This is a genomic window from Mesorhizobium norvegicum, from assembly GCF_004919685.1.
Lineage (GTDB): Bacteria > Pseudomonadota > Alphaproteobacteria > Rhizobiales > Rhizobiaceae > Mesorhizobium > Mesorhizobium norvegicum.
The window spans coordinates 1-57,671 of the sequence record NZ_SMYZ01000036.1 but is presented as its reverse complement, the minus strand read 5'-3'; the positions used below and the strand labels follow the sequence as shown (position 1 = coordinate 57,671).

Below are 57,671 nucleotides of genomic sequence, written 5' to 3'. Positions count from 1 at the left end.
GCTCGGTCATTGGAAATGCGTTACTCGATCCGCAACCCCAGGTCCCTTTCGCTACCGGCCGGGCCGAACCGGACGGCAGGACGCGTGCCATTCTCAAGCGCATAGGTCATCGCCATCTCGACGCGCTCTGCGATCATTACCGGGATCCGCAAGGAGAGGAACGGCTGCGCAGCGAGGTGGTGACCTATCTCGCGGCGGCGCGAGGCGTACGCTGCGAACCAGACCGCGTCTTCATCACCTCCGGCTCGCAGCAGGCGATCGATCTTGCCATTCGCACCCTGATCGACAGGGGAGACAATGTCGCGATCGAAGAGCCGGGCTACCCGCCGGCACGGCTGGCCTTTACGGCCGGTGGCGCCAAACTCATTCCCATCCCGGTCGATCCGCATGGGATCAATGTGGATGTGCTCGCCGAACGCACGGAAAACGTCAGGGCCGTCTATGTGACGCCGTCACATCAATATCCAACAGGCACGGTGCTTTCGATGGCGCGCCGCCTGGCGCTGATCGATTGGGCCGCGGCGAAGGGTGCGTGGATTCTCGAGGACGATTATGACAGCGAGTTTCGCTACGATGATCGCCCGCTGGCCGCGCTGCAAGGTGTCGACGAGCACGACAGGGTCATCTATCTCGGCACGTTCAGCAAGGCGCTGCTGCCCGGTCTTCGGCTGGGCTATTTGGTGGTCCCGACGGAGCTCGTGCCGGCCATCCGCGCGATGCGCGTGCTGCTCGACCGGTTCCCCGCCCCGTTTCACCAGCTGGTGGTCGCCGACTTCCTGAGCGAGGGGCATTTTTCCAGCCACCTCAGGCGGCTGCGGGAAACATACCGTGCGTCGCGCGACATGTTGGTGTCGCTGTTGCGCGAAGAATTTGTCGATCAGCCGGGGATCGGGATTGAAGTGCCCATGCAAGGGGTCCATCTCCTCGCCCGATTGCCACTGGGCTTCGACGATGTCTCAATCGCGCAGGCAGCTCGCCGATCCGGCGTCACCGTGGTGCCGATCTCTTCGATGCATCTTGCTCCTGATGTCAGCCACGGTCTTCTTCTTGGCTTCTCCGCCCTGCATCGCGAGGATGCGGCGCCTGGTGTCAGGCGGTTGGCCACGGCAGTCCTTCAGGGACATGCCGGGCATGGATAGCGACAACTGCCTTCCGGTTTGATCGGCCTACCGCACATCCACCCAGCGCTTTTCCTCGAACGATCTCGCCATTGCGTGCACCGTGCGCTCGATCTCCAGCCCTTCGGCGAATTCGATGAGCCGCGCCGGCTTGCCGGCCAGCCGCGTCAGCAATTCGTGGCACTCGATGATTTTGAGATCGTTGAAGCCAAGGCCATGGCCGGGCGCCGGCAGGAAAGCGTCGTAGGGCTTGTGGTGCGGCGCCACCAGGATGGTGCGGTAGCCCTGTTCGGTCGGTCGATCGGCAGTGACATAGAGCTGGATTTCATTCATCCGCTCCTGGTCGAACAGGATCGACCCCTTCGAGCCGAAGATCTGGATGGCGATGCGGCCCTTGCGGCCCCAGGCCGAGCGGTTGACCAGCAGGGTGCCGGCAATGCCGTTCTCCAGATGCATCAACACGCTGGCGATGTCGTAGGTCTCCACCGCGCGACGGCCGCCGGCGGCCACCTTGCGGTCGGCATAGGGTTTGGCCATGTCGCAGATGACGCTGGCGACGCGGCCGAACAGGGCGGAAACCAGTGACAGCGGATGCACGGCGAAATCGTCGAGCGCGCCATACCCGGAAGCGGCTTCGTGCTTCCAGAAGAACAGCGCTTCGGGATCGGCCATGAAGTCCTCGTCCATCTCGATGCGCAGATGGTTGACCTCGCCGATGATCTTCTCGTCGAGCAGCGCGCCGATGTGGCGGATGGCCGGGCTCTGGATGTAGTTGTAGCCAAGGGCCGCGACCTTGCCGGACTTTTTCGCCGCCGCCGCCATCGCTTCGGCCTCGGCGAAGCTTGGCGCCATCGGCTTTTCGCACCACAGATGCTTGCCGGCCTCGAGGATGGCGATGGCCATTTCCGGATGGAACTGGTTGGGCGTGGTCAGCGAGACGATATCGACGTCCGGATCGTTGACGACGGCGCGCCAGTCGCCGGACGCTTTGGCGAAGCCGAACTCGCCCGCCTTGCGTTGGGCAAGCTCTTCATTGACCTCGCCGAGATGGACGAGCCGTGGCTTGGCCACATCAGGAAAGACAGCACCGACGGTACTCCATGCGATGGCGTGACACTTGCCCATGAAACCCGTGCCGATGAGACCGACGCCGACCATTTTCCGTTTCTCCACTGCCTGAAGCATCAGGTGGATGAATTAGTCCATTTTATCTTGGAATGGAATGTCTGCCTCATTTTTTATGGCGTTCTTGCGCAGGCTCGCTATGATGAGGCACAGAGGGACGCTTCACGCATGAGCTTGGACAGAGCGACGATGGACGAACGGGTACCTCGCGACTTCGAGACGCTGCGCGCAACGATCCTCGATCGGCGCGAAAGCCTGCCGAAGCGCATTGCCCAGATCGCCGCCTATGCGCTCGACAATCCCGACGATATCGCCTTCGGCACCGCCGCCAGCATCGCCGCTTCGGCCGGCGTGCAGCCGTCGACCCTGATCCGATTTGCCCAGCAGCTCGGCTTCGACGGGTTCACCAGCCTGCAGCAGGTGTTTCGCGAGCGGCTGCGCGAGCGCAACTCATCCTATGACGAAAGGCTGCAGGCGCTGCGCGCCAAGGCCGAGGGCGGCGCCGGCCACCGGGCGATCTTCGACGGCTTCGTTGCCGCCGCCAGCACCTCGCTCAACGACATTTCGCGCACGCTGGACGAAGCGCATCTGGAAGACGCGATCTCCTTGCTGGCAAGGGCAGAGACCATCTACGTGCTGGCCAAGCGCCGCTCCTATCCGGTGGCGTCCTACATCGCCTACGCGCTGGGCAAGCTCAAGATCCGCAACCAGTTGATCGAATCGGCCGCCGGCCTGAATGCCGAGATGATCGGCTTCGCCACGGCGGCGGATGCCGTCATCGCCATCTCCTTCTCGCCCTACGCCCCGGCCACCATCGAGGAAGCGCGCAGCATTTCGGAACAGGGCGTGCCGATCGTCGCCATCACCGACAGCTCGTTTTCACCGCTCGCCCAGTTCGCAAAGGTCTGGTTCGAGGTGGCCGAGGCGGATTTCGCCGGCTTCCGCTCGCTGTCGGCAACGATGGCGCTGGCCATGGCGCTGACTGTCGGCGTCGGCGAGAAACGACGCGATACGGGCCGCAAGCGCAGGGTCTGACGCAATTCCCAAGGGAAGCGCCATGAGCTTTTCCCGGGAAAACCGTTTCACACTTCTCTTGGAATTGCTCTGGTCTAAATGACCTCTACGGCCATCTCGCCTGCCGCCGAAAGCCGGGCTGCGTCGCGCGCGGGCGGCGACCCGAACTGGCGGGCATACTCCCGGCTGTACTGGGAAGCGCTCTCGTAGCCGACGGCGAAGGCGACGCTTGCAACATTGCCTGGCTGGGCAAGCAGCAAATGGCGGGCCTCCAGCAGCCGGATTTGTTTCTGATACTGGATCGGGCTCATGGCCGTCGCCGCCTTGAAGTGGCGGTAAAATGCAGCGTTGCTCATATGGGCGATTTCGGCCAGATCGCTGACCCGGACCGGCTGATGGCAATGGGTCCGGATCCAGGCGATCGCCTGGCCAATCCGGGACAGATGGCCGTCGGCGCGCGCAAGCTGGCGAAGCTTTCCGCCCTGCGGGCCTTGCAGCAGCCGAAACAACATCTCGCGTTCGAGCATGGCCGCCAGCACGAGAATCTCCCCTGGCCGGTCGAGCAGCCGCATAATGCGACGCAATGCATCGAGCAGGTCTTCATTGACGGGCGAGGTGGAGAAACTGTCGCCGCCGAGCGCGGGTTCGTGCTCGACGAGGAGGGCGGCGACGGCCTGCAGGTCGAGGGTGAAGCCGATCGCCAGGTAAGGATGCTTGGCGCTCGCGGCGACCAACTGGCTGATGGTGGGTGTGTCGACAGTGTAGATGAAATAGCTGGCGGGATTGTATCGAAGGGTCCGGTCTCCGATCAGAACCGTTTTCGCGCCCTGCAGCACAAACAGGACCCCCGACCCCCATACCCCCGGCACTGGTGCCGTGGCGACTTCGCTGCGGCCGATTGAAACGCGGGGGATCGCCGTTGTCGTTCGTCGACCGCGCGCATGGCGGCTGGCGATATCGATCAACTCCTGCAGTGCCTCGCTCATGGCGTCAGCTTCGCGCATCCACGTCGGCCGCGCAACCCATATGAGAGGATTAGGCAAGAGCCGGAGAGTTTTCGGCGCGCGGCGTTTGCCACAGGGCGCCATCTCTGGGTCTTCGAAATGGATGGATGGAGAACCCAAATGACGAGATCGAAAACCGCTGTGGTGACGGGCGCCAACAAGGGCATCGGCCACGAAATCGCCAGGCGGCTGGCGACGATGGGCTTCAAGGTTTGGCTCGGCGCCAGGAATGCCGAGCGTGGCATGGCGGCAGCGCAGGAATTGCGCAGCGAAGGTCTGGACGTTCAATGGCTTGAACTGGATGTCACGCAGGACGAAAGCGTGGCGGCTGCGGCCAGGACCGTCGGAGCGGAGAGCCCTTGTGTCGACGTGCTGGTGAACAATGCCGGCATCGCCATCAATTACGAGCTGCCGCCGAGCCAGCAGCATCTTGCCGATGTCAGGGCCACCTATGACGTCAATGTCTTCGGACCGATCCGCGTGACCCAGGCCTTCCTGCCGCTGCTGCTTGCAGCGCCGGCCGCCCGCATCGTGATGGTGAGCAGTTCCACGGGATCCATCGGGCGCGCGCTCGATTCCGGCACGCCGAACCAGTCAGTCAATTTGATGGGCTACGGCAGCTCCAAAACGGCCCTGAATGCCATCACCGTCGCGTTCGCCCGCGAGCTTGCGCCGCAAGGCATCAAGATCAATGCAGCGGCGCCCGGCTATACCGCCACCGACCTGAATGGATTTAGGGGCCACCGCACCGTGCAGCAGGCGGCCGAGATCGTCATACGCCTGGCGACCCTGGAAGCCGATGGTCCGAACGCCGGGTACTTCAACGACGATGGCCCGCTTCCGTGGTGAACGGAGCCAGACCCGCCAAAGTCTCTTCCCGCACGCGACACCTGGTGGCACTTTTCACAGAAGGAATGCTCATTCCATATTGACTATGTATTGGAATTATTATTTCATATTCCCGGCGCCACGCTGCCGCTCGCGCGTGTACCCCAAAACAACAAGGCCGACGGGAGGTTCCAATGAGCGAAGCCGTGGACGCGAAACAGGCGCCGCTCGACGTCATCACCATCGGTCGCGCTTCCGTCGACCTTTATGGCCAGCAGATCGGCTCGCGGCTGGAGGACATCACCTCCTTCGCCAAGTCGGTCGGCGGCTGCCCGGCCAACATTTCGGTCGGCACCGCTCGGCTCGGCCTGCGCTCGGCGCTGCTGACCCGGGTCGGCGACGAACAGATGGGGCGCTTTATCCGCGAGCAGCTGACGCGTGAAGGCGTCAACGTCGACGGGCTGAAGACCGACAAGGAGCGGCTGACCGCTTTGGTGCTGCTGTCGGTCGAGGACGAAGGCGTTTCGCCGATGATCTTCTACCGCTCGGACTGCGCCGACATGGCGCTGGCGCCGGAAGACATCGATGAGGCCTTCATCGCCTCGGCCCGGTCGATCGTCGTCACCGGCACGCATTTTTCTAGGCCCAACAGCGATGCCGCCCAGCGCAAGGCGATCCGCATCATGAAGGCCAAGGGCGGCAAGGTGGTGTTCGACATCGACTACCGACCCAATCTGTGGGGTCTGGCCGGTCATGCCGAAGGGTTCGAGCGCTATGTGAAATCGGACCGGGTCTCGGCCCAGCTGAAGACGGTGCTGTCCGATTGCGACCTCATCGTCGGCACCGAGGAAGAGATCATGATCGCGTCGGGCGCCGATGATTGCCTGAGTGCCTTGAAGATGATCCGCTCGCTATCGTCCGCCACCATCGTTCTGAAGCGCGGCGCCATGGGCTGCATCGTCTATGACGGACCGATCAGCGACGATCTCGAGGACGGCATCGTCGGCAAGGGGTTTCCGATCGAGATCTACAATGTGCTGGGCGCCGGCGACGCCTTCATGTCCGGCTTCCTGCGCGGCTGGCTGGGCGGCGAAGACCATGCGACGGCCGCGACCTGGGCCAACGCCTGCGGCGCCTTCGCCGTGTCGCGGCTGCTCTGCGCGCCGGAATATCCGACCTTCGAGGAGCTGCAGTTCTTCCTCAAGAACGGCAGCAAGCATCTGGCGCTGCGCAAGGACGAGGCGATCAACCACATCCATTGGGCAACGACGCGCCAGCGCGACATTCCCTCGCTGATGGCGCTTGCTTGCGACCACCGCGTGCAGCTCGAGGATGTGGCGGCAAAGGCTGGTGCCGATCCGGCACGCATCCATGATTTCAAGGTGCTGGCGGTCAAGGCGGCGGCGAAGGTCGCCGCCGGACGCGACGGCTACGGCATGCTGATCGACGAAAAACATGGCCGCAAGGCGATGTTCGAATTCGCCCGTCATCCCTTTGCCTGGCTAGGTCGGCCGGTGGAGCTGCCGGGCTCGCGGCCGCTGCGCTTCGAATTCTCGCAGGACATCGGCTCGCAGCTCACCGAATGGCCGGTCGATCATTGCATCAAGTGCCTGTGCTTCTATCATCCCGACGATCCGCCGGCGCTCAAGGAAGAACAGCAGCAGAAGCTGCGCGCGCTGTTCGAAGGCGCGCGGAAAGTGGGCAGAGAACTTCTCATCGAGATCATTGCCGGCAAGCATGGCAAGCTCGACGACACGACCATCCCGCGCGCGCTGGAGGAGCTCTATGCGCTCGGCATCAAGCCGGACTGGTGGAAGCTCGAGCCGCAGGCTTCGGCCGGTGCCTGGGCGAAGATCGAAGCGGTGATCTTGAAGCACGATCCATGGTGCCGGGGGGTCGTGCTGCTTGGCCTGGAGGCGCCGCAGGACGAGCTGGAGGCGGCTTTCGCCGCTACCGCCAAGGCACCCATCGTCAAGGGCTTTGCCGTCGGCCGCACCATCTTCGTCCACGCAGCCGAACAATGGCTGGCCGGCAAGATATCGGATGACGAGGCCATCGCCGACATGGCGCAGCGCTTCGAACAGCTAACCGAAGCGTGGCTTGCCGCGCGCGGCCGCAAAGCGGCATAAGAAGGCGCGGCACAAGGACTGCGGAGGAAACCACCATGAGCAAGACAATCCGCCTGACGATGGCGCAGGCGCTGACCCGCTTCCTGTCCCGCCAGATGACCGAGATCGACGGCAGACAAGTCCCGATCTTCGGCGGCGTCTGGGCAATCTTCGGCCACGGCAATGTCGCCGGCATCGGCGAGGCGCTCTACCAGGTGCGCGACGAATTGCTTACCTTCCGCGCCCACAATGAGCAGGCGATGGCGCATGCGGCGATCGCGTATGCCAAGGCCAATTTCCGCCGCCGCTTCATGGCCGCGACCTCTTCGATCGGTCCGGGCGCGCTCAACATGGTGACGGCGGCAGCGCTCGCCCACGTAAACAGGTTGCCCGTCCTGTTTCTGCCGGGCGACGTCTTCGCAAACCGCATCCCCGATCCGGTGCTGCAGCAGGCCGAGGATTTCTCCGACGGCACGGCGACGGTCAATGACTGCTTCCGTCCGGTGTCGCGCTATTTCGACCGCATCACCCGGCCGGAGCAGATTATTCCCGCGCTCAGCCGCGCCATGGCCGTGCTGACCGATCCGGCCGAATGCGGGCCGGTGACGCTGTCGCTTTGCCAGGACGTCCAGGCCGAGGCCTATGATTATCCCGAGAGCTTCTTTGCCGAGCGGGTCTGGCACCAGCGCCGGCCGCGCCCGGACCGCCATGAATTGGCGGCCGCAGTCACCGCGCTCAAGGGTGCGAAAAAACCGCTGATCATCGCCGGCGGCGGTGTTCTCTACTCGCAGGCCTCGGATGAACTGGCCAAATTCGCCGAAAGCGCCGGCATTCCTGCCTGCGAGACGCAAGGCGGCAAATCCTCGCTGCCGGACGATCATCCGCTCAACATGGCGGCGGTCGGCGTCACCGGCACGTCTGCCGCCAACCGGCTGGCTGAGGAAGCCGATGTCGTGCTGGCCATCGGCACGCGGCTGCAGGATTTCACCACCGGCTCGTGGGCGCTGTTCAAGAATTCCGGCAAGACCATTATCGGGCTCAACGTGCAGCCTTTCGACGCCGGCAAGCACCGGGCGCTGCCGCTGGTTGCCGATGCGGCCGAAGGTCTGGCTGAACTGGGTGCTGCGCTGAAGGGCTGGAAGGCACCTTCCACCTGGACCGACAATGCGGCCGCCGGCAAGAAGGCCTGGCAGACCGAGGCGGCCAAGGTGACGGCGTCGACCAATGCCGCCTATCCCTCCGACGCGCAGGTGATCGGCGCCGTACAGCGCGCGATGGGCTCTGGCGTGACGCTTTTGCATGCCGCAGGCGGCCTGCCGGGCGAGTTGCACAAGCTATGGCAGGCTGGCGCGCCCGGCTCCTACCACGCCGAATACGGCTTCTCGACCATGGGCTACGAGATTGCCGGCGGGCTCGGCACCAAGATGGCCAAGCCCGGCGAGGAGGTTGTCGTCATGATCGGCGACGGCTCCTATTTGATGCTGAATTCGGAGATCGCCACCTCGGTGATGCTCGGCCTCAAGCTCACCATCGTGCTGCTCGACAACCGCGGCTATGGCTGCATCAACCGGCTGCAGATGGCGACCGGCGGCGCCAACTTCAACAACCTCCTGAAGGACTCGCGCCACGAGGTGCTGCCCGACATCGACTTCGCCGCGCATGCGGCGAGCATGGGCGCGATATCAGAGAAAGTGCCGTCGATTGCCGGGCTGGAAAACGCGCTGGCACAAGCCAAGAAGAATACGCGCACCACGGTGCTGGTCATCGACACCGACCCGCTGGTTTCCACCGATGCCGGCGGTCACTGGTGGGATGTGGCGGTGCCGGAAGTGTCGGCACGGCCACAGGTCAACGCGGCGCGCAAGGCATATGACGAAAAACGGCAGATGCAGACCATTGGCGATTGATATAGGCGCTGAAGCTCCTCCTTCTCCCCGTCTATACGGGGAGAAGATGCCGGCAGGCAGATGAGGGGCGGCGCCAACGAGCAAGAAATGAACTGTTTTAGGACCGGAGCGACGACTTGAAAGCCAAACTGGGTATGTCCCCCATTGCGTGGTGGAACGACGATCTTGCGGAACTCAGCGATGACGTGTCGCTGGAAGAGTGTTTGCGCCAGTCGCGCTCGGCCGGTTTCACCGGCATGGAGATGGGCCGGCGCTTTCCCAATGATCCCGATGTCATGCTGCCGATCCTGAAGGCAGCCGACGTGACGCTGTGCGGTGGCTGGTTCTCGGGCACGCTGGTCGATGGGGAGATGGCCGACAACAAGGATCGCATCCAGCCGATGATCGACCTGTTCAAGGCCGTGAACGCGCCTTGCATCGTCTATGGCGAGGTCGGTCGCTCGATCCAGGGCGACCGCTCGAAGCCGCTCGCCACCAAGCCGAAGCTGTCGGATGACGAGATGAAGGCCTATGCGAAGCGCCTGACCGAGTTTGGCGAATGGTGCGCCGAGCAAGGCATGCCGCTTTCCTATCATCACCACATGGCGGCGGTGGTCGAGACCGAGCCGGAACTTGATGCGTTCATGCGCTATTCCGGAGCCGGCATTCCGCTGCTGCTCGATGCCGGCCATCTGGCCTTTGCCGGCGGCGACGTTCTGCGCGCTATCGACAACCATCACACGCGCATCAGCCATGTGCATGTGAAGGATGTGCGCATGGGCGTGATCGACAGACTCGACCGCACGAAACAGTCCTTCCTCGACGCCGTGGCGCTGGGCGCCTTCACCGTGCCGGGCGATGGTTCGCTGGATTTCGGCGCCATCGTGCAGCGTTTTGCCGACCATGGCTATGAGGGCTGGTTCGTCGTCGAGGCAGAGCAGGACCCGAAGAAGAACCCGCCACTCAGGATGGCTCAAGTCGGCTACAAGGAATTGATGCGCGTGATGACCGCCGCAGGCTACACGGTCGAGACGCAAGGCTTTCCCAATGCCTAGGGCTAGGGTCTTCCGTATGCCTGATGCGATGGGTTCCCGGCGAAGCCGATTGCTGTAGATTGGCCCGATGAAAGATTACGAGCACCCCTTCTTCCGGCCTTTGTGGCGGCGTGTCGCCGTCGTCGCGGTCTGCGTCATCTGGTCGATCATCGAGTTCGCCACCGGCACGCCGTTCTGGGGCGTGCTTGCGCTCGGCTTCGCCGGCTACGCCGTCTGGCAGTTTTTTTATCTCTACAAGCCGGCCGACGAGAGCAAGGCGGCGGCCGAGCCCGAACCGAAGGAGTAACTGATCGCATGCGTTGGCGATTAGCTTGCAGTGTTTCTCACTTCGTCATCCTAGGGCGGAGCAAGGAGCGCAGCGACGCGGCGCAGACCCTAGGATCCATGCCATGACTTTGAAGGTGGTATGACGGTGCGGAATTCCGTTCCGCTGCGCTCTTGGACTGAGGTTACGGCATGGATCCTAGGGTCTTCGCGACGGAGCTTCGCTCCTGCTACGCCCTAGGATGACGAAGTTGGGAGGCTTCGGCCGATCTCGAAGATTTGCGATAGGAGAGACAAAAATGTCGAAGCTGCTCGTCAAAGCCAACAAGGGCCATGGCCGGGTCGCCCATGTGACACCGCAAATCGCGGGTTGGACTTATGTCGGTTTCGACCTGCATCGGCTGAAGCCCGGCGAGAGTGCCTTCGGAAAAACGGATGATCGCGAAGTCTGCCTGGTGTTCGTCACCGGCAAGGGCAAGGCGTCCGCCGGCGGCAAGGACCTCGGCCTGCTCGGCGAGCGCATGTCACCCTTCGAGGGCAAGCCGTGGTCGGTCTACGTCCCTGAGGCTTCGGACTGGTCGGTGACCGCAGATACCGAGCTGGAACTCGCGGTCTGCTCGGCGCCGGGCCTTGGCGGCGGTCTGCCGGTGCGGGTGATCGCACCGGACGATCTTGGCCAGGAGGTGCGCGGCAAGGGCACCAACACGCGCTACGTCACCAACATATTGCCGGAGGGCAAGCCGGCCGATTCGCTGCTGGTGGTCGAGGTCATCACGCCCGGCGGGCATACGTCGAGCTATCCGCCGCACAAGCACGACCAGGACAATCTGCCCGCTGAATCCTACCTCGAGGAAACCTACTATCACCGCCTCAACCCGCCGCAGGGTTTTGCTTTCCAGCGCGTCTACACCGACGCCGACAAGAACGGCCATCGCGCGCTGGATGAGGCGATGGCGATCGAGGATGGCGATGTCGTGCTGGTGCCCAAGGGCTATCACCCCTGCGCCGCCTGCCACGGCTACGACCTCTACTATCTCAACGTGATGGCCGGACCGAAGCGGACGTGGAAATTCCACAATGCACCCGAGCACGAATGGCTGATGAAGGCCTGACCCATCAGCCGCTCCGGCAAAAGCTATTGGTCCAACATGGAAAAATCGTCGGCTAAAGACCTTCTGGGTCGATTTGCCTTCGAAAACCCTTCAAAGCTTCGTCAATCCGTCATGGAAATCACCTATGGCAGCGGGACTGACGAGGACTACCTATGCGCTACGCCATCTATTTCACCCCCCGGCAGGACGAACCACTGGCGCGGATCGCTGCCAACTGGCTCGGCCGCGACCCGTTCGGCGCCGCGACGAGGCCGGTTGAGGCGGTGGCCGACCTGTCGGCGGCGGAAGTCGCCTTCCACACCGCTTCGGCGCGCCGCTATGGTTTCCACGCGACGCTGAAAGCCCCTTTCCGGTTGGCCGCGAACGAGACGGAAGCCTCGCTGCGCGCCGCACTCGACCATTTTGCCGAGGCGACGCCGGTGGTGACCATACCGCGTCTCGTCGTCAGCCAGATCGACGGCTTCTTCGCACTGGTGCCGGAAGGACCGCTGCCGGCGCTCAACCGGTTCGCCGATGATGTGGTGCTCGGCTTCGACCGCTTTCGCGCGCCGCTGACCGAGGCGGAAATCGAGCGGCGCAGCCCGGATTCGCTGAAGCCGGCCGAGTTCCGCAATCTCTGCCAATGGGGCTACCCCTATGTCTTCGAAACCTTTCGCTTCCACATGACGCTGTCCGGCCGTGCAGCGTCACAGGAAAGCCCTCGTTTGCGCGCAGCAATCGACGGTCTGTTCGCGGACATTCTGCGACAGCCGGTGCTGGTGGATGCGCTGACATTGTTTGTCGAAACCGAACCGGGCGCACCGTTCATGGTGCTCTCGCATCACGCGCTCGGGCGCCGCCCGGCCAGAAAAACTGCCTGATACCCTGCCGGAACAACCAAGGACTGCCTGAAATGACCGCCGAGACTGTTCTCCACAACGCCCGCATCGTGCTTGCCGACGAGATCGTCGAGGGTTCGCTGGTGCTGCGCGACGGCTTTATCGCCGGCATCGAAGCCGGCGCTAGCCGGATCGGCGAGGATATGGGCGGCGACTACATCATTCCCGGGCTGGTCGAACTCCATACGGACCATCTCGAAGGCCACTACGCGCCGCGGCCGAAGGTGCGCTGGAACCCGATCGCCGCCGTGCTCGCCCATGACGCGCAGGTGGCGACCGCCGGCATCACCACCGTGCTCGACGCCTTGCGCGTCGGCATGGACGAAGATGCCGACCTGACATCGACAGACATCCGCAAGCTGGCCGATGCGATCGAGGACAGCGTGCAGCAGGATCGTCTGCGCGCCGACCATTTCATCCATCTGCGTTGCGAGGTTTCGGCGCCGGACTGCCTCAAGGCTTTCGCCAATTTCGACGGCGACGAACGGGTCAGACTGGCATCGCTGATGGACCATGCGCCCGGCCAGCGCCAGTTCGTCAATCTCGAAACCTATGCCTACTACTACCAGCGCAAGCTGAAGCTGACCGATCGCGACTTCAAGGTGTTCTGCGAAAAGCGGATGGGGGAATCGGCGCGCAATTCTGCACCGAACCGCGCGGTGATCGCCGCCGCCTGCCATGAGCGCGGCATCGTGCTGGCCAGCCATGACGACGCCACCATTGGCCATGTCGGCGAGGCGATCGAGCAGGGCGTGCGCGTCGCCGAGTTCCCGACCACGGAAGAAGCCGCCAGGGCCTCGAAAGAGGCCGGGCTCGGCGTGCTGATGGGTGCGCCCAACGTCATGCGCGGCGCCTCGCATTCGGGCAATGTCTCGGCCCGCACGCTGGCCAGCGACGGGCTGCTCGACATCTTGTCGTCCGACTACATTCCCTTCAGCCTGATCCAGTCGGCATTCTTCCTCGGCGACGTCGTCGACGGCATTTCCTTGCCGCAGGCGGTCGCCATGGTCTCGAAAAACCCGGCCGAAGCGATTGGCCTGACCGACCGCGGCGCCATCGAACAGGGCCGCCGCGCCGATCTGGCGCGCGTGCGCGTCGACGACCATGTCCCGGTCGTGCGCACCGTCTGGCGGCAGGGGCGCCGGGTGGCATGATGGTGTCGGCGTTGATCGAGCGGGAACTGTCCGCGGAGACGTTTCCGATCCGCGATGGCGTCTTCGTCGCCGTGGTTGGACCGAGTGGCGCCGGCAAGGACACGGTGATCGGCTACGCCCGCGCCCGCTTCGCCGACGAGACAAGGCTGGAGTTCGTCCGCCGCGTCATCACGCGGCCGAGCGATGCCGCCAGCGAGGACCACGACACACTGGCCGACGCCGCCTTCGTCGAAGCCGAAGCCGATGGCGCCTTCGCCATCTCCTGGGAAGCGCATGGCTTGCACTATGGCATCCCCGCCGATGTCGACTGGTCCGTCGCCAATGGACGTGTTGCCGTCGCCAATGTGTCGCGTGCGATCATCCCCTCCTTGCGCGAACGCTATGCCAATCTGGCCATCGTCGAGATCACCGCCTCGCCGGAGGTGCTGGCCGAGCGGTTGGCGATGCGCGGCCGCGAGTCGCGCGGCGAAGTGCTGGCGCGGCTGGCACGCAGCGCCAGTGTTACCCTATCCGGCCCCGGCGTCACCTCGATCGACAACAGCGGCCCGCGCGAGGCCGCCGGTGAACGCTTCGCCGAGGTGCTGCGCAAGGCGATGGCATTTTCCGACATGTCGGTCTGATCTAGGCTTCCAGGGCTTGTCGAGCGCATTCCAGGGCCAGTGCTGGTGACTGGCGGTACGATCTCGAGCCGCAGCGCGTGCGGCTCGACTCCGTCCGTTGGTGCTTCGCTTGCTTTTTCGCTGCCAGCGGAGCGCTGTGTGGCGCTGACGGCATGGTGATCCTGGACCACGGTTCAAAAAAGATCATGGTAGAATGAAACAATACAGGAAGCCTTGATGCATAGTCTGACACCTATCCTTTCGACGATCACGGCGGCATTTCTCGCGTCCTTCGTCGAGGTCGTCGAAGCCTTCACCATCGTGCTCGCTGTGGGGGTCACGCGCGGCTGGCGCCCGGCACTGACCGGCGCCGCACTGGCGCTGGCTGTGCTGGCGGCCCTGGTGCTGGCGTTCGGCCCGCTGCTGGCGCTCGTACCCATAGCCACGCTGCAGTTCGTCGTTGGCGTCCTGCTGATCCTGTTCGGCATGCGCTGGCTGCGAAAAGCCATCCTGCGCAGCGTCGGCGTCATCGCCCTGCATGACGAGGGGGCAGCCTTTTCCAAGGAAACCGCAGCCTTGCACCAGCAGGCCAAAGACCGCCGAGCCGACTACCTCGCCGGGCTGGCGTCGTTCAAGGCGGTGCTGCTCGAAGGCGTCGAGGTGGTGTTCATCGTCATTGCCGTCGGCGCGGCTCACGGGCAGACGCTTTACGCCGGCCTGGGCGCGCTGGCGGCTTTCGTCCTGGTGATGCTTATCGGCCTGACTGTCCACCGGCCGCTGGCGCGCGTACCGGAGAATGCGCTCAAATTCGTGGTCGGGCTGATGCTGACCAGCTTCGGCATCTTCTGGACCGGCGAAGGCATCGGCGCCGACTGGCCGGGCGCCGATCTCGCTTTGCTTGCCATTTTCGCCATCGTCGCGCTGGCATCGTTGGCCATGGTGCGCTGGCTGCGCAGCACCTACCCGGCCCTCACTGGAGGACTCGCCCGATGAACGTCATCCGTCTGGTTCTGAACGAACTCATTGGCATGTTTGTCGACGACGGCAACCTGGCCTTACTGGCTCTGGTCCTCATTGCTGGAGTGACGGCGGCGGTAAAGCTACTGGAGCTCCCGCCACTGCTTGGCGGCGGCCTGCTGTTGGCAGGCTGCCTCGCCATCCTGTTGCAAAGCGTTCGCCGCGCGGCACGCGCGACCAATCGGTAACGGCGGCGGGCATGCGGTTCGATGCCGGATAGGCTCCGGCGGGGACCGCATGGTGTTACCGGCCACCGTAGAGGCAACAATGCGCCGCTGAACCGCCCCAGACTGAGACGCATGAGCCTGCTGTCCGTCGCCGCACCCGTCCTGACCACCACATCGAATCCTTCCTCCATCACATCGACAGCGCCAAGCTCCGATCCAATCCCCGTTGCGACTTAAACTGAACGGCGCACTCATGGACAGGCTTTACATATTATAATAGCATACCATTATAAATTGCGGAGGAGCGCTGCGCCCCGGTTTTGCAAGGGGAACCCAGCGAGCGAAATACCGATCCTGTTTTACGTCGTCGAGCGGCCTGCGCCCCGCACGAGCGATGCCGACACAAGGCGCCCAAAAATGCATGGGAGGAAAACATGCGGACTTTCCTGAGAGGGGCTGGCGCCTTGCTGGCCGGCATTGTGCTGGCGCTGTCGGCGCTCAAGCCGTCGATCGCTTCGGCGCAGACGGTCGACGAGATCATCTCGCGCGGCAAGCTGGTCGTCGCGGTCGACACCACGACGCCGCCCTATGGCTTTCTCGACGCCAATCTGAAGCCGACCGGCTTCGACATCGAGGTCGCCAACAAGATGGGCGAAGCGCTCGGCGTGCCGGTCGAATTCGTCACCGTCACCTCGCCTGGCCGCATCCCGGCGCTGCTGACCAAGCAGGTCGATGCCGTGATCTCGATCTTCTCGATCACGCCGGCGCGCGCCATCCAGATCGACTATTCGATCCCCTATGCCGGACAGTCGGCGGTGGTGATCGCGCCGAAGAGCACCGCTATCAAGGGCGTCGCCGACCTCGTCGGCAAGAAGGTCGGCCTGACGCGCGGCACCGGCGAGGACGGCCTGCTGACCAAGGCGGCTGAAGCCAATCCGGGCATCGAGATCCTGCGTTTCGACGATTATTCCTCGCTGCTGCAAGCCATGGTCTCGGGCCAGATCGACGCCATGGGCGGCGGCGACTATGGCGAGATCTATCTGAAGAAGGCGCAGAACGGCGATGCGTTCGAGCAGAAATACGTGCTCAAGACCTTCTACTTCGGCATCGGTGTCGCCAGGGGCAACGACAATCTGCGCCAGTGGATCAACACCTGGCTGTTCACCATGAAGGCCGACGGCACGCTGGACGCGCTGTCGATGAAATACCGCAACCAGCCGCTGCCGACGCTGCCGGTGTTCTGAGCATTCCTCCATGAAGAGGCGGGGCCCTGCCGGCCCCGCCCCACCGACAAAGTCAGTGCATCGGTCCAACTGGCTTGCCCCTTGGCGCAGCGCCTAGACAACTCATAAAGATTATAATATTATAATCTTATTGGGAGGAGCCAACAGGTGAGACCTGGGGTCTTGCCGTGCATCGTCGGGCGGTTCGCGCCTCACGCCAACGATGCTTATGGGAGGGGCGTGCAGAAAATGCATGGGGAGGAAAACATGCGGAATTTCCTGGGAGAGGCCGGTGCCTTGCTGGCCGGCATGGTGCTGGCGCTGTCGGCACTGCTGCCATCGACTGCCTTGGCGCAGTCGGTCGACGAGATCATCTCGCGCGGCAAGTTGGTCGTCGCCATCGACACCACGACGCCGCCCTACGCTTTTCTCGATGCCAGCCTGAAGCCGGCCGGATTCGACATCGAGGTCGCCAACAAGATGGGCGAAGCGCTCGGCGTGCCGGTCGAATTCGTCACCGTGACCTCGCCGGGCCGAATCCCGGCGCTGCTGACCAAGCAGGTCGATGCGGTCATCTCGATCTTTTCGATCACGCCGGAGCGCGCCATCCAGATCGACTTCTCGATCCCCTACGCCGGCCAGTCGGCGGTGGTCATCGCGCCGAAGAGCATGCAGATCAAAGGCAATGCCGACCTGGTCGGCAAGAAGGTGGGGCTGACGCGCGGCACCGCCCCGGACGGGCTGTTGACCGCTGCGGCAGCGGCCAATCCGGGCATCGAAATCCTGCGCTTCGATGACCAGCCGGCGCTGATGCAGGCCATGATCTCCGGCCAGATCGATGCGATGGGTGGCGGCGATTATGGCGAGATCTACCTGAAGAAAGCCCAGAACGGCGACGCGTTCGAACAGAAATATCCGCTGAAGACCTACTATTTCGGCATTGGCGTCGCCAAGGGCAACGACAATCTGCGCCAGTGGATCAACACCTGGCTGTTCGCGCTGAAGACCGACGGCACGCTCGATGCGCTGTCGATGAAATACCGCAACCAGCCGCTGCCGGCGCTGCCGGTTTTCTGATCGCTTTGTTCCGTGGCGGGGCCGCCATAGCGTCGGCCCCGCTTGCCTGACCTCGTGACGGGATGCCCATGCAAACCGCCTTGCAATTCGGCCCGATCCTCATCCATCTCGACCTGCTGCTGCGCGGCCTGGCGAAGAGCATCCAACTGGCTGCGCTGTCGATCCTGTTCGGCACCGCCATCGGCATCCTTGGCGCCGTCGGCCGCAGCTTCGGGCCACGCTTCCTGTCCTGGCCGATCGCCTGGTATGTCGAGCTGATCCGCAACACGCCGCTGCTGATCCAGCTCTATTTCGTGTTCTTCTCGCTGCCGCTGTTCGGCTTCAAGCTGTCGAGCAACACGGCGGCCGTCGTAGCACTCTCGATCCATCTCGGCGCTTACGCCACCGAGATCCTGCGCGCCGGTATCGAGTCCATTCCGGAAGGGCAGATCGAGGCGGCCAAGTCGCTCGGCCTCGGCCGCTACCGCATCATCCGCCATGTCATCCTGGTGCCGGCGGCGCGCGCGGTCTACCCGTCGCTGTCGGCGCAGTTCATCCTGCAGATAATGGGCACTTCGATCGTTGGCGCGATCGCGGCCGAGGAGCTGACGGCGGTCGCCAACAACCTCGTCATGCAGACCTTCCGCAGCTTCGAGGTCTACATCATCATCGCGGTCATCTATTTCGTGCTGGTGCAGGCCGCCAGCCTGCTCTTTGCCGGCATCGGCAAGCTCATGTTCCGCTGGAAGGTCTAGACCATGAGCCTGCGCGATTTCGGCCCCAACGAATTGATGTTCCTGCTGCTGGCGACGCGCTGGACGATCCTCCTGGCGCTGATCGCCTTTGCCGGCGGCGGCCTGATCGGCCTCGTGGTGGCGGCGATCCGCGTCGCGCCGGCGCGGCCGTTGCGCTGGCTGGCCGCCGGCTACATCCAGTTCTTCATGGGCACGCCGATCCTGATCCAGCTGTTCATGGCCTATTACGGTTCTTCGTTCCTCGGTTACCGCCCGGACCCGTGGGTGGCGGCGGCGGTGACCTTTTCGCTCAACGGCGGCGCCTTCTTCGGCGAGATTTTTCGCGGTGCCATCGAGGCGATCCCGAAGGGGCAGTGGGAAGCTGCAACCGCGCTCGGCTTCCGTTTCACGCGAACGCTGCGGCTGGTGATCATCCCGCAGGCGGTGCGGCTGATGCTGCCACCGACCGTCGGCTTCATGGTGCAGATCGTCAAGACGACGTCCATCGCCTCGCTGATCGGGTTGACCGAGCTCGCCCGCGCCGCCACGCAGGTCAACACGGTGACCTTCCAGCCGGTGATGGTGTTCGGCACGGTGTCGCTGATCTACTTCGCTCTGTGCTGGCCGCTGTCGCTCTATGCCGGCTATCTCGAGCGTCGTTTCGCACCCGGAATGACCCGCAAGGTCGAAGCGCCGTTGGTGATGTCGCCCTTTCCGTCGTCATCCTAGGGTGTAGCAGTCGCGAAGCGGCGTCGCGGAAACCCTAGGATGACGAAGGCTGGGAACACTATCCCCTGAACGCCGGCAAGGTCAGGCCCTTGACGCCGACGTCGAGCGCGAACAATCCGCCCGGATTCTTCTGACCTACGAAGTGACTGGCCGGGCGCCGGAGCACCGCCGAAGTGACATAGAGGATGTCGAGATCCTTGCCGCCGAACTCGCAGCAGGTCGGCAGGTCGGTCGGCAGAATGACCGTCTGCATCAATTCGCCGTCAGGATCGTAGCGGCAGACCTTGCTGGTCACCGGGATGGTCACCCAGTAGCAGCCTTCGGCATCGACGGTGGCGCCATCGGCGACGCCGCCGGTCGCCGTCATGTCGATGAAGGTGCGGCGGTTCTCGATATCGCCGGTGGCGGGATCGAAATCATAGGCCCACACGGCGCCGGCATGGCTGTCGGAGAAATACATCGTCTTCGAATCCGGGCTCCAGGCCAGGCCGTTGGAGCAGCCGATGCCGTCGATCATCTTGTGCACGGAAAGGTCGGGATCGAGCCGGTAGAGCGCACCAATGAACTCGATCGGCTGGCCCGGCACCTCGAACATGGTGCCCGACCAGAAACGGCCCTGGCGGTCCGGCTTGCCGTCGTTGAAGCGGGTTTTCGGCATATGTGCTTCCGGGTCGACGATCGCTTCGAATATGCCGGTCACCGGATCGAAGAAATGGAAACCGTCGGTCATCGTCAGCACCAGGCCACCCTTCTCGCGCAGGCCGAGGCAGCCGAGATATTCCGGCGTCTCGAACACCTCGTCCTTGCCGGTCGACGGATCGTAGCGGTGGATCAGCTTCTTCCAGATGTCGATCCACCAGAGAACGCCAGCCTTGGCATCCCAAAGCGTGCCTTCGCCGAGTTCGGCTCCGGCATCGACGACACAAGAAATTTCGACCATGGTCAGCCCTCTTTTCTGCGCAGTCTGCCGCCAAGCCCGGCAAAGGTTTCGCTGCCGATCGACACGGTGAGCAGGATCACCGCGCCGTAGACGATGAGCAGTGCGCCGCTCGACAGGTTCAGTGCCGGCAGCAGTCCGGTGAGGATGGTGAGCACCATGGCGCCGGCGACGGTGCCGAGATAGTGGCCGCTGCCGCCGAGGATCGAGGCGCCGCCGATGGCGACCGCGGCGATCGAGGTGAACAGATAGGCGTCGCCCATGCCGAGATAGGCCTGGCCGGAATAGCCGGTCAGAAGCATGCCGGCGAAGGCGGCGGTGAGGCCCGAGATGACATAGGTCAGGATGGTGGTCCGCGCCGTCGGCACACCGGAGAATTCGGCGACCGTGGCGCTGGTGCCGAGCGCATAGAGGTGGCGGCCGAACGCGGCCTTGGAGAGCAGCAGCGTCGCCACCAGCGTCAGGGCAAGCCAGATCAGCGCGATGACAGGGAAGCCACTGAACCGCCCTACCGACAGGAACTGGATCAGGGCCGGCGCCGACGGCGTCGGCGAACCACCGGTCAGCACCAGGATCAGCCCTTGCAGGATGACGTTGGTGGCCAGCGTCATGATGATTGGCGGCACGCCGAATTGGGCGACGCCGACGCCGTTGATCAACCCTATGAAAGCGCCGCCGGCAAGCAGCAGCGGCATGACCCAGACCAGCGGCAGGTCCTGGCCACCGCAGAGCAGCGCCATGACGATGGCTGCCGAATTGAGCACCCAAGGCACCGACAGGTCGATGCCGCCGCCGATGATGACGAAGGTCTGGCCGAGCGCGACGATGCCGACAAAGGCGGCCAGCACGACGGTGGAGCGCATGTTGGAGACCGACAGGAAGCCCGGCGAGAACAAGGCCGTGACCAGGAGCAGCACCATCATGCCGGCATAGGCGAGCACGATGAGGCGGTTGCGGGCGAGGAAGGCGCTCATTGGACACGGTTCCTTGCGGCCTTTTCGGCGACGGAACTGGCCAGCACCGAGAGCAGCAGAATGACGCCCGATGCCACCGGCTGCCAGTAGCTCGACACATGCAGGACGAAGACCAGATTGCCGATGAGGGTCAGCACGAAAGCGCCGATCAGGGTGCCGGCGAGATGTCCGCGGCCGCCGAACAGGCTGACGCCGCCGATGACCGCTGCCGCCACCGAAGGCAGGATGTAGTCCTTGCCGATGGTCGGCGAGCCGGCGCCGGTCTGCGTCGTCAGATAGAGTGCCGCACCCGCGGCGAACAGGCCTGAAAGACCATAGGTGATGACATTGACCCGCGTGATCGAGACGCCCGACAGGAACGCCGACTTTTCATTGGAGCCTGTCGCCTGGATGGTGACGCCGACGCGCGTCGCCCGGAACCACCACCAGAACAGCAGCAGGGCCAGCAGCATCCAGACCGGGCTGGTCAGGCCGAACAGCTGGGCATAGCCGAAGCCGACCCACCAGCCGGGAACGCTGCCGCCATCGGTCGGCAGGATGATCATCGCGACGCCGTTGAGGATCGACCAGGTGGCGAGCGTGACCAGGAAAGGCTGCAGCTTGAGCAGCGAGATCAGCAGGCCATTGAACGCGCCGATCAGGAAGCCGAGGGCCAGAATGACAAGAGTCCACATAGCGACGGTCGACGGATCGTCGGTGAAGCGCGTTGCCGCGATCACCGTGCCGAGGCTGATCATGCCGCCGATCGACAGGTCGATGCCGCCGCGCACCAGCACGATGGTCTGGCCGGTTGCCGCCAGCATCAGCGTCATCGCCGCCGCCGTGTCGAGGTTGATCTCGTCCAGCGAGAAGACACCGGACTGCAGGCTGCCATAGATGGCAACGATCAAGGCCAGCATCAGGCAGGCGACCAGGAATGGCGCGCGGTCGAGCGCGCGGCCGCGCCAATCGATGCCCTGCCAGGCGGGTTTCATTTCGGCTGGCCTTTGCGCCATCTCAACAGGTCTCTCTGCGACTGACATCACCATGGCTCAGGCCGCCTCGCTTTCAAGCATGGCGGCGCGCAAAATGCTTGCTTCCGAGATACGGTCACCCTCCAGAGTGGCTGCGATGCCGCCGTTTCGCATCACCAGCACGCGGTCGGCGACATGGACGAGTTCCGGCATGTCGCTCGAATGGAACAGGATCGCATAGCCCTTGGCCGCGAGATCCCGCATCAGCTGGAATATCTCGCCCTTGGTGCCGACATCGACGCCGCGCGTCGGGTCGTAGAGCAAGAGCACGCGCGCTTGCGTCAAGAGCATCTTGCCGAAGATCACCTTCTGCTGGTTGCCGCCGGACAGGGTGCCGGCAAGCTGTTCCGGCGTGCCGGCCTTGATGCGCAGGAAATCGACCATCTCCTTGACCAGGGCGGCTTCCTTTTGCCGGCTCAGCAAGCCGTTTTCGGTGAAGCGCTTGATCACCGACAAGGTCAGGTTCTCGCGCACGCTTTTGGTCAGAAGCAGGCCCTGCCCGCGCCGGTCCTCCGGCACCAGCGCGATTCCGTCCTTGCCGGTCAGCGCCTGGCGTGGATTGCCGATCGAAACCGGCTTGCCCCACAGTTCGACGGTGCCGCTCGCCTTGCTGGCGCCGAACAGCGACTGGAACAGTTCGCGCTGGCCATGGCCTTGCAGGCCGCCGACACCGAGCACCTCGCCCTCGCGCAAGGCAAAATCGACACCGGAGAGCCGGCTGCCGCTGGAAAAACCCTTGACGCTGAGCGCGATGCGATCGGTCGCTGTGGCAATGCGCTCGGGGTAGAGCCGGTCGAGATGCCTGCCGATCATCTGGGTGACGATCTCGTTGTCCGAGACGGCGTTGGCCTCATGCACGGCGATGGTGCTGCCATTGCGGAAGATGGTCAGCCGGTCGGCGATAGCGCGCACCTCGGCCATGCGGTGCGAGATGAAGATGACCAGCCTGCCCTCGGCAGCCAGTTGCCGGGTGAGCTTGAGCAGCCATTCGGCTTCGCGCGCGGGCAGCGCCGAGGTCGCCTCATCGAGGATCAGGATGCGCGGATCCTTGGCCAACCCCTTGGCGATCTCGACAATCTGACGTTCGGCCAGCGTCAGCCGGCGTAATTCCTGCTCGGGACGGAGGCTCGGGAAATTGTACTTGTCGAGCAGCGCCAGCGTCTTGCGGCGCATCTCCGTGCGATTCACGGTGCGCAGAAACGTCCTTGGTTCGTGGCGAAACCAGATGTTCTGCTCGACGCTGAGGTCGGGGATCAGCGACAGTTCCTGGAAGACGGCGGCGATGCCGCGCGCCTGGGCAGCATCCGGATTGGCGGGACGATAATCCTGACCGTCGACCAGGATCGAGCCGCCATCATGCCGCACCGCGCCGGACAGGATCTGGATGAAGGTGCTCTTTCCGGCGCCATTCTCGCCGAGCAGTGCGTGTACCTCGCCGGCGCGGGCACTGAATGTCGCCTCGCTCAGCGCGACAATGCCGCCATAGCGTTTGGACAGGCCTTTGACGGTGACGAGATCCATGAATGCGCCTTCGAAAAGCTCTCCCGACATCGTGCGGTGCCGGGAGACAGGGTCGTGGTCACAGGAGCTTACTTGCTACCGGCGGCTTCCGCAGCGGTGATCTCGACCCAATCGGGCGTGATCGGCAGCGTCAGGCCGGGCGCCTGGTCGGGGAAGGCATTCTCGCCGACCGCGATCTTGATCATCTTGGTGCCCGGATAAAGCTTCGACTCGAACGGATCGGTGGTGACGAAGTCACCCTTGACCGAGACGGAGCGCTCAGCCGGCTTCTTGCCGGTGTCGAGAATGTCGACCGCCAGCTTGATCGCCTCCGACGAGAGATAGGCCGGATTCGAGCCGAGGATGCACTTGGCGCCTTGCGTCTGCGCGCAGGTAAGGGCGGCTACATTGTAGGAGAAGCCGACGACCGGGACGATCGGCCGGCCGGCATCCTTCAGCGCCTGGATGGCGCCCGAGCCGTAGCCTTGCGTCATGATGCCGTCGATCTGCGGATTGGCGGCAAGCAGTGCCGCTACGCCGGACTGTTCCGGCCCGAGCGCATAGTTGCCGTTGTAATAGCCGACCACCTTGATGTCGGGATATTTGGCCAGCACCTTTTCATAGCCCTGCTGCAATTGGGCCGAGATCGGCGCGCCGGCAAGGCCGCGGTCGAGGATGATGTTGCCCTTGCCGCCAAGCTGCGTGGCCATCCACTCGGCCATGACGGAGGGGATACGGTCCCAGTCGGAAGCGACGGCATAGGCGCAGGGCTCGGTCACCACCTGGTCGAAGCTGATGACGACGATGCCGGCGTCACAAGCCTTCTTGATGGTCGGGTTCAAGGCCGAATCCGAACCGGCATCGACGAGGATGGCATCCGGCTTCTGGCGGATGATGTTGTTCAGCGAGTTGATCTGCGCCTGAACGGTGTTCTCGACATTCTCGATCTTGAGGTCGACGCGACCCTTCAGCGGTCCCTTGTTGACGGAAACGGTGGCGACGCGCTCCATCTGCTGGCGCCAGTCATTGCCGACGAAATTATTCGAGAGGTAGATGGTGTAGGGCTTCTTGTCCTCTGCGCGGCTCGGCGCCGTGCTGATGGCGATTGCAGACATGGCAAGAGCTGCCAATCCTATGCAAACTGTCTTCAGTTTCATGGTCTCTCCTCCTTCGTGTTTCCTGCATCAGCCAGCGACGGACTTCGCCATCTTGGTGGGTGCTGCACATAAATTGATACCGGTACCAAAACGCCTTGTCAATTTAAGCCAAGGCGCATTGGGGTAGCTTCGAGGCGACCATTTCGCCGCCGATTGGCAGACGTCGCTCATTTCGCGCCGGCGGCCTCGGCAGGGGTGATTTCAACCCAGTCCGGGCTGACCGGAAGAAACAGACCGGGAGCCATGTCCGGAAAGGCGTTCTTGCCGACCTCGATCTTCTGCATGGCCGCGTCGGGGTACAATTCCGACGGAACCGGATCGGTGGTGAGGAAGGCATTGCGCAGCAGGATCTTCTTCTCGGCCGGCTTCTTGCCGTCGAGGATCTCGACCGCGAGCTTCAGGGCCTCGGCCGACAGATAGGCAGGGTTGGGCGCCAGAATGCACTGGGCGCCTTGCGTCTGGGCACAGGACGTCGTCGTCAGGTTGAACGGACTGCCGGTGATCGGAACGATCGGACGGCCGGCATCCTGCAGCGCCTTGAGCGCTCCGGCGCCGTAGCCCTGGACGAAGATGGCGTCGACTTGCGGGTGGGCCGCCAGCAGGCTGGCGACGCCGGCCTGCTCCGGTCCCAGCGCATAGTCGCCGTTAAAATAGCCGACCACTTCAATGCCGGGGTATTTCTTGATGACCTCCTCGAACCCACCCTGCAACTGAGCGGAGATCGGAGCGCCGGCAAGCCCGCGATCGACGAGGATCTTGCCCTTGCCGCCGAGTTTCTTGACCAGCCATTCAGCCTCCACGCGCGGCGCCCGGCCCCAGTCGGACTCCATCGTGTAGGCGCAGGGGGCGCTGACGATCTGATCGAAAGCGATGATCAGAATGCCGGCATCGCAAGCCTTCTGGATCGTCGGATTGAGCGCTTCGCCCGAGCCGGCATCGATGATGATGGCGTCGGGCTTGTTGCGAATGATGTTGTTGAGGGAATTGATCTGCGCCTGGACCGTGGTCTCGACCACTTCGACCTTCAGATCGACACGACCGGCCAGCGGCGGTTTCTTGACCGCGATGTCGGCGCTGCGCAGCATCTGCTGGCGCCAGTCGTTGCCGACGAAATTGTTGGAGAGATAGATAGTGTAGGGCTTCTTGTCCTGTGCGTTGGCCGGCACGGCATCGATCGACAGCAACGTCGTCGCGATCACCGCAAGGCCGGCGAAAAATGCGCCTGCTTTCATGACTTCCTCCTCCCGTGTTGTTGTCGGCTGCGCGAACGCCGCCGCCTATTCAAGTGCCTTCCAGGCACGCCCCCTTATGGACAGACTTTGTTTTGTGCATGCCGTTACCCCGGAACCGCTGCGCACATTTGGGCGACATGCCCCAGGCAAATGCTCGGCAGCGGATGTGGTCGCGCATCCACGTTCGATCGTGGTTTTCGGCACGGCCTTCATCCTAGCTATGATGCTATTATAATTTTATAAAACTGTCCATGGGCGAGACAGGGAAATCCGTGCGGACAATCCTGCTGATCGGCCTGCCGATCAGGCCGGCCGATCGGCCCCGCCGATCGGGCTCAGGCCAGATCGTTCGGCGCGTCGTAGCTGATGCTGAAGAGATCGGCCGGATGCCGCGCAATGGTGAACTCGATGCTCTGCTGGTCGGCCGACTGATAGAGCATCTCCACGCTCAGGACCGCACTGCCCAGCGCGACGCCGAGGTCTTCGGCGATGGCCTCGTCGGCGATCTCGGCGCGGACCGTGACATGCGCGACGTCCAGCCGAAGGCCGAGATGCCGTTGCACCGAGCGAAAGATCAGCACGTCGGAAAAATCGTCCCGCTTCAGCTTCGCTCCGACAGCAGGCGGGAAATAGCTGGTGATCTGCGCCTTCTTCTGCTCGCCCACCGACAGGATGCCGCGAAGGCAGTAACCCGCCTCGTCCTTGGCCATACCGAAATGGCGTTGGAGCACGGGGGAAACCTCCTTGCGATAGGATTTCACCGTCAGTTGCGCGTCCTTGGTGAAGGCCGCCATGTCGGCGAAATTCTTGAATTTCCAGCTCAGATTGACCGACGGATTGCGTGCCGTGACCACAGCCGGCTTCGCCGACCGTTTTCTGATCAGCCCGTCGGCCTCGAGGTCTCGCAACGCTTGCCGCACCGTGATCAGGCTGACACCAAAGTGCTCGGCAATGGTCGCTTCCTTCGGCAGTTCGCCGCCGACGGGGAAGGTGCCGTTGCCGATCGGCTCGCGCAGGATGTCGGCGAGCTGGCGATACAGCGGCCCGTTCGAGCGGCCGAGCGTGCGCCGGGGAAGACTGTCGATGGTGGGAACGGAGTTATCCATGAGCCTCGTCGCGCCTGTGTCGAAGCTTTTATAATAGCTTCTTTGGCCCGAGGCTATGCGTGTCGCTCAAAAGTGGCTCCGGTTTTGGGATAACGACATGCACAAAGCCAAAAGCCAACGCCGATGACCATCAACCGCCTCAGACGAAGAGCCGGAGCGGGTGTTCGATCGCCGATTTCAGGGCGGCGAGCCACGCTGCGGCGGTGATCTCATCAACGCTTGCCGTATCTGCCGTCAGCAGGCATTCGGCATGGTCACCTGCGGTGCTGATGGAGACGGCCAGACGCATGGCGCGGCCCGGCAGGAGCGGCAGCATCAGCGGCCGGATGTCGCTCGCCGGCAGCAGGCGGATGGAAAGCAGCGCCGGCATTTCCGCGTCATCGCGACTGTCGGCCAGAGCTGCAAGCCGCGTTGTGCGCAGCGACGTCAGGGGCATCTCGGGGACGGTCGCAAACACCACCTGCCGGCCCGCCAATTCCAGCGCCAGCGGCATGTCGCCGACCTTGGCGGCATCCGGGATCTCAACGCATACACGACCCGCCGCGCGCAGCAGCACGTCGTCGATGTCGAACGCTCTCCCCGTGCTCTCCAGCGCGGCCAGCAGGTCTCGCAGCGCGGTCAGCGCGACCGACGCCGCAAAGGCGGCAATGCGGGGAGCCGCAACAGAAGAGGCGACGATGTCAGGCAGATTTACGGGCGCGGCGGCCGGAACGAAGCCCAGCACATCGGCTGCCAGGATGCGCCCGCCGGGACCACTGCCGCGAAGGGTTTCGAGCGGGAGAGCGCGCTCGCGCGCCAGGCGGCGTGCATAGGGAGAAACAGCCAGCCGCGGTGTCTGCGCCACCGCCATGTTCATTTGAGATACTCAGAATTGACGCAGTTGGTGAGCCGGCCCTCGGCGAGATAGGCGTGCACGACCTCGATCGATTTCAACCTGAGATCGCGCATCGATGCCGGGCTGTAGAAGGCCGCGTGCGGGGTGACGATCAGCCGGTTGGCGATCCACGGCTCGCGGCGGCGCCATGCCGCCAGCAACGGATGGTCGAGATCGCCGGGTTCGTTGGGCAGCACGTCCAGTCCGGCTCCCGCGACTGTGCCCTTGCGCATCGCGGCTTCCAGCGCGTCGAGATCGACGATCGGGCCGCGCGCGGTGTTGATGAGCACAAGCCCGGGCTTGGCGGTGGCGAAGGCGGCCGCGCCAAGCAGCTTGCGGGTTTCCTCGCTCAGCGGCGTGTGGACGCTGACCACATCCGCCCGCCCCATCAGCTCGGCCAGCGAATGGACCCGCTCATAGCCGGTCGACAGGTCGACGCCGGACAGAAGATGCGGGTCGTAGAACACCACCTTCATGTCGAAGGCGGCGGCGCGGCGGGCTGTGGCCAGCCCGATGCGGCCGAGCCCGACAATGCCGAAGGTGGCGCCCTTGTGCCTACGCACCAGCGGCGCCTTGGAGAAATGCCAGCCCTCGGTGCCATGGCCGGCAAGCTCCGCGCCATAGGCGGAGGTGCCGCGCGTCAGCGCCAGCATCAGGCCGATGGCGTGGTCGGCGACTTCCGTTGTGCCGTAGTCCGGTACGTTGCAGGCGGGAATCCCGCGCGCCCCCCAGCCCGCCGTGTCGATGTTGTCGAAGCCGACGCCGGAGCGCACGGCGATCCGCGCCTTTGGGAAAGCAGTCGGGGTGGCGGCGACGTTGTGGGTGGGCGAATAGTTGATGACGGCATCGACCGTCTCGCAGACAGCCGGATCGAGACTGGCGGCCTTGTCATTGGTCGATCTGGCGAGGATGAGCTCGATGTCGGGATAGTGCTCGCGCTCGAGTTCGGCTTCGTCGGCGGCTTGCCAGTTGGCGCACAGGATCTTCATGCTTGCCCTTCGGATCTCTGGTGGTGGATTATTTCTTGATGCCGCCGATGCGGCCGCCCATCGGCACGACGGCGCCGACCGGCTGATCGATGGCGCTCAATGTACCGCTGATCGGTGCTTCGATCTCTACGACAGCCTTGTCGGTCTCGATCTCGGCGATCAGTTCACCCTCCTTGACCACATCGCCGACCGCCTTCAGCCATTTGACGACGGTGCCTTCGCTGACGGTGAGATCGCCGAACGGCATGGTTATCGGCTCGTCGTCACTGGCGGCGGCAAGCGCCTGAGCCGGCGGCGCAGCCTGCGCCACCTTGGCCGGAACAGGCGCAGGCTTAGCCGGCGCAGCACTTTTCAAGCCGACCGTGTACCAGTGATCCGGCACCGGCGGCTTGCCTGATATGACGTCGCGCACGCCCTGGACGATGCGCGCCGTATCGACCAGCATGGCGCGCTCCAGCACCGGCGCGAAGGGGTGCGAGGTCGGCGCGGTGTGCAGCCGTCCGGGCGGTGCATCGAGCTCGTCGAAGGCGAGTTCGTTGATGGCTTGCGCGATCTCGCCACCCAGGCCGCACATCGCCCAGGCTTCGTCGACGATGAGCAGGTGATGAGTTTTCCGCACGCTGGCGACGATCGTGTCGATGTCGAGCGGCATGATGGTGCGCGGATCGATCACCTCGGCCTCGATGCCTTCCGCCGCCAATGCCGCAGCAGCCTCCAGCGCGCGCTGCACCATCTGGCCGGCGGCAACGATGGTGATGTCGGTGCCAGCCCGGGCGATGCGCGCGACGCCGAAGGGCACATAGTGTTCACCGACCGGCACCTCGCCCTTGGATGCGAACAGCGCCTTGGGTTCGAGCATGATGACGGGATCGCCGGCCCGCAGCGCCGTCTTCATCAGGCCCTTGGCATCGGCCGGGGTCGAGGGCACGCAAACGATGAGGCCCGGCATGTGGGCGAAGACCGGATGATAGATGCCGCTGTGATGCGGGCCGGAACTGCGCAGCGCACCGGCGCCGACGCGCACCACCATCGGCGCGCTCATCAGGCCGCTGGTCATGTAGCGCAGCTTCGCTGCCTGTAAAAAGATCTGCCCGGCGGTCTCGAAGGCGAAGTCGGCGAACATCAGGTCCGAGACGGTGCGGGCGCCGGTGGCCGAGGCGCCGACGGCGGCAGCGGTAAAGCCCTGTTCGGAAATCGGCGTGTCGACCATGCGCTCGGCGCCGAATTCCTGCCAGAGATTCTTGGTGTGAGCAAAACTGCCGCCGCGCTCGCCGGTGCCCTCGCCGAAATAGAGGATCGCCGGATTGGCGCGCATCTCCTCGGCAATGCCGTCGCGCACTGCCTCGAGCCAGCCTTGCGTGCGCATCTCGCCGACAGCGCGCCAAGCCAAGGCGGCTGGTGGGTTGATCGGATCGGCAAAGACATGCAGGCGCACGGTCGCCGGATCGGGCTCGGGCGAGTTGCGGGCGAAGGCCAGCGCCTCCTCGACGACCCTCTCGATCCGGCTTTCGATCGCCGCCAGCGCCTCGGCATCGGCGATGCCATAGTCCTCGACCAGCTTCTTGCGGAACATGTCAATCGGATCGCGCTTGATCCAGGCGTCGAGCTCTTCCTGCGTCCGGTAGGTGCCGATGACCGGATCGCCCTCATGGTGACCGACGGTGCGATAGGTCTTGGCCTCGATCAGCGTCGGGCCCTTGCCGGCACGGGCACGCTCGGTGGCTTCCTTCATGGCCAGCCAGACGGCGAAGACATCGTTGCCGTCCACCGCCACGCCGGGCAAGCCGTAGGAGGCGGCCTTGGTGGCGATCTCGGGATTGAGCGTGACGGAGCTGAGCGGCGTCGCCGTGGCGTAGAGATTGTTCTCGCAGACGAAGACCGCAGGCGCCCGCTGCACGGCGGCGAAGTTGAGCGCTTCGTGGAAGCCGCCATGATTGGCGGCGCCGTCGCCGAAGAAGGCGACGCCGATGTCGTCACGCCCCTGCTGGCGCGCGCCCATGCCGATGCCGACGGCATGGCCGATGCCGGCGGCGACGATGCCATTGGTGCCGAACAGGCCGACCGAGCGGTCATAGAGATGCATGGTGCCGCCGCGGCCGCCGCAAATGCCGTCGGCCTTGCCGAACAATTCGGCCATCACCCGGCCGGGGTTGGCGCCCTTGGCCAGCGCGTGACCGTGGCCACGATGGGTCGAGGTGACCCAGTCGGTCGGGCGCAGATGCGCGCAGACGCCAACGCCGGTCGCCTCCTCGCCGATATAGAGATGCAGGAAGCCGGGGGTCTCACCCTTGCGGCAAGCGATCTGGGCAATGCTTTCGAAGCGGCGCAACAGCACCATGCGTTCGAACAGGTCGAGCAAGATCTTCCGGTCGGGGAGGTTTGGCGCACCCCTGGAATCCTCGCGTGCGCGCGCCACAGAAATTGCCACCAAAGCCTCCCTGAATCCGTCTGGTGCCGGGCGGCAAAGCGCCGGCGGCGAGCTTGTCGGTCACTCGCTTCGATCCATCATAGATTATAATAGCATAATGTCTACTGGCTCCGAAAAGAGCCTGATGACGGCTAGATTTTGGTGATGCGCACCGTCGCGTCAGGCCGCTGGAACAGCTCCGGCCGCAGGCTGAGGCCAAGCCCCGGCCCTTCGAGCGGCGCGACATGGCCGGCCTTCACCGGCGGAATGTCGGCGACAATCTCGGTGTACCAGCCGTTGAAATAGGCGCGCACCGCTTCCTGGTAGTTGACGTTTGGCAAGGTCGCCGAGAGCGCGCAGCTGGCGGCATAGACGATCGGCCCGGTGCAGTCGTGCAGTGTCACCGGCAGTTCGCTGGCCTCGGCCATGTTGGCGATCTTGCGCGCTTCCGAGAGCCCGCCGCACCAGGCAAGGTCGATCATGATCACGCTAGCCGCGCGCTTGTCGATCAGCTGCTTGAACATTTGCCGCGAGGCCAGCCGTTCGCTGGCGGCGACCGGTATCGAGGTGTGGCGGGCAAGCTCGGCCATGGCGTCGAGCTCGTTGTAACGGATCGGCTCCTCCAGCCAGGCGACGTCATAGGGTTTGAGCGCCTCGGCGATGCGCAGCACTGGCGGCAACGTCCAGAGCCCATGCAGCTCGACCATGATCTCCATGTCGCGGCCAACGGCGTCGCGGATTTTCTGGAAGGGCTCCAGCGCATTGTCGAGATCGGCAAGCGAGATGCGGGTGCCGTTCGAGGCCTCGGCGGCGATGTCGAACGGCCATATCTTCATCGCGCCGATGCCTTCCGATTTCAGGCTCTTGGCGAGGTCGCCGGCATTGTAGCGCCAGGCGAGGAGATCTTCATACGGACCTTCGTTCGAATCGCCTGCTTTCAGCGACCAGTCCTCACCACGCTCGAACAGCGCGTTCTTCTTTGTGGCGCGGACATGTTTGTAGCCGGCGCAGGTGTTGTAGATCGGCACGGTCTTGTGCGTGCGCCCGCCAAGCAGCCGCCAGACCGGCTCGCCGAGCGCCTGGCCATAGATATCCCACAGCGCGATGTTGACGGCGGAATTGCCGCGCACCTCGGCGCCGGAATCACGCGCGCCGACATAGACGCCGCCCAGCGTGCGGTCATGCAGCTCGATGTCGCGCGGGTCTTTGCCTAGGAGATAGGCGGCGACATTGTCGTGGATGTAGGAGGCGACCGGACCCGGCGCCCAGAAGGTCTCGCCTGTGCCGATGAGGCCGGCATCGGTGTGGACACGCAGCCAGAACAGGAACGGAAATTCCGCCAGTTGCAGCGTTTCGAGCGCGACGACTTTCATTTTTTCCTCCCGACGGCGACGAGCCGTGTGGCCCGGCTGACAATAGCATATCCCCGTTGACAGCCATTTATGGTACCGGTATCAATCCCGTCAAGATGGCCACCGGGAGGGTGCTCGCTTGCCTGCCGAAATTCACAATACCATGCGACCGAGGGCACTGGTCACTGGTGCCGCCGGCGGCCTCGGCCGCGAAGTCGCGATCCAGTTAGCCCGGCGCGGCTGTGCCGTCGCAATTGCCGACATCAATGGCGAAGGTTTGGTCGAAACCGCCCTGCAAATCAGGGATATCGGCGCGGAAACCGAGACCATAACAGGCGATTTCACCAGGGAAGGCGCGCCGGAAGAGGCGGTGGAAAAAGTGCTGGCGCGCTGGGGCGGCATCGACATCCTGGTCAACAATGCCGGCTATGGCGTGATCGAGCCGTTCCTCGACGCCACATTCAAGGCCTGGACCCGCACGCTGGCGCTCAACGTCACCGCCCTTGCCATGGCCTGCAAGGCGGCGGGCCGGGTGATGCGCGAGCAGCGTTCGGGGCGCATCGTCAACATCACCTCGCCGGGTTCGCGCATGGCGCTGCCCGACTACACCGCCTACACCGCCAGCAAGGCGGGCGTCGATTCCATCACCCGCGCCGCAGCCGTGGCGCTGGCGCCTTATGGCGTGCTGGTCAACAGCCTGGCGCCCGGCATGATGGACACCGAGATGCAGCGCTCGACGGAGGCTGATCTCGCCCGCGCCAACGGCCGCAACGATCTGCAGGCCTTTCTCGACGAGCGCACGCGCCGCATTCCGCTCGGCCGCCGCGCCGAGATTTCCGAAGTGGCCGAAGCGGTCGTTTGGCTGTGCCTCGATTCGCCTGACTACATGACCGCCGAGCGGCTCAACATGTCGGGCGGGCTCGACAAGGACTGATCCAATGCTGCGAAACTCCCCTCCCGGCACCGCCGACATCGGTGCGCTCGAACGCAAAGCAAAGCGGTTGCGCCGCCACATGCTGACCATGGCGCGCGGCCAGGGCCAGGGCTATATCGGCCAGGGTCTCGGCATCGCCGACACGCTGGCGGCGCTCTATTTCCACGAACTGCGCTATGACCCGCACAATCCAGCGTGGCCTGATCGCGACCGCTTCCTGTTGTCGACCGGGCACTATTCCATCGCGCTGTGGGCAGCACTGGCCGAGGCCGGCATCATTCCGGTCGAGGAGCTGGTCACCTATGGTGCCGACAACAGCCGGCTGGAGATGTCGACGCTCGACACCACGCCCGGCGTCGAAATGATCGGCGGGTCGCTCGGTCATGGCCTCGGGCAAGGTGTCGGCCAGGCGCTCGGGCTGCGCGTCGACCACTCCGACTCGCGCGTCTTCGTCGAACTGTCCGATGGCGAGATGCAGGAGGGCTCGACCTGGGAAGCGGCGATGTCGGCCAGTCATTTCAGGCTCGACGGGCTGGTGGCGCTGATCGACTGCAACGGCATCCAGGCCGATGGACCTGTCGTGCTCGACATGGAGCCTGTAGCCGACAAATGGCGCGCCTTCGGCTGGGAAACGTCTGAGATCGACGGCAACGACATGACGGCGGTGGTCGGCGCGATGGCTGGTGCGCGTGAGCGCAACGGCAAGCCGAAGGCGATCGTGCTGCGCACACTGCCCGGCAAGGGCGTGCCGCGCATCGAGAGCAGCGAGAAGTCGCATTTCTTCCGCATCGACGTCGCGCAATGGGATGGCATCATCGCCGAGTTCGAGAAAAGCGTGGGAACACAGCAATGAGCGGCGAGGTAATGGAGGCCGGCCGCACGCTGGCCATGGGCCAGGACGAAGCGCTCGGCGGCGGCCGTCGAAGCGTGGAAGCGCCGTTCGGTCGCGCGCTGGCCAGGCTTGGCCAGAGCCGGCCCGACATTGTCGGGCTGACCGCCGATCTCGGCAAATACACCGACATCCTGCCGTTCCGCGACGCCTTCCCGGACCGCTTCTTCAATGTCGGCATGGCCGAGCAGAATCTGGTCGCCGTCGCAGCCGGGCTGGCGCGCACCGGCAAGGTGCCGTTCGCCACCACCTATGGCGTGTTCGCAACGCGGCGCGCCTATGATTTCGTCGCCATCGCGCTCGCTCACTCCAACCTTAACGTCAAGATCGTCGCCGGCCTGCCGGGTCTCACAACGGGTTATGGCGGCACGCATCAGGCGATCGAGGACCTGGCGCTGATGCGGATGATTCCCGGCCTGACCGTCATCGACCCCTGCGACGCGACCGAGATCGAGGCGGCGACCGAAGCGATCGCCGAGCATCATGGCCCGGTCTACATGCGGCTGCTGCGCGGCAGCGTGCCCGTCGTGTTCGAGCCCGGCTATCGCTTCGAGATCGGCAAGGCGCGGCGGCTTCGCGAAGGGTCGGATGTCGGCATCATCTCAACCGGCTTCATGACCGAGCGGGCGCTGGACGCGGCGGAGGCTTTGCACAAGCACGGCCTCTCCGCCGGTGTGCTGCATGTGCCGACCATAAAACCGTTCGACTCTGTGGCCGTGGCTGAGTTTGCGGCCGGCGTCAGCCGTATTGTCACTGCGGAAAACCATGTCGTCGTCGGTGGGCTGGCGAGCCTCGTCGTCGAGAGCTTGTTCGATGCCGGCCTTTTGAAGACAGTGACGCGTATCGGCCTGCCCGACCGCTACATCGAATGCGGCGCGGTGCCGACCTTGCAAGCGAAATACGGCCTGACGACCGAGGCCGTGATCGCGACGATCGCCGCGCTGGGTTAGGACTTTCGCATGAAGATCACCGAGATCGAGACCTTCGCCGTACGCCACTTCGTGCACGGTCTCTTGCCGGTCGCGCTGATCCTGATCGACGTGCATGCGCGCTTCACCGAAATCGCCGCACGCCGCGTCGCTACGCTCCTTGCTTCGCCCGTGGATGACGAAGCAAGTTTAGGAGCCGCGCGATGAACTGCCCAAGGACACGCGCACCTGGCCGCCGAGCAGCTGGTGGATCGGCACGCCGAGGCTCTTGCCCAGAATGTCCCAGCAGGCCGCAGACCCGAGGATCCATGCCGTGACATCCGAGCGCCGCAACGGTGCAGAATTCTGTTCCGCTGCGCTATTCGGTATCGGTCGCGGCATGGATCCTAGGGTCTCCGCGACGCCGCTTCGCGGCTGCTCCGCCCTAGGATGACGACGCTAGGGGAGCTTCGGCGGAGACAGTCAGGCGCTCTCGCGGTCGACGATCTCGAAGCCGAGGCTGGTGATGGTCGGCACCTTGGTGTTGCCGCCGAGCCTTGCCAGCAATTGCCGCACCGCGCGCCGGCCCATCTCGTAGCGATTGACCTTGACCGTGGTCAGCGGCGGATAAAGCTGTGCGGCCAGATCCATGTCGCCATAGCCGGCAATGGCGATCCTGCCCGGCACCGCCCAGCGCCGACGGTGGCATTCCTGCACGGCGCCGACAGCCAGCGTATCGCTGGAAAAGAAGATGGCGTCGATATCTCTATGGCGGGAGGTCAATGTCACCAGCGCCTCGGCGCCGCCCTGGGCGGTGATCGGCACCTCGACCTCCATGTCGTCATGGTTCTTGATGCCGAGTTCAGTGAGTGCGGCGTGATAGCCGGTGCGGCGCTGCTGCAGGCGGTCATTGCCATGGATCGGCGTCGAGACGAAGCCGATGCGCTTGTAGCCCTTGGCCGCCAGATGCATGGTCATGGCGTAGGCGGTCTCGAAATTGGAGACGCCGACCACCATGTCGATCGGCTTGCGGCCCTTGATCTCGGATATCTCGACCACCGGCGCACCGCTGCTCTTCAACAAGGCGCGGGCGACCTCGCTTTGCACGAAGCTCTGCAGGATCATGCCGACAGGGCGCCAGCCGAGCAGGTTGCGGATCGATTTCTCCTCCGCTTCCTGCGTGAACTCGCCCTGCACCAGGAGCATCGAATAGCCGCTCTCATGGCACTCGTCGGACATGCCTTGCACCTGTTCGGCGATGCCCGAATTGATCAGCGGCGGCACCACGGTGCCGATCATGCGGCCATTGCCGCGCATGCTCGATGCCAGCCGGTTCGGCACGAAGCCGGCCTGCTCGATGGCCTCGAGCACCTTGGCGCGCGTCTCCGGCGAGACCATGTCGGGATTGGACAGCGCGCGCGACACCGTCATCGGCGCGACGCCGACGCGCTTGGCGATCTCGCGGACGCCAAGGCGCTGCGGCTTCTTCTCGCCCGCCGGCGGTCTATCGGTCATCACCATGCTCCAAGAGGGCGCGATCCAGCACTGTCCGGCGGATCACGCGACATCAGCCATTCATAGCGGTTGCAAGGGGCGCTTTCCAGCGATGCGCCAAGCTGTCCCCGAGTTGCGAATTTTCATCGTTGACAAGTTATAATATTATAATCTTAATGCGGTTGAGGAGTGCGCCAGGATCGGCGCTGGTGCCTGGAGTCGGCCGCAAGAGCCGGCAACCGGCGCCGCCAGGGAGGTCAGGATGAACAGCGCGGCTGACGTGAGTTCGCCGCCCCGGGATGCGCAATCGTTCCGGCGGCGGCTGATCGGCTTCATTGCCGTCGGCGAAGTCGGCGTGCTGGCCGCCATGGCCCTGCTGATCGCCTTCTTCTGGCTGCTTGAGCCGGCCTTCCTGTCCGAGCGAAACACCCGCGCCATTCTCAACGTCGTCTCCTTTGTCGGCATCATCGCCATCGGCCAGACCATCCTGCTGGTCGCCGGCGAGTTCGACCTGTCCGTCGGCTCGGTGGCCGGACTGTCCGCCGTGGTCGCCGCCAAGCTGATGACCGCGGCCGCCTTGCCGGTCTCGATCGCCATACTCGGTGGCGTCGGCGTCGGCGCGCTGATCGGCCTTGTCAACGGGCTGATCGTCGTCAGGCTCGGCATCCCCGCCTTCATCCAGACGCTCGGCATGCTGTTCATCGGCCAGGGCCTGATCCAGGTGGTGACCAGCGGCTATCCGGTCTATCCGCTGCCGGAGGCCATCAACGTCATTGGCGGCACCGATCTCGCCTTCGGGCTCGGCTGGAGCTTTGCCTTCTTCATCATCGCCGCAGTGATCGCCGACTTCGTCCTGCGGCGCACCGTGCTCGGGCGCAACATGTACGCCACCGGCGGCAACAAGGAAGTGGCGCATCTCGTCGGCATCAACACCAATGCCTACAAGATCGGCGCCTTCATCGTGGTTGGCGCGCTGTCGGCGATCGCCGGCATGTTCGTCATGGCCGATCTCGGCAGCGGCGGCACCTCGATCGGCAGCGGCTGGGAACTGACCGTCATTGCCGGCGTCGTGGTCGGCGGCGTCAGCCTGTTCGGCGGCGCCGGCACGGTTGCCGGCGGCGTCGTCGGCATCCTGATGCTGAAAGTGGTGCAGAGCGGCCTCGTCGTCATCGGCGTCAACTCCAACTGGCAGCAGATCGCGGTCGGCGTGATCATGGTGATGGCCGTCGGCCTCGACATATTGCGCCGCCGCTACTTCATCGCCGGCGCCTGAGCAAACCGCGAGAGAACGTGGATATTACGCCGGCAAAAAGCCGGTGAACCAAGGGAGGTAGGACATGAAACTCGATCTGAAAAAAGGGCTGATCCGCGCTGCGCTCACCGCGGCAGTGGTTGCCACGTCGCTGGGCTCGGCGAGCCTTGCCCAGGCGGCCGACATCCATCTGCTGTGGGTGCAGGCGATGAAGGATCATCCCGTGCACCGGCTGATGCAGGCGGGCTTCCTCAACAAATGCAAGGAGCTCGGTTACACCTGCGAGGTCGTCGGCGACCCGAGCGCCACCAACTGGGATATTCCGGCGACATTGCCATTGGCCGAAGCGGCCCTTGCCCGCACCAAATACGACGCCATCGGCGTCTACGGGGTGGATCCGGCGATCTATTCCTACATCACCAAGCTTGCCAAGGAGGGCTTCCCGATCGTGACCTGGCATGTGCTGCCGCCAGAAGGCACTGTCACCGGCCTCAAGGCCGCGACCGGCGAGGACATCGCCGATGTCGGCGCCAATGCGGCGATAGCCATCGGCGACAAGCTGGGCGGCAAGGGCACGGTGGCGCTGACGCAAGGCGCTTCCAACGACACCGAAAACGCCATGTCGGATGCCTTCCGCAAGACAATCGCGGCGAAATACCCCGGCATCAAGGTGCTCGACACGCAGATGGAAGGTTTTGAGCCGTCAGCGGCCGAGGCCAAGGCCGTGGCGATCCTGCAAGGCAATCCGGACGTCACCGCCGCCTTCGGCACCACCGGCAACAGCATCCAGACCTGGTCGGGAGCCTCCCGCAAGGCCGGGCGCGATGTCGTCATCATCGGCATGGATTATATCAGGCAGAACCTCGACCTAGTGAAGTCGGGCGCCGCCTACGGCATCGTCGCGCAGCCGCTCTATGAGGAGAGCGCCAAGGTCGCCGAACTGCTCGGCGACCTCGCCCAGGGCAAGACCGTGCCCTACAGCAACCCGCTGCCGGCCAAGGTGATCACATCAGCCGATCTCGACCCCTACTACAAGATGCTGGACAGCGCCGGCCAGTAACGCCTGCCGCCGGGTCCGCGCCTTGCGTGGATCCGGCATCTCCTGAGAGGATCGTCGTGTCCAACACCACGCAAGAGCCGCTGTTTTCGGCCACCGGCATCACCAAGAATTTCGGCGGCGTGCAGGCGCTGCGCAGCGTCGATTTCGATGTCACTGCGGGCGAAATCCACGCTCTGCTCGGTCAGAACGGCGCCGGCAAGTCCACCCTGGTCAAGATCCTCAACGGCGTGCATCCGGCCGGCTCCTACACCGGCATCATCCGACTCGACGGCCGGGCCGTCAGTTTTGCCTCACCCGCCGATGCGCGGTCGAACGGCGTCGGCTACGTGCCGCAGGAAATCGAAGTGCTGGAACAGCTCTCGGTCGCCGAGAACGTCTTTGCCGGCCGCACCGGCCTGGGTGACGGCATGCTGGTGCATCAGCGCAAGCTCGAACAGAGGGCCGGCGAGATCTTCGCCGAGCTTGGCATCGACATCAATCCCAGGGCCTATGTGGCGTCGCTGACCTCGGCGCAACGCCATCTGGTGATGATTGCGCGTGCCATCGTGCTGAAACCACGCGTGCTGATGCTGGACGAGCCGACAGCTTCGCTATCAGGCATCGAAGTCGACGCGCTGTTCAGCGTGCTGCGCCGCCTCAAGGCGCAAGGCGTGGCGATGATCTACATCACCCACCGCTTACCCGAAGTGCTGGCCATCTGCGACCGCGCCACCGTGCTGCGCGACGGACAGGTGGCGGTGCGGATTGCCCGAGAGGATTTCGATGCCGAGACCTTCATCTTCTCGATGTCGGGCCAAAGGCTGCAGCGGCTGTTCCCGGAGCATGCGGCGCCCGTCGGCGCACGGACCGCGCTGGAGGTTCGCCGGCTCACGGTCGCCGGTCACGGCGGTGCTGTTCATGGCGCCAGGGATATCAGCCTCTCCGTGGCCGCCGGCGAGATCGTCGGACTTGCAGGCCTGCTTGGGTCCGGCCGCAGCGAGATCTTGCAAGGCATCTATGGCCGTGTTCCAGCCGAGGGCGAAATCCGCGTCGCAGGCGAGCCCGTCTCGATCAGATCACCGGGCGACGCGCGTGCCGCCGGCATCGCGCTGCTGACCGAGGACCGCAAGCGCGACGGCTTGCTGTTCAATCTCCCGGTCGGCGCCAACATCACCATCGGCAATCTCGCGCCATTGTCGCGGCACGGCATGGTGCGCGGCGGGCTCGAACGGAGTTCCATCCTGAGCGCCATGCGCGCGCTCAACGTCAAGGCGTCGTCGCCACAGGCCGCTGTCACCCATCTGTCGGGCGGCAACCAGCAGAAACTGCTGTTTGCCCGCGTGCTGATGCGGGCGCCGAAAGTGCTGCTGCTCGACGAGCCGACCAAGGGCGTCGACGCGGCGACCCGGCACGAGATCTACCGGCTCGTGGTCGAGCTGGCCGAAAAGGGCGTGGCCTTGCTGATCGTCGCCTCCGAGCTTGAGGAGCTGATCGGCCTTTGCGACCGCTGTCTGGTCGTCACCGACGGACGTATCGTCGACGAATTCAGCCGCGGCGAAGGCGGCGAGGACCGCGTGCTGCGTTCGGTGACGGCAGCACAGGCGCAACGCCACGCGATGGCTTCACAGGTTTCGTCATGAGCTTTGCCGGCAAACGCGTCTTCGTCACCGGTGCGGCGACCGGCATCGGCCGGGCGACAGCAGAGTACCTTGTCGCGCAGGGTGCGAGAGTGTTCGGCGCCGGGCTGGACGGTGAGGAGGGAGAGGCGCTTGCCGGCCGCCATGGCGGGAGCGATCTGATCTTCCGCGAGTGCGATCTCACCCGTGAAGTGAACGTCCAGGCAGCCGCGGCGGCGGCGACAGCGCGGTTTGGCGGGCTCGACGCTGTCGTCAACTGCGCCGGCATCTATCCGACCGGCAAGCGGCTTGAGGAGGTTTCCGACGAGGACTGGGACAGGGTCATTGCCGTCAATTTGACAGCCATCTTTCGGGTCTGCCGGGCGACCCTGCCGCTGCTGCGCGCGGCCGGCGGCGGATCGATCGTCAACATCGCCTCGGTGCATGCCGACGCAACGGTTCCCGGCGTGCCCGCCTATGCCGCGACCAAGGCGGCGGTCGTCGGATTGTCGCGGCAGATGGCGCTGGACTATGCCGTCGACCGCATCCGCGTCAACGCCGTGCTGGTCGGCTCCGTCGCCACAAGGATGACGCTGGACGGGCTGGAAGCGGCGGGCGGCGCGGAAGCGCTGGGGCTGTCCTTCGAGCCCAACCGGATCGCCCGCATCGCCAACCCCTCCGAGATCGCCACGGCAATAGGCTTCCTGATCTCGGACGCCGCGTCCTTCGTCACCGGCAGCGCCATGCAGGTGGATGGTGGACTGCTGGCGCGGCTGCTCTAGGGTTCAAGTGCAAAAGGCATGAACGAGACGGTGCCGGCGGCACTTTCGCCTGCGGCCAGAACGATGATGCCCTCTCCCGGGTCATCCCATCGGCCCCGGTTGAAGGCGCCGGAAGCGTTGGTTTGCGGCTCGACACAGAAATACGGCTTTGTCGGATCGGCGTAGAACATCAGGTGCTTGAAGATGGGGTCCGCCGCGATCCGCAAGCCTGCGCCACGCGTTGGAAAGCGGATCGTCGCCTTCCCGGCCCAGCCGCCGCAATCATTGTTGCGCCAGCCGTTCGGCAGAGGCCGGTCCTCGGCAAAGTCGAGTTCGGGTGGAAGCGTGACCGGGTCGCCGGAAATGCCATCAGGCTCTTCCAGATAGAAGCGCCGGGCACTGAACTGCAACGTCACGTCCGGGTCGCGATCGAACCAGGGATGCAGGCCAAAGCCGAACGGCAGAGAAACCGGCCCGGTGTTGGTGAGTGTCATGGTCACGCTAAGTCCCCCTTCTGAAACCGCGAAAGCCTGTGTCGCGCGGTAGGAATAGGGCTCCGCGCCCGCAGTGATATCCAGCGACAGCGTCGCGCTGGCGGCTTCTGCGTCCATGACAGCCCAGGCATGCTGCCAGCCGCTGCCGTGCACGTTGAATTTTTCCGGCGGATTGTTGGGCAGGACCTGCCAGCGCTTCGCCGCGAAGTCGAAGGCGTTTCCGGCGATGCGGTTGGCGTAGGGCGTCATCGGAAACATGGCGACGCCAAGCACGTTTCCGGCTTCGCGATCAGGGTCTGAAAGACGGCGCATGAGATCGATGCCGCACCAGCGCAAAGAGCTCACACTGCCGCCGATTTGCGGCACCAACTCGACCTCGAGCGCTCCGGCCTTGAGCGTCAACCGTTCAGAAATTGCGCCCATAGCCTGCCATCCATCCACCATCGACACAAAGCATCTGGCCTGTCGTGTAGGTGTTCAGGGGATCGCAGAAGAACAGCACGGCCGCAACCGCCTCCTCGATGCTGCCGGCGCGGCCGACCGGGGTGTGGCTGAGCATCGCCTTGTCGCCGGAAATCATGGTTTCATCCTCGACCGCGCCGACGCCCACGGCATTGACCAGCACCTTCGGGCCGAACTCCATGGCCAGCGTGCGCATGCCGGCGAGGATAGAGGCGTTCTCCATGGAAAAGCGCGGGTGGCGGCGCATCGGCATGCCGGCTGTTGCCGACAGCAGGAAGACGATACGGCCGCTGCCACGTTCGGTCATGGTCACGGCAGCCTTGCGCGCATCGGCGTAAAGCGATCGCGGATCTCCGGCCACCGTTCCCGGCCGCAGCGGACAGGACATCAGCAGGATATCGGCCTCACGCGCATGAGAGCCTTCGACAAGCCGGCCGCCATTGGCCTGCAACGCGGCAAGCGCTGCCTCGGCGATCAGGTTGCTGTCGCCATCCAGGGCGATCGCGGCGCCATCGAGATCGATTTCCATGGCCGCACTCACATCATGTATCCCGCCGTCCAGCCGCCATCGACGGCCAGCACCTGGCCGTTGATGTAGCTGGCGGCCGGCGAGGCCAGGAACAGCACGGTTTCCGCGATCTCCTCCGGCTGGGCCGGGCGGGCGAGCGGGACATGGGCGAGGAATTCCTGCGTGCGGCCGGCGAACTTGCCGTCATCGCCATAAAACAGTTTTGCCGTCAGCGCCGTCATCACCGAGCCCGGCGCAATCGCGTTGGTCAGGATGCCCTTGGCTCCGAGTTCGATGGCCATCGACCGCGTCAGATGGATGATGCCGGCCTTGGCGGCGACGAAGGGGCTTTGCAGCCGCATGGCGGCGAGGCCGACGACCGAGGCGATGTTGACGATGCGCCCGCCCTTGCCGGCGGCGAGCATGGGCGCAAGCGCCGCGCGGCTCATAATGTAGAGGCCGTCGAGATCGATGCCGGTGATGCGATCCCATTCCTCGGCCGGGAATTCGTCAATGGTGACGCGGTGCGCCAGCGTGTTGACGCCGGCATTGTTGATGAGGATGTCGAGGCGGCCGTAGCGCTCCATGATGGCGGCGATCGCACTGTCGACCGATGCGGCATCGCGGATGTCGACGATGCAGGCCATCGCATCGCTCAAACCGGCCGCGACCTGGCTCGCACCTTCGCTGTTGATGTCGGCGACGACGACCGCGGCGCCATTGTCGGACAGGCGTTTGGCGATGGAACTGCCGATCGCGCCCGCGGCTCCGGTGACCAGCGCTACCTTGCCTCGCAAATCGCAGCGCATGTCTCGTCCGCCCCCGACCAAGTTCGGGTTATGCTATTATAATAATCTCAAAGCGCGGACAAGCAATTGTCTCGCGGCTGGCGGTTATTCCGCAGCCGCGCCGGCAGCGCTTTTGCGGGTGGCGTCGACCATCAGCCGCCGTGCCCGGAACACACCCCATTGCTGGTCGACCAGCACGCCGATGAGGATGACGCCGCCCATCACCGCGAAGTTGAGCGAGGACGGGATGCCGAGCAGGTTGACGAGGTTCTGCAGCTCTTGCAGGAGCACCGTGCCGAGGATGACGCCGATCAGCGAGCCCTCGCCGCCGCGCAGGGAGAAGCCGCCGAGCACGGCGGCTGCGATGGCGTAGAGTTCGTAGAACTGGCCGTGGCTGGCTGGCGAGATCGAGCGCGTGTACATGGCGAAATAGATCGCCGACAGCGCCGTCAGGACGCCGCAGATGACGTAGGCGGCCATGACGACGCGGCCGGTGCGGATGCCGGAATATTTCGCCGCCTCCTCGTTCTTGCCGATGGCGTAGAGATAGCGGCCGAACACCGAACGGTGCAGCACCACCCACATGACGATGGAAATGACGATCAGCGCGATAAAGCTGTTGGGCACGCCATAGGAGCGCCCGGCGGTCAGAAATTCGAGGTCGGGAAAGTTCTGGCCGAAGGCGAAGCCGGCGGTGCCGTCGGCGGTGTAGAAGCGGGCGACGCCGCGGTAGATCAAGAGGCCGCACAGCGTGACGACGAAGGGCTGCAGCTTGAGCCTTGTGATCAGCCAGCCATGCACCAGGCCGATGATGGCGCCGAGCACGAGGATCAGCACGAAAGCCAGCGGCCACGCCACCTCGCGCACGGCGATGAAGTCGATGAACAGCGTTCCCAGCAGCGCGACCACCGAGCCGACCGACAGTTCGATGCCGCCGGTGATGATGACGAAGGCCTGGCCGATCGACAGGATGCCGAACAGGCCGATCAGGTTCGAGGTGTTGGCGAGATTGATCGGCAACAGGAAGCGCGGATTGATGATCGCCACGATGGCGCCGACCACCAGGATCAGGATCAGCAGGCCGAGATCTTTCTTGCTCATCGTCTTCTCCCCAATGCCCGCCCTAGAAGGTTCCGGACCGGAACCCGTGGCAAAACAAAAAACTATTTCGGCTGCTTGCCCACCGCCAGCAGCAGCACGTTTTCCTGGCTGAACCGGTCCTTGTCGAGAATGCCCGAGATCTGGCCCTCATGCATGACGGCGATGCGGTCGGACACGCCGATCACCTCTTCCATGTCGGAGGAGATCATCAGCACGGCGACGCCGGCATCGGCCAGAGCGCGCATCAGCCCGTAGATCTCAGCCTTGGCGCCGATGTCGATGCCGCGCGTCGGCTCGTCGAGGATCATCACTTTCGGATTCATGGCCAGCCATTTGCCAAGCACGACCTTCTGCTGGTTGCCGCCCGACAGCGTGCCGGTGCGCGTCTGCACCGAAGGCGCCTTGATGCCGAGAGCTTTCTTTTGCTTCTCGGCGGTGGCGGTCTCGGCACTGGCCGAAACCAACGAGCGCTTTGCGTGCGCCGGCAGATTGGGCAGGGAAATGTTCTGGGCGATCGACAGGTCGAGCAGGATGCCGGTCAGCTTGCGGTCCTCCGGCACGAGGAAGATGCCATGCGCGACGGCATCCGCCGCCGAGCCGAGGACAAGCGGCTTGCCGTCGAGCTCGAGCCCGCCGCCAAGGCTTGAGTCGATGCCGAAGAACACTCGCGCCAGTTCGGTGCGGCCGGAACCGACAAGGCCGGCGAGGCCAAGGATTTCGCCGCGCCTGACGTCGAGATCGACCGGCCGGCCGGGATAGGCCGGGGTGCGGATGGCCTTGGCCGAAAGCGCCGTGGCGCCAGGCGCACGCGCGGCCTCGGAGGCTTTTTCGCGCTCCTTCAGCATGCGGCCGATCATCAGCTTGACCATCTGGTCGTGGCCGATGTCGTGCTTGCCCAGCGTGCCGGCCAGCATGCCGTCGCGCAGCACGACGACGCGGTCGGCGACGCGCTCGACCTCGTGCAGGCGGTGCGAAATGAAGATGACGCTGATGCCGTCCGCCTTCAGCGCCTTGATGACGTCGAGCAATTTGTCGGTCTCGGCGAGCGGCAGGCTCGATGTCGGCTCGTCGAGGATGACCAGCCGCGCCTCGATCGACAGCGCCTTGGCGATCTCGACCATCTGCTGCTGCGCCAGCGACAGGGTCGCGACCTGCGTGTCGGCGGAAAAATTGGCGCCGACGCGCTTCAGCAGCGGCGCCACCATGGTGCGCAGTTTGGCGCGGTCGACGAGCTTGAACGGCCCGGCGCGCAAGGGCTCGCGGCCAAAGAAGATGTTGGCGGCGACATCGAGATTGTCGAACAGATTGAGTTCCTGGTGGACGAAGGCAATGCCCGAACCCAGGCTGCCTTCTACGGTCAGCCCCTTGTGGGCGGTGCCGTCGACCGTGATCGTGCCGCTGTCCGGCGTGGTGACGCCGCCGAGGATCTTCATCAAGGTCGATTTGCCGGCGCCGTTCTCGCCGACGAGGCCGATGACCTCGCCGGGCCTGACCTCCATGGAGAAGCCATCGAGCGCGACGACGCCCGGATAGGTCTTGCGCACGTTCTCGAGGCTGAGAAACGGGGTGGAGGTGGACGCAACGATGGATGTGTCGGAATAATTCATCATGCCTGACAGCAGCCGGCGGGCCAACATCTGAGCATGATCTTCTCCGAAAACCGGTTCCCACTTTTCGGGATCATGCTTGTGGTCCATCTTCAGACTGACGATCCTCGCGCGGTTCGTCAATGCGAGCAGCCGGCCCAAGCGATGTTGAGCCGGCTGAACTGCATTATGTCTTAGTTTCCGGACATCGCCTTCAGGTTGGCGGCATAGGCGTCGACGTCATCCTTGCCGATGATCTTGGTCGGGATGATGATCAGGCCGCCTTCCGGGATGCCCGACTTGTCGCCCTTGAGATAGGCAGCCATCAGCTTCATGCCCTGATAGGCCCATTCGAAGGGCTGCTGCACGACGGTGGCGGCAACGGTGCCTTCCTTGACGCCGCCCAGCGTGATCGGATCGTCATCGAAGCCGACGACGGTGATCGAGCCGAGCTTGCCGGCATCGCGCAGCGCTTCATAGATGCGCGGCGTGTTGTAGGAGTAGAAGCCGACCATGCAGGTGACGTCGGGGCTGGCGACCAGCGCGTCCTCGACATTCTTCTTGGCGCGCGCCTGGTCGATGTCGTCGCCGCGCACGTCGATCAGCTCGATCTTGGTGCCGGCCAGACCGTCCTTCATACCCTGGATACGCTCCTTGGCATTGTCGGCGCCGAGCAGGCCGACGAAGCCGAGGCATTTTCCGCCATTGGGCATCGCCTTCTTGGCGATCTCGGCCGCCTGCTTGCCGGCATCGACGTTGGACGAGCCGATATAGGCGACGCGCTTGGTCTGCGGGGCGTCGCTATCGGTGGTGAACAGCGCCGTTTCCGAAGCGATCTTGTTGAGGCCATCGGTCGAGGTCTTCGGATCGACCGCCGAGACCATGATGCCCTTCACGCCGGCCGTCACCAGATCGTCCATCAGCCGCTGCTGGATGGCGACCGAGGACTGCTCGGGATATTTGAGCTCGAGCGTGTAGTCGGGCAGTTCGCCTTGCGCCTTCTTGACGCCGGCTTCGGCGGCCTTCCAGAAATCGGAAGCGCCGTTGACGACGAAGGCCAGCGTCGGCTTGTCGTCGGCGCGCGCGATTGCCGTGGCCGACAGGCCGAGCAACAGCGCGGTCGCGGCTACGGATGCATTTCGTATCAAGGATTTCATGTTCAACCTCCCGTTTGGTTCAGTCGTCAGACTGACCGATCTTGCACTGACCTGATTTTGCCGTTTGCAGCTTGGACGCCCTCCTCCTCAAAGGGGTTCCCGGCACCGAAAGAATGGCGCCGGTCCAGCCACGATCATGGACCTTAGAGACTCATTCTTCGTTCGTAAATAGTCCGATTTGTCTGACATATCACATATCTGAGACAAGGCTTGCGGAGGTGGTATCCGCTCGCCATCGGGCCGTTTGCGTACACTCCCGCCGCTCCCGGACCCACTGGCCGGACGCGACGGATTGACGGTACAGCGCATTTTTGTATTAGTAAACAGTATTAGTTTCGAGGCCATGTCGAGGAACATGGTTGCGGTATCACGGCGCTTCTGCCGGCGAGCCGTTGCCTCGGCTGCGCCAACGCCTATGCCTTATGCTGTTTGAGCTTCGGGCTGCGTGGAGATGCAGGATGGATAGACCTTGAAGGTACTAATAGATATAAATGCGCGTGACGATCGCTATAACCAGACGGCGTCACGCCATCTTGCCGGCCTGACAGGTCGCCGCTAGACAGGTCGGGGATTGGGGAGTGACATGAGCGAGACGAAGGATCCGGCCATCGACACGGTGAGGCGCCGCAAGGCGCCGGCGAAGAGCGCCAGGGGTCGCGTCACCATGACCGATATCGCCCGAGCCGCCGGCTGCTCGCAGGCGACCGTTTCCTTCGTGCTCAACAATTCGCCCGGCATCAGGCTGTCGCAGCAGACCCGCGACCGGGTGATCGAGGCCGCGCGGACCCTTGGCTATGCGCCGCCCGCCTTCTCGGCACTTCATCCGCCATTGCCCGCCTTCGAAGGCTTGGACGGGGTGATCGGCTTCGCCGTCGACCAGCTCGCCACCAGCCCGGAAGCCGTCGTCGCCATCGAGGGCGCGCGCCAGGCCTCGTGGAATGCCGGCAACGTGCTTTTGGTGGCGCAGACGCTGGGCGATTCCGTCATGGAGCCGCGCGCCATCGCCGCACTCACCAAGCGGGGCATTTCGGCGCTCATCTACATGACCATCTTCACCCGCGAGATATCAGCGCCCGACTATCTCTACGGCCTCGACATCCCGGTGATCCTGCTCAACTGCTACACGGCGGACTACGCCTTCCCGGCCGTGGTGCCGAGCGAAATCGCCGGCGGCCAGAGCTCGACCCGCCATCTGATCAGCCACGGCCACCGCCGCATCGCCACCATCACCGGCGAGCCGTGGATGCAGGCCGCACAAGACCGGCTGAAAGGCTACCGCCGCGCGCTCGCCACCGCCGACATCCCGTTCGATCCCGAACTGGTGGTCGAGGGCGACTGGTCGGCCAGCGCCGGCTATGCCGCCACCGTCAAGCTCTTGGCGCTGAAGGACCGCCCGACCGCCATCTTCTGCCAGAACGACCGCACCGCGATCGGCTGCTACGAAGCGCTGAAGGAAGCCGGCCTGCACATCCCGCAAGACATTTCCGTCGTCGGCTACGACGACGAGGAAATCGCCCGCCACCTCTTCCCGCCGCTGACGACCTCGATCCTGCCGCACATGGCGATGGGCCAATGGGCGATCGAACAGCTGGAAGCGCCGGCGGCGCCTGGACGGGGGCGGTATCCGATTACGAAGCTGGAGTGCCCGCTGGTGGAACGGGAGAGTGTGCGGGGGGTGAAGGCTAACGCAAATTGAGGCAGTTGGCGCACCCGACAGGATTCGAACCTGTGACCTCTGCCTTCGGAGGGCAGCGCTCTATCCAGCTGAGCTACGGGTGCTTTCGGGACCGGCGATCCAGAAAACGAACCAGCCGGTGAACCGGCTAGCCACGGCTTTCTTAGCGGAAGCCGGGGCGGGCTTCAACGGGCAATTGGCGACAACGCGAAGACGGTGGCACAAGTTAGGGCCCTGCCGGATACGCCGCATCGTGGTAGTGGAATATTCACGTGCCTCTCACGCGCCGGCGCCCTCGGAACATCCGATGCATTCTCTAAAAGTCGCAGCGTGCCCTATTGCCAAAACGATTCGGCATTCAGACAAGTTCCATTCGAACACGATTTGGCAGACAAGGCACACATGATGATTGCAGATCACTTCAACGGGCTGGAGAAATTCGAATCCGGTCTTTGGAAGATTGCCGACAATTTGCGGGCAAACTCCAATCTGGCTTCGAATGAGTATTTCATGCCCATCATGGGCCTGATATTTCTGCGCCACGCCACGAACCGCTTCTATGAAGCAAAGACCGCGATTGAGGCCGACAAGAAGGCGGGCAAGATGCCGGATCGCGTGCTTGTGGAGGCCGACTTCACACGCCGCCGCGCGTTGAACCTGCCGGAAAGCGCGCGGTTCGACGTGATCCTAAAAAGCCCGAAGGACGGCAATCTCGGCGCGGCTCTGACTTCGGCGATGGAGGCGATCGAAATTGCCTTTCCGCCGCTAGCGGGCCAATTGCCGAAGGACTACGGGCGATTCGAGGGCAGCGTTCTCGAAGAAATGATGCGCATGTTCGATTCGGACGGCTTGCGCACAGCATCCGGCGACGTGTTCGGCCGCATCTACGAGTACTTTCTCGCGGAGTTTTCTAAGCAGGGCGCACATGACGGCGGCGAGTTCTTCACGCCGCCATCGATCGTGCAAACCATCGTCAATGTGATCGAGCCCGATCACGGCATTGTCTTTGATCCGGCCTGTGGTTCGGGCGGAATGTTCGTGCAGTCCAGTCACTTCATCGAGGACGAGGGCCTGGACACGATGAAGCGTGTCACCTTCTATGGCCACGAGAAGAACGAGACGACCGCCAAGCTCGCGCAGATCAACCTCGCTATTCACGGCCTGCAAGGCACCATCCGGGCTGGAAACGAAGCGATCACCTATTACAAGGATCCGCACGAACTCGTCGGCAAGTGCGACTTCGTGATGGCCAATCCACCATTCAACGTGGATGAGGTGGACGCCGAGAAGGTGAAGGGTGACAAGCGCCTGCCTTTCGGCCTGCCGGGTGTGAACAAGGGCAAGAAGGTCTCAAACGCCAATTATCTCTGGATGTCCTATTTCTACAGCTACCTGAGCGAGAAGGGTCGCGCAGGCGTGGTGATGTCCTCACAAGCATCGAGCGCGGGCCGCGACGAAGCGACGGTCCGCCAGAAGCTCGTCGAAACCGGCGCTGTCGATGTGATGATAGATATTCGCGGCAACTTCTTCTACACGCGCGCGGTGCCGTGCCAGCTCTGGTTCTTCGATAGGGCGAAGGAGAAGGACGCAGTGCGGCGGGACCATGTGCTGATGCTCGACGCGCGACAGATCTTCCGCAAGGTATCGCGCTCAGTTTGCGATTTCAGCCCGGAGCAACAGAAGAACATCGCCGCTATTGTCTGGCTCTATCGCGGTCAGCAGGACCGCTTCCTGAAGCTTGTGGACAGCTATCTCACGCAAGCGGTGGAGCTTGGCGCGAAAGCGCAAAAGCCACTTGATGGCTATGAGGAGAGGCTCGGAAAACTTGTCGATCTCATGGAGCCCTACGCCAAGGCGAAGCGCAAGGATGATCCACTTGCCGAGCCATGGGATGAGTTCACCAGTGCGCAGGCAACCTTGACGGCGGATATTGAAGCCTTTGGCAAGCAGGCGGCGGCAAGCGCCAAGGCGTGGCCGGCAGCGATGCGCGACAATACTGGGCTGAACGCTGAACGGGTGGCGCTGCACCCACTGGCGGATCGCTGCCGGGATTTGGCAAATCAGATTGACCTCGCGGTGAAACTGTCAGGCCGGGTGATTGACGTAGCCGTGAAGGAGCTTTCGGCACGGGATGCGATCGCCTGGAACAATGCCGGGGTAAACCGGGCACGCAAGGTGCTGGATGAGGCGCGGGCGGCGGCTGTCGAGTCGCTGCGGCTGGCGCGCTATTTCGTGAAGCAGGCCGACTGGTTGCAGGAGCGCTTCCCGGATGCGGCGTTGCGCGATGTCGAAGGGCTCGTGAAATGCGTCGATCGCACCGCAATCAAGGCCCATGACTCGAGCCTCACGCCGGGCCGTTATGTTGGTGTCGCGCCAGAGGAGCACGACGAGAATCTCGACTTCCAGGAGGTGCTACGCGCTATCCACGTCGAACTGAAGGGGCTGGACGAAGAGGCCGGGGAACTAGCGGCGCGCATCGCCCGGAATTTCGAGGAGTTGGGTGCATGAATTCATCAAAAGTGAGGCTGGGCGAAGTTTGTAAGCTTCACTACGGGAAAAGTCTGCGTGAGTATCAAAATCTTGCGTCTGACGACAACTGCGTGCGCGTTTTTGGAACAAATGGGCCAATAGGGTGGACAAAAGAAGCCCTAACGGATCACTCGACTTTGGTTATTGGCAGGAAGGGTGCGTATCGTGGCGTCCACTTTTCTGAGACTCCTTCTTGGACTATCGACACGGCATTCTTCACAACGATTGACGAGGGTCGGCTAAATCTGAAATGGTTCTACTATCGTCTCTGCCTGCTCGATATCAACAGAATGAATTCTGGTGGTGCAATTCCTTCCACTAGTAGGGAGGATTTCTATTCGGTCGAAATTAATGCGCCCGGCCTCCTCACTCAAGCGAGGGTCGCTTCGGTGCTTTCGACCTACGATGACCTGATCGAGAACAACCGGCGGCGAATTGAGTTATTGGAGGAGGCTGCGCGGATGCTCTTCCGCGAATGGTTTGTCCACTTTCGCTTCCCTGGCTACGAACACGTAGAAATCATCAATGGGATCCCTGAGGGGTGGGAAGTTTGCCGATTGGATGACTGCGTATCATTCCGGTCCGGCGGTACCCCCAGCAAGGCAAAAGAGGAGTACTGGCAGGGTGATGTGCCCTGGATCAGTTCTGGCGAACTAACGACAATGCGCGTGTGCACATCACAATATAGTGTGACCAATGATGCGGTTGCTGCCGGTAGCCGTTACGCAGAGAGAGATACGATTCTTGCTGTTGTAAGAGGAATGTCACTCGCCAAGGAGTTTCGAGTCGGTATAGTCTCAAAGCGCGTGTGCTTCAATCAGGACATCAAGGCTCTGGAGCCTGATCGTGGCGTGGAAGGGTTGTTCCTCTTTCATGCTCTCTTTGATCAGAAGGAAGATATTCGCCAGCGAGCTACCGAAGCATCGCACGGAACGAAGAAGCTAGAGACCTCAGTTCTGGAAGGTCTGAAAATTGTTGTACCGCTGGCCGCAGTCCGGCGCCAATTCATCGACTATGTGGAGCCGATGCATGCGCAGTGGGATGTGTTGTTTCAGCAGAACCGTCATTTGATCGAGGCCCGCGACCTTCTCCTACCTCGAGTGATGAACGGCGAGATCGCCGTATGATATCGAGGCTTGCCGAACAATGGCCCTGACGCCCATCAACAGCGAGGACCGGCTTGTGCAGGCGACATTCGCCGCGCATCTGAAGGAAAAGCTCGGCTGGGAAACCGTCTATGCCTTCAACGATGAGACCTTCGGGCCGGGCGGCACCTTGGGCCGCACCAACACCAGCGAGGCGGTGCTTGTCCGCGATCTGCGAGCGGCGCTTCAACGCCTCAACCCCAATCTGCCGCCATCCGTCATCGATGATGCTCTCCGGGTGCTTACGGTCCATGATTTTAGCCGGTCGATGGTGCAACACAATCAGGATTTCGCCCGCCTGATCCGCAACGGCTTGCCTGTGTCTTGGCGCGATGCGACCGGACATCGGCACGACGCGCGCGCCCGCGTGATCGATTTCGACAATGCGCCCGGCTCGAACCGCTTCCTCGCCGTGCGCGAACTGAAACTCACCGGACTGCGCACCCCAAACTACAACCGCCGTGCTGATCTCGTCTGCTTTGTAAACGGCCTGCCACTGGTCTTCATCGAATTGAAGGCGGTCTACAAGAATATCCGCGCCGGGTTCGACGGCAATCTGCGCGACTATATGGACGAGAATGTCATCGCCCATGCCTTCCACCATAACGCCTTCCTGATCGTGAGCAACGGACACCGCGCCCGCTACGGCTCGATCACCAGCGAGTGGGATCATTTCGCCGAATGGAAACGCCTTGACGAAGGCGACAAGGGCGACGTCGAGGCCGAGGTTTTGCTGAACGGTATGCTGGCGCATGACAGGCTGCTCGACATCGTTGAGAACTTCATCCTGTTCGACGAAAGCAAGGCGGGCGCAACGCGCAAGGTAGTGGCGCGCAACCATCAGGTGCTTGGCGTCAATCTCGCCGTGGCATCGGTTGCGTATCAGGAGGAACTGAAACGCGAGTTTCCGCCCGAAAGGCGGCTTCAGCACCGCATTGTGGAACTGCCGCTCGAGAGGCGATCAACTGAAGACCGGGCGCGCGCCCTGGACTTGGCTGGGATGGCGGAAGCGCCGCAATCCCCCTTTATTCCGGAAGGCCCGATCGACATTGTCGAACGGGCCCACCCGAACCTCGGGCGGCTCGGTGTCTTCTGGCATACGCAAGGCAGCGGCAAGAGCTATTCCATGGCTTTCTTCGCCGAGAAAGTGCGCCGTAAGATCGAGGGCAATTTCACCTTCCTGCTGATGACAGATCGCAATGATCTGGACAGCCAGATTTACAAGACCTTTGTGGGCTGCGACGTGGTCGAGAAGGACACGCCACGCGCATCTTCGGGCGCAGACCTCGAAAAGCTGCTGAAGGAAAATCACCGCTACATCTTCAGCCTGATCCACAAGTTCAACCAAGATGTGGACCCCAAGAAACCCTACAGCGAGCGCGACGACATCATTGTTATTTCTGACGAGGCGCACCGGACGCAAGCGGGAAGACTCGCGCGCAACATGCGCCTCGCGTTGCCGAACGCTGCGTTCATCGGCTTCACAGGAACGCCGCTGTTCAGGCAGGATGAAATCACCAAACGTATCTTCGGCGGCTATGTCTCGCAGTACAATTTCAAACGATCCGAGGAAGACGGCGCGACCGTCAAGCTCATCTACGAGAACCGGGGTGAAAAGCTCGGCGTGGCGCGCGCCGATCTGAACGACCGGATCGCGGCGAAAATCGAGGAGGCCGAACTCGACCCGGATCAGGCGGCCTTACTCGATAAACTGCTTGGCAAGGACTATGAAGTCATCACCGCCGACGAGCGGCTTGACAAGATCGCAGCGGATTTCGTCGAGCACTGCTCCACGCGGTGGGAAGCCGGAAAATCGCTTTTCGTCTGTATCGACAAGATCACTTGCGCTCGGATGTACCAGCGGATCATGCCGCGCTGGCGGGCGAAGGCGACAGAAGTGCGCGCTGTAATCGAAGCCAGGAAGGCCGAAGCCGCCACGATTGCCGATGAAGCCGCCCGCGAAGTCATAAATGGTGAGATCGACAAGCTCAAAAAGAAAGCAAATTGGCTCGACGAGACTATCATCGAGATCATCATCAGTGAGGCACAGAACGAAGTCGCCGATTTCAAGAAATGGGGATTCAACATCATCCCGCATCGCGCCCTGATGAAAAAGGGCTTCGAAACCGAAAACGGCGAGCGGGTCGACGTCGAGACCGCCTTCAAGAATCCAAAGCACCCATTTCGCGTAGCGATCGTTTGCGCCATGTGGCTGACGGGTTTCGATGTTGAGTGCCTCTCGACGCTCTACATCGACAAGCCGATGAAAGCACACACGCTGATGCAAGCCATCGCGCGCGCGAACCGCGTTTATCCAGGCAAGGATTTCGGCCTGATCGTCGACTATAACGGCATGCTGGCAAGCCTCCGCGCGGCCTTGGCGCAATATGCGCTTGGCGATGACGGAACAGGCGGCGAGGAAATCATCGCACCCATCGAAGAGCGGGTGCAGGCCCTCATCGAGGCCGTCGAGGCGACTGAGGCGCATTTGCGCGTGCTCGGCTACGATCCCGCTACACTGGTTGGGGCGAAGGGGTTCGCGCGGATCAAGGGGCTCGCCGATGCGGTTGAAGCCGTCTATTCGAGCGACGAAGCCAAGCGGCGCTTCGAAATCATGGCGCGGCAGGTCTTCATCCGGTTCAAGGCGCTGCTGGTTGAACCGAGCGCTTGGGCATTTGCCGAAAGGCATGACAACATCGAAGCGATCTACAAGAAACTGACCGAGCGGCGCGACACGGCTGATGTGACAGAACTGCTCAAGGAACTGCACCGGATCATCAACGAAGCCATCCGCACGCAAACCGTCGGTGACGATCAAGCCGAAGGACTTACCTTCGATCTCAGCCGGATCGACCTTGACCGGCTGCGTAATGAATTCGCGACGAAGGTTAGGCGCAAGGCCACGACACTTCAGGATATCCGCGACATTGTCGAGCGAAAACTCGCCGAGATGCTGGCGCGCAATCCGATGCGAATGGATTTTCAGATCAAGTACGAGGAGATTGTTGCGGCGTACAACCGTGAGAAGGATCGCGCAACGATCGAGGAAACATTTCGGCGGCTAGTCGAACTGGTCAACAGTCTCGACGAGGAACAGGCGCGGGCTGCGCGAGAAAACCTCTCCGACGATGAACTGGCAATGTTCGACCTCCTGAAGCGAGATGACCTCAGCAAGGCGGATCGCGAACGCGTTAAGCAGGCGAGCCGGGACATGCTTGCGTCGATCAGGGCACGCCTGTCGGAACTTGATCGATTCTGGGAGAAAGAACAGACCAAGGCAGAAGTGGAAACCTTCATCCTCGACGAGATTTTCATCAAGCTACCCTCACCGCCTTTCACGTCTGAGGAAAAGAAATTGGTAGCCGATCATGTCTATGCGCACGTTTGGCAGCAAGCCATGAGTGGCGGCTTTGCAGGGGCGGCGTTGTAGACCGTCGATTGGCGGCCATCAATGTGATCAACCCCGCGACGTGCCCAGCTCACTGCTCCACCCCACCCTTCACCGTCCGCCTCCGCCTCGGCGCCCGCTTCGGCTTCTTCGCACCCGCCAGTTCGTGCATGGCATCCAGCTGCATCTGCTGCATTTCGGCCAGGCGCGTCCATTGGCGCGAGATGAGGTAGTCGAGTTTTTCGTGCAGATGGCGCACTTCGAGCTCGGCCTTGAGGTTGACGCGGTAGTCGTTGAAGGAGCGCAGGCGGTCCTTGGACTCCTGCCGCCTCTGGCTCATCATGATGATCGGCGCCTGGATGGCGGCGATGCAGGAGAGCAGTAGGTTGAGCAGGATGAAGGGGTAGGGATCGAAGGCGCTGCTCATGCCGGCGATCAGGTTGATGCCGATCCACACCAGCAGCACGCTGCCGAACGAGATCAGGAACCACCAGCTGCCGCCGAAGGCCGCCATGTTGTCGGAGACGCGGTCGGCGAAGGTGCGGTGCTCCTCGAACTCCTCCTCCGAGTTTTCGGAAATGGTGTCTTGCCTGGCGATCGATTCGACCACCTGGCGGTCGAGCTCGGAGAATTCGCCGTGCTCCTGCTGGAGAAGCTCCTCCATGTAGCGCATGCGGTAGCGGCCGAGCTCGGCGCGGCTGATGCGGGCGCCGGTCGGCAGGTCCGGATGATCGGCGTGGATGCGGTCGGCGAGGCTCGGGCGCAGCGTGTCGATGCGCACCAGATCGCGCTTGCGGAATTTGCGGCCCGATATCGCCGACGGTTTTTTCTTCGGCTTGCCGCGCGATGCGCCCGGGGCGGATGGCTCCGAGTCCGGCACATCAGGTGTTTCGAGTTGCTCGTCCGAACCCGGATCGGCTTCGTGCTCACCGATGATCGGCGCCTCGAAATATTCGCCGCCATTGTCGTTCTCTGCCGCCTGCTCGGGTGTTTTCGGGACGGTGCTCATGGTGCGGGCTCCTGCGGTGGTGCTGCGAAGGACGATAGACAGAGGTGACGGCGCATGGCCAGCGCCGGGCACGGATTTCGCAGGCTGGACAAGTGGTTTTGATCGATCGGAGAGGCGATGTGGCGCGATGCTTGCTGGCGGCGGCTTACCCTTCGCAAGCTCAAGGGCGGTGGGCCATTAGAGGCATTCGAGATTGGCCGAAGCCTCTCCAATTTCGTCATCCATGGGCGGAGCGGAAGCGAAGCGGACGCGTAGACCCGAGGATCCATGCCATAACCTGTCGCTTGCGGTGCAGAACCTGCGGGACGCTGGCGGGACAGCACC

General features: G+C 63.5%; 50 protein-coding genes and 1 tRNA gene (1 of these 51 running past the window's edge). 29 read left to right on the top strand and 22 right to left on the bottom strand.

What is annotated here, in order from left to right:
* On the top strand, positions 1-1,139 hold the 3' portion of the coding sequence (pdxR, locus tag FCU66_RS14135; protein ID WP_136616514.1) for a MocR-like pyridoxine biosynthesis transcription factor PdxR. Its footprint begins 361 nt before the window's first position; the window shows 1,139 of its 1,500 coding nt (coding positions 362-1,500); its start codon lies beyond the left edge, outside the window; the stop codon is at positions 1,137-1,139.
* Between the two features lie 27 nt (positions 1,140-1,166).
* On the opposite strand, the gene FCU66_RS14130 is transcribed toward pdxR, so the two are convergent.
* On the bottom strand, positions 1,167-2,276 hold the full coding sequence (locus FCU66_RS14130; protein ID WP_136616515.1) for a Gfo/Idh/MocA family protein: 1,110 nt from the start codon (positions 2,274-2,276) through the stop codon (positions 1,167-1,169).
* A 156-nt stretch (positions 2,277-2,432) separates the two neighbouring features.
* Here FCU66_RS14130 and FCU66_RS14125 point away from each other — a divergent pair, with 156 nt between their 5' ends.
* Complete coding sequence (locus tag FCU66_RS14125; protein ID WP_168991755.1) at positions 2,433-3,278, top strand: MurR/RpiR family transcriptional regulator; 846 nt, start codon at positions 2,433-2,435, stop codon at positions 3,276-3,278.
* A 74-nt stretch (positions 3,279-3,352) separates the two neighbouring features.
* Here the strand turns inward: FCU66_RS14125 and FCU66_RS14120 are convergent, their stop codons facing one another.
* The gene (locus FCU66_RS14120; RefSeq protein ID WP_136616517.1) at positions 3,353-4,243 is read right to left on the bottom strand and encodes an AraC family transcriptional regulator; all 891 of its coding nucleotides are present in this window, start codon (positions 4,241-4,243) and stop codon (positions 3,353-3,355) included.
* Positions 4,244-4,381: 138 nt separating this feature from the next.
* Here FCU66_RS14120 and FCU66_RS14115 point away from each other — a divergent pair, with 138 nt between their 5' ends.
* The 15 genes from FCU66_RS14115 to FCU66_RS14040 all read left to right on the top strand — a co-directional run bounded on the left by FCU66_RS14115 (position 4,382) and on the right by FCU66_RS14040 (position 19,071).
* Positions 4,382-5,110, top strand: a complete 729-nt coding sequence (locus tag FCU66_RS14115) for an SDR family oxidoreductase (protein WP_136616518.1) — start codon at positions 4,382-4,384, stop codon at positions 5,108-5,110.
* A gap of 173 nt (positions 5,111-5,283) precedes the next feature.
* Positions 5,284-7,218: a bifunctional 5-dehydro-2-deoxygluconokinase/5-dehydro-2-deoxyphosphogluconate aldolase gene (locus tag FCU66_RS14110; protein WP_136616519.1), complete on the top strand. Its 1,935-nt coding sequence runs from the start codon at positions 5,284-5,286 to the stop codon at positions 7,216-7,218.
* A 35-nt stretch (positions 7,219-7,253) separates the two neighbouring features.
* Positions 7,254-9,104, top strand: coding sequence for a 3D-(3,5/4)-trihydroxycyclohexane-1,2-dione acylhydrolase (decyclizing) (gene iolD, locus FCU66_RS14105; RefSeq protein ID WP_136616520.1), 1,851 nt, complete (start codon positions 7,254-7,256; stop codon positions 9,102-9,104).
* A gap of 116 nt (positions 9,105-9,220) precedes the next feature.
* Entirely contained in the window at positions 9,221-10,138 is a 918-nt protein-coding gene (gene iolE / locus FCU66_RS14100; protein ID WP_136616521.1) for a myo-inosose-2 dehydratase, read from the top strand.
* Positions 10,139-10,205: 67 nt separating this feature from the next.
* The gene (locus tag FCU66_RS14095) at positions 10,206-10,424 is read left to right on the top strand and encodes a DUF3329 domain-containing protein (RefSeq protein WP_136616522.1); all 219 of its coding nucleotides are present in this window, start codon (positions 10,206-10,208) and stop codon (positions 10,422-10,424) included.
* Positions 10,425-10,701: 277 nt separating this feature from the next.
* Entirely contained in the window at positions 10,702-11,514 is an 813-nt protein-coding gene (iolB, locus tag FCU66_RS14090) for a 5-deoxy-glucuronate isomerase (RefSeq protein ID WP_136616523.1), read from the top strand.
* A gap of 152 nt (positions 11,515-11,666) precedes the next feature.
* Positions 11,667-12,374 carry a DUF1045 domain-containing protein gene (locus FCU66_RS14085; RefSeq protein ID WP_136616524.1) on the top strand — a complete coding sequence of 236 codons (708 nt, stop codon included), beginning with the start codon at positions 11,667-11,669 and terminating at the stop codon, positions 12,372-12,374.
* A gap of 32 nt (positions 12,375-12,406) precedes the next feature.
* Positions 12,407-13,546, top strand: coding sequence for an alpha-D-ribose 1-methylphosphonate 5-triphosphate diphosphatase (locus tag FCU66_RS14080; RefSeq protein ID WP_136616525.1), 1,140 nt, complete (start codon positions 12,407-12,409; stop codon positions 13,544-13,546).
* Positions 13,543-14,166 carry a phosphonate metabolism protein/1,5-bisphosphokinase (PRPP-forming) PhnN gene (phnN, locus tag FCU66_RS14075; RefSeq protein ID WP_168991751.1) on the top strand — a complete coding sequence of 208 codons (624 nt, stop codon included), beginning with the start codon at positions 13,543-13,545 and terminating at the stop codon, positions 14,164-14,166. The genes FCU66_RS14080 and phnN overlap by 4 nt, the downstream gene beginning before the upstream one ends.
* Before the next feature lie 216 nt (positions 14,167-14,382).
* Positions 14,383-15,138, top strand: a complete 756-nt coding sequence (locus FCU66_RS14070; protein WP_136616526.1) for a COG4280 domain-containing protein — start codon at positions 14,383-14,385, stop codon at positions 15,136-15,138.
* A complete protein-coding gene (locus FCU66_RS14065) occupies positions 15,135-15,350 on the top strand; it encodes a hypothetical protein (RefSeq protein WP_136616527.1) in 216 nt (71 codons plus the stop codon). Before FCU66_RS14070 ends, FCU66_RS14065 begins: the two co-directional genes overlap by 4 nt.
* Before the next feature lie 413 nt (positions 15,351-15,763).
* Entirely contained in the window at positions 15,764-16,573 is an 810-nt protein-coding gene (locus tag FCU66_RS14055; protein WP_136616528.1) for a transporter substrate-binding domain-containing protein, read from the top strand.
* Positions 16,574-16,819: 246 nt separating this feature from the next.
* Complete coding sequence (locus tag FCU66_RS14050; RefSeq protein ID WP_136616529.1) at positions 16,820-17,629, top strand: transporter substrate-binding domain-containing protein; 810 nt, start codon at positions 16,820-16,822, stop codon at positions 17,627-17,629.
* A 68-nt stretch (positions 17,630-17,697) separates the two neighbouring features.
* Positions 17,698-18,363: an amino acid ABC transporter permease gene (locus FCU66_RS14045; protein ID WP_136616530.1), complete on the top strand. Its 666-nt coding sequence runs from the start codon at positions 17,698-17,700 to the stop codon at positions 18,361-18,363.
* Between the two features lie 3 nt (positions 18,364-18,366).
* Complete coding sequence (locus FCU66_RS14040) at positions 18,367-19,071, top strand: amino acid ABC transporter permease (protein WP_136616531.1); 705 nt, start codon at positions 18,367-18,369, stop codon at positions 19,069-19,071.
* A 58-nt stretch (positions 19,072-19,129) separates the two neighbouring features.
* Here the strand turns inward: FCU66_RS14040 and FCU66_RS14035 are convergent, their stop codons facing one another.
* The 11 genes from FCU66_RS14035 to FCU66_RS13985 form a co-directional block, all read right to left on the bottom strand.
* Positions 19,130-20,011, bottom strand: a complete 882-nt coding sequence (locus FCU66_RS14035; RefSeq protein ID WP_136616532.1) for an SMP-30/gluconolactonase/LRE family protein — start codon at positions 20,009-20,011, stop codon at positions 19,130-19,132.
* Between the two features lie 2 nt (positions 20,012-20,013).
* Positions 20,014-20,982, bottom strand: coding sequence for an ABC transporter permease (locus FCU66_RS14030; protein ID WP_136616533.1), 969 nt, complete (start codon positions 20,980-20,982; stop codon positions 20,014-20,016).
* The gene (locus FCU66_RS14025; RefSeq protein WP_246093896.1) at positions 20,979-21,956 is read right to left on the bottom strand and encodes an ABC transporter permease; all 978 of its coding nucleotides are present in this window, start codon (positions 21,954-21,956) and stop codon (positions 20,979-20,981) included. The genes FCU66_RS14030 and FCU66_RS14025 overlap by 4 nt, the downstream gene beginning before the upstream one ends.
* Before the next feature lie 57 nt (positions 21,957-22,013).
* Positions 22,014-23,516 (bottom strand): sugar ABC transporter ATP-binding protein, encoded by a 1,503-nt coding sequence (locus FCU66_RS14020; RefSeq protein ID WP_246093895.1) that lies wholly within the window; start codon positions 23,514-23,516, stop codon positions 22,014-22,016.
* A gap of 68 nt (positions 23,517-23,584) precedes the next feature.
* On the bottom strand, positions 23,585-24,652 hold the full coding sequence (locus tag FCU66_RS14015) for a sugar ABC transporter substrate-binding protein (RefSeq protein WP_136616536.1): 1,068 nt from the start codon (positions 24,650-24,652) through the stop codon (positions 23,585-23,587).
* Positions 24,653-24,819: 167 nt separating this feature from the next.
* Complete coding sequence (locus tag FCU66_RS14010) at positions 24,820-25,884, bottom strand: sugar ABC transporter substrate-binding protein (RefSeq protein WP_136616537.1); 1,065 nt, start codon at positions 25,882-25,884, stop codon at positions 24,820-24,822.
* A gap of 335 nt (positions 25,885-26,219) precedes the next feature.
* Positions 26,220-26,990 (bottom strand): GntR family transcriptional regulator, encoded by a 771-nt coding sequence (locus FCU66_RS14005; protein ID WP_126067234.1) that lies wholly within the window; start codon positions 26,988-26,990, stop codon positions 26,220-26,222.
* Between the two features lie 139 nt (positions 26,991-27,129).
* Positions 27,130-27,846, bottom strand: coding sequence for an E3 binding domain-containing protein (locus tag FCU66_RS14000; RefSeq protein ID WP_136616538.1), 717 nt, complete (start codon positions 27,844-27,846; stop codon positions 27,130-27,132).
* A complete protein-coding gene (locus FCU66_RS13995; protein ID WP_136616539.1) occupies positions 27,843-28,853 on the bottom strand; it encodes a C-terminal binding protein in 1,011 nt (336 codons plus the stop codon). Before FCU66_RS13995 ends, FCU66_RS14000 begins: the two co-directional genes overlap by 4 nt.
* Positions 28,854-28,881: 28 nt before the next feature.
* Positions 28,882-31,281: a thiamine pyrophosphate-dependent enzyme gene (locus FCU66_RS13990; RefSeq protein WP_136616540.1), complete on the bottom strand. Its 2,400-nt coding sequence runs from the start codon at positions 31,279-31,281 to the stop codon at positions 28,882-28,884.
* Positions 31,282-31,412: 131 nt separating this feature from the next.
* Entirely contained in the window at positions 31,413-32,633 is a 1,221-nt protein-coding gene (locus FCU66_RS13985; protein ID WP_136616541.1) for a mandelate racemase/muconate lactonizing enzyme family protein, read from the bottom strand.
* 118 nt (positions 32,634-32,751) lie between these two features.
* Here FCU66_RS13985 and FCU66_RS13980 point away from each other — a divergent pair, with 118 nt between their 5' ends.
* The 4 genes from FCU66_RS13980 to FCU66_RS41115 are packed head-to-tail and all read left to right on the top strand — an operon-like array spanning position 32,752 to position 35,571.
* Complete coding sequence (locus FCU66_RS13980; protein ID WP_246093894.1) at positions 32,752-33,546, top strand: SDR family NAD(P)-dependent oxidoreductase; 795 nt, start codon at positions 32,752-32,754, stop codon at positions 33,544-33,546.
* 4 nt (positions 33,547-33,550) lie between these two features.
* Positions 33,551-34,399 (top strand): transketolase, encoded by an 849-nt coding sequence (locus FCU66_RS13975; protein WP_136616542.1) that lies wholly within the window; start codon positions 33,551-33,553, stop codon positions 34,397-34,399.
* Entirely contained in the window at positions 34,396-35,385 is a 990-nt protein-coding gene (locus FCU66_RS13970) for a transketolase family protein (protein WP_136616543.1), read from the top strand. The genes FCU66_RS13975 and FCU66_RS13970 overlap by 4 nt, the downstream gene beginning before the upstream one ends.
* 9 nt (positions 35,386-35,394) lie before the next feature.
* Positions 35,395-35,571, top strand: a complete 177-nt coding sequence (locus tag FCU66_RS41115; protein ID WP_168991752.1) for a hypothetical protein — start codon at positions 35,395-35,397, stop codon at positions 35,569-35,571.
* A gap of 255 nt (positions 35,572-35,826) precedes the next feature.
* Here FCU66_RS41115 and FCU66_RS13960 read toward each other — a convergent pair whose 3' ends face one another.
* Positions 35,827-36,858: a substrate-binding domain-containing protein gene (locus tag FCU66_RS13960; protein ID WP_246093893.1), complete on the bottom strand. Its 1,032-nt coding sequence runs from the start codon at positions 36,856-36,858 to the stop codon at positions 35,827-35,829.
* 241 nt (positions 36,859-37,099) lie between these two features.
* Between FCU66_RS13960 and FCU66_RS13955 the strand changes: the two genes are divergently transcribed.
* From FCU66_RS13955 to FCU66_RS13940, 4 genes are all read left to right on the top strand, one after another.
* Positions 37,100-38,110 (top strand): ABC transporter permease, encoded by a 1,011-nt coding sequence (locus FCU66_RS13955; RefSeq protein WP_136616546.1) that lies wholly within the window; start codon positions 37,100-37,102, stop codon positions 38,108-38,110.
* 64 nt (positions 38,111-38,174) lie between these two features.
* Positions 38,175-39,149 (top strand): sugar ABC transporter substrate-binding protein, encoded by a 975-nt coding sequence (locus FCU66_RS13950; protein WP_136616547.1) that lies wholly within the window; start codon positions 38,175-38,177, stop codon positions 39,147-39,149.
* A 56-nt stretch (positions 39,150-39,205) separates the two neighbouring features.
* On the top strand, positions 39,206-40,768 hold the full coding sequence (locus FCU66_RS13945) for a sugar ABC transporter ATP-binding protein (protein WP_136616548.1): 1,563 nt from the start codon (positions 39,206-39,208) through the stop codon (positions 40,766-40,768).
* A complete protein-coding gene (locus FCU66_RS13940) occupies positions 40,765-41,526 on the top strand; it encodes an SDR family NAD(P)-dependent oxidoreductase (RefSeq protein ID WP_136616549.1) in 762 nt (253 codons plus the stop codon). The genes FCU66_RS13945 and FCU66_RS13940 overlap by 4 nt, the downstream gene beginning before the upstream one ends.
* On the opposite strand, the gene FCU66_RS13935 is transcribed toward FCU66_RS13940, so the two are convergent.
* The 6 genes from FCU66_RS13935 to FCU66_RS13910 all read right to left on the bottom strand — a co-directional run bounded on the left by FCU66_RS13935 (position 41,523) and on the right by FCU66_RS13910 (position 47,601).
* A complete protein-coding gene (locus FCU66_RS13935) occupies positions 41,523-42,422 on the bottom strand; it encodes an aldose 1-epimerase (RefSeq protein WP_136616550.1) in 900 nt (299 codons plus the stop codon). The two genes, FCU66_RS13940 and FCU66_RS13935, sit on opposite strands and share 4 nt — an antisense overlap.
* Positions 42,406-43,002 carry an SDR family oxidoreductase gene (locus tag FCU66_RS13930; RefSeq protein WP_246093892.1) on the bottom strand — a complete coding sequence of 199 codons (597 nt, stop codon included), beginning with the start codon at positions 43,000-43,002 and terminating at the stop codon, positions 42,406-42,408. Before FCU66_RS13930 ends, FCU66_RS13935 begins: the two co-directional genes overlap by 17 nt.
* Positions 42,999-43,778: an SDR family NAD(P)-dependent oxidoreductase gene (locus FCU66_RS13925; protein WP_136616551.1), complete on the bottom strand. Its 780-nt coding sequence runs from the start codon at positions 43,776-43,778 to the stop codon at positions 42,999-43,001. Before FCU66_RS13925 ends, FCU66_RS13930 begins: the two co-directional genes overlap by 4 nt.
* Positions 43,779-43,862: 84 nt before the next feature.
* Positions 43,863-44,858: an ABC transporter permease gene (locus tag FCU66_RS13920; protein WP_136616552.1), complete on the bottom strand. Its 996-nt coding sequence runs from the start codon at positions 44,856-44,858 to the stop codon at positions 43,863-43,865.
* Positions 44,859-44,920: 62 nt separating this feature from the next.
* On the bottom strand, positions 44,921-46,465 hold the full coding sequence (locus FCU66_RS13915) for a sugar ABC transporter ATP-binding protein (protein WP_136616566.1): 1,545 nt from the start codon (positions 46,463-46,465) through the stop codon (positions 44,921-44,923).
* A gap of 173 nt (positions 46,466-46,638) precedes the next feature.
* Positions 46,639-47,601 (bottom strand): sugar-binding protein, encoded by a 963-nt coding sequence (locus tag FCU66_RS13910; protein WP_136616553.1) that lies wholly within the window; start codon positions 47,599-47,601, stop codon positions 46,639-46,641.
* Between the two features lie 583 nt (positions 47,602-48,184).
* On the opposite strand from FCU66_RS13910, the gene FCU66_RS13900 reads away from it, so the two are divergent.
* Entirely contained in the window at positions 48,185-49,297 is a 1,113-nt protein-coding gene (locus FCU66_RS13900) for a LacI family DNA-binding transcriptional regulator (RefSeq protein WP_168991753.1), read from the top strand.
* Between the two features lie 6 nt (positions 49,298-49,303).
* Here FCU66_RS13900 and FCU66_RS13895 read toward each other — a convergent pair.
* A tRNA-Arg gene (locus FCU66_RS13895) sits at positions 49,304-49,380 on the bottom strand.
* A 298-nt stretch (positions 49,381-49,678) separates the two neighbouring features.
* Between FCU66_RS13895 and FCU66_RS13890 the strand changes: the two genes are divergently transcribed.
* Genes FCU66_RS13890 through FCU66_RS13880 form a run of 3 tightly spaced genes read left to right on the top strand, consistent with a single transcriptional unit; the run spans position 49,679 to position 56,380 of the window.
* A complete protein-coding gene (locus FCU66_RS13890; protein ID WP_246093891.1) occupies positions 49,679-51,784 on the top strand; it encodes a type I restriction-modification system subunit M in 2,106 nt (701 codons plus the stop codon).
* A complete protein-coding gene (locus FCU66_RS13885; RefSeq protein ID WP_136616554.1) occupies positions 51,781-52,932 on the top strand; it encodes a restriction endonuclease subunit S in 1,152 nt (383 codons plus the stop codon). The genes FCU66_RS13890 and FCU66_RS13885 overlap by 4 nt, the downstream gene beginning before the upstream one ends.
* A gap of 19 nt (positions 52,933-52,951) precedes the next feature.
* On the top strand, positions 52,952-56,380 hold the full coding sequence (locus FCU66_RS13880; RefSeq protein ID WP_136616555.1) for a type I restriction endonuclease subunit R: 3,429 nt from the start codon (positions 52,952-52,954) through the stop codon (positions 56,378-56,380).
* A 49-nt stretch (positions 56,381-56,429) separates the two neighbouring features.
* On the opposite strand, the gene FCU66_RS13875 is transcribed toward FCU66_RS13880, so the two are convergent.
* Positions 56,430-57,347, bottom strand: a complete 918-nt coding sequence (locus FCU66_RS13875; protein ID WP_136616556.1) for a DUF1003 domain-containing protein — start codon at positions 57,345-57,347, stop codon at positions 56,430-56,432.
* Between the last annotated feature and the right edge of the window lie 324 nt (positions 57,348-57,671).

Bases quoted from the DNA above. Each gene is read 5' to 3' on its own strand.
- FCU66_RS14110 (WP_136616519.1), top strand. From the start codon at position 5,284: ATGAGCGAAGCCGTGGACGCGAAACAGGCGCCGCTCGACGTCATCACC.
- FCU66_RS14040 (WP_136616531.1), top strand. From the start codon at position 18,367: ATGAGCCTGCGCGATTTCGGCCCCAACGAATTGATGTTCCTGCTGCTG.
- FCU66_RS14120 (WP_136616517.1), bottom strand. From the start codon at position 4,243: ATGAGCGAGGCACTGCAGGAGTTGATCGATATCGCCAGCCGCCATGCG.
- phnN (WP_168991751.1), top strand. From the start codon at position 13,543: ATGATGGTGTCGGCGTTGATCGAGCGGGAACTGTCCGCGGAGACGTTT.
- FCU66_RS14070 (WP_136616526.1), top strand. From the start codon at position 14,383: ATGCATAGTCTGACACCTATCCTTTCGACGATCACGGCGGCATTTCTC.
- FCU66_RS13940 (WP_136616549.1), top strand. From the start codon at position 40,765: ATGAGCTTTGCCGGCAAACGCGTCTTCGTCACCGGTGCGGCGACCGGC.
- FCU66_RS41115 (WP_168991752.1), top strand. From the start codon at position 35,395: ATGAAGATCACCGAGATCGAGACCTTCGCCGTACGCCACTTCGTGCAC.
- FCU66_RS13985 (WP_136616541.1), bottom strand. From the start codon at position 32,633: ATGAAAGTCGTCGCGCTCGAAACGCTGCAACTGGCGGAATTTCCGTTC.
- FCU66_RS14065 (WP_136616527.1), top strand. From the start codon at position 15,135: ATGAACGTCATCCGTCTGGTTCTGAACGAACTCATTGGCATGTTTGTC.
- FCU66_RS13995 (WP_136616539.1), bottom strand. From the start codon at position 28,853: ATGAAGATCCTGTGCGCCAACTGGCAAGCCGCCGACGAAGCCGAACTC.
- FCU66_RS14125 (WP_168991755.1), top strand. From the start codon at position 2,433: ATGGACGAACGGGTACCTCGCGACTTCGAGACGCTGCGCGCAACGATC.
- FCU66_RS13915 (WP_136616566.1), bottom strand. From the start codon at position 46,465: ATGAATTATTCCGACACATCCATCGTTGCGTCCACCTCCACCCCGTTT.
- FCU66_RS14055 (WP_136616528.1), top strand. From the start codon at position 15,764: ATGCGGACTTTCCTGAGAGGGGCTGGCGCCTTGCTGGCCGGCATTGTG.
- FCU66_RS14015 (WP_136616536.1), bottom strand. From the start codon at position 24,652: ATGAAACTGAAGACAGTTTGCATAGGATTGGCAGCTCTTGCCATGTCT.
- FCU66_RS13875 (WP_136616556.1), bottom strand. From the start codon at position 57,347: ATGAGCACCGTCCCGAAAACACCCGAGCAGGCGGCAGAGAACGACAAT.
- iolD (WP_136616520.1), top strand. From the start codon at position 7,254: ATGAGCAAGACAATCCGCCTGACGATGGCGCAGGCGCTGACCCGCTTC.
- FCU66_RS14005 (WP_126067234.1), bottom strand. From the start codon at position 26,990: ATGGATAACTCCGTTCCCACCATCGACAGTCTTCCCCGGCGCACGCTC.
- FCU66_RS13890 (WP_246093891.1), top strand. From the start codon at position 49,679: ATGATGATTGCAGATCACTTCAACGGGCTGGAGAAATTCGAATCCGGT.
- FCU66_RS13955 (WP_136616546.1), top strand. From the start codon at position 37,100: ATGAACAGCGCGGCTGACGTGAGTTCGCCGCCCCGGGATGCGCAATCG.
- FCU66_RS14095 (WP_136616522.1), top strand. From the start codon at position 10,206: ATGAAAGATTACGAGCACCCCTTCTTCCGGCCTTTGTGGCGGCGTGTC.
- FCU66_RS14115 (WP_136616518.1), top strand. From the start codon at position 4,382: ATGACGAGATCGAAAACCGCTGTGGTGACGGGCGCCAACAAGGGCATC.
- FCU66_RS13960 (WP_246093893.1), bottom strand. From the start codon at position 36,858: ATGACCGATAGACCGCCGGCGGGCGAGAAGAAGCCGCAGCGCCTTGGC.
- FCU66_RS13900 (WP_168991753.1), top strand. From the start codon at position 48,185: ATGAGCGAGACGAAGGATCCGGCCATCGACACGGTGAGGCGCCGCAAG.
- FCU66_RS13935 (WP_136616550.1), bottom strand. From the start codon at position 42,422: ATGGGCGCAATTTCTGAACGGTTGACGCTCAAGGCCGGAGCGCTCGAG.
- FCU66_RS13885 (WP_136616554.1), top strand. From the start codon at position 51,781: ATGAATTCATCAAAAGTGAGGCTGGGCGAAGTTTGTAAGCTTCACTAC.
- FCU66_RS14000 (WP_136616538.1), bottom strand. From the start codon at position 27,846: ATGAACATGGCGGTGGCGCAGACACCGCGGCTGGCTGTTTCTCCCTAT.
- FCU66_RS13920 (WP_136616552.1), bottom strand. From the start codon at position 44,858: ATGAGCAAGAAAGATCTCGGCCTGCTGATCCTGATCCTGGTGGTCGGC.
- FCU66_RS13910 (WP_136616553.1), bottom strand. From the start codon at position 47,601: ATGAAATCCTTGATACGAAATGCATCCGTAGCCGCGACCGCGCTGTTG.
- FCU66_RS14080 (WP_136616525.1), top strand. From the start codon at position 12,407: ATGACCGCCGAGACTGTTCTCCACAACGCCCGCATCGTGCTTGCCGAC.
- FCU66_RS14035 (WP_136616532.1), bottom strand. From the start codon at position 20,011: ATGGTCGAAATTTCTTGTGTCGTCGATGCCGGAGCCGAACTCGGCGAA.
- FCU66_RS14020 (WP_246093895.1), bottom strand. From the start codon at position 23,516: ATGGATCTCGTCACCGTCAAAGGCCTGTCCAAACGCTATGGCGGCATT.
- FCU66_RS14130 (WP_136616515.1), bottom strand. From the start codon at position 2,276: ATGGTCGGCGTCGGTCTCATCGGCACGGGTTTCATGGGCAAGTGTCAC.
- FCU66_RS14045 (WP_136616530.1), top strand. From the start codon at position 17,698: ATGCAAACCGCCTTGCAATTCGGCCCGATCCTCATCCATCTCGACCTG.
- FCU66_RS14010 (WP_136616537.1), bottom strand. From the start codon at position 25,884: ATGAAAGCAGGCGCATTTTTCGCCGGCCTTGCGGTGATCGCGACGACG.
- iolB (WP_136616523.1), top strand. From the start codon at position 10,702: ATGTCGAAGCTGCTCGTCAAAGCCAACAAGGGCCATGGCCGGGTCGCC.
- FCU66_RS14030 (WP_136616533.1), bottom strand. From the start codon at position 20,982: ATGAGCGCCTTCCTCGCCCGCAACCGCCTCATCGTGCTCGCCTATGCC.
- FCU66_RS13975 (WP_136616542.1), top strand. From the start codon at position 33,551: ATGCTGCGAAACTCCCCTCCCGGCACCGCCGACATCGGTGCGCTCGAA.
- FCU66_RS14085 (WP_136616524.1), top strand. From the start codon at position 11,667: ATGCGCTACGCCATCTATTTCACCCCCCGGCAGGACGAACCACTGGCG.
- FCU66_RS13970 (WP_136616543.1), top strand. From the start codon at position 34,396: ATGAGCGGCGAGGTAATGGAGGCCGGCCGCACGCTGGCCATGGGCCAG.
- FCU66_RS13880 (WP_136616555.1), top strand. From the start codon at position 52,952: ATGGCCCTGACGCCCATCAACAGCGAGGACCGGCTTGTGCAGGCGACA.
- FCU66_RS13925 (WP_136616551.1), bottom strand. From the start codon at position 43,778: ATGCGCTGCGATTTGCGAGGCAAGGTAGCGCTGGTCACCGGAGCCGCG.
- FCU66_RS14050 (WP_136616529.1), top strand. From the start codon at position 16,820: ATGCGGAATTTCCTGGGAGAGGCCGGTGCCTTGCTGGCCGGCATGGTG.
- FCU66_RS13950 (WP_136616547.1), top strand. From the start codon at position 38,175: ATGAAACTCGATCTGAAAAAAGGGCTGATCCGCGCTGCGCTCACCGCG.
- FCU66_RS14025 (WP_246093896.1), bottom strand. From the start codon at position 21,956: ATGAAACCCGCCTGGCAGGGCATCGATTGGCGCGGCCGCGCGCTCGAC.